The sequence below is a fragment of the Psychrobacillus vulpis genome, assembly GCF_006861825.1.
Taxonomy (GTDB): Bacteria; Bacillota; Bacilli; order Bacillales_A; family Planococcaceae; genus Psychrobacillus; species Psychrobacillus vulpis.
Genome location: NZ_VDGI01000020.1, coordinates 1 through 57,671 on the forward strand (window position 1 = coordinate 1; position 57,671 = coordinate 57,671).

The following is a 57,671-nucleotide window of genomic DNA, read 5'->3' on the forward strand; positions in this document are numbered from 1 at the left end:
GATTTTCTAGAAATAAATAGTGTTTATCTGTGAAGTCCCTATAATCTGCTTTGCCACACGGAGTTGTAAGAAGAAAATAGATAAGAAAATCGTTGAAATGGCTCCCTTTCCGCGGGCGTTGCCTCAGCCTCCTCGCTTCGCTGCGGGGTCTTCGACTAACGCTATTCCCACAGGAGTGTCACCTTTTCAACGATTTTCTAGAAATGAAAAAGTCCCTATAAATCGACGTTGTCAGATGAGGTTGTCCNGATTTTCTAGAAATAAATAGTGTTTATCTGTGAAGTCCCTATAATCTGCTTTGCCACACGGAGTTGTAAGAAGAAAATAGATAAGAAAATCGTTGAAATGGCTCCCTTTCCGCGGGCGTTGCCTCAGTCTCCTCGCTTCGCTGTGGGGTCTTCGACTAACGCTATTCCCGCAGGAGTGTCACCTTTTCAACGATTTTCTAGAAATGAAAAAGTCCCTATAAATCGACGTTGTCAGATGAGGTTGTCCAAAGTCCAATAGATAAGAAAATCGTTGAAATGGCTCCCTTTCCGTGGGCGTTGCCTCAGCCTCCTCGCTGCGCTGCGGGGTCTTCGACTAACGCATTCCCACAGGAGTGTCGCCTTTTTCAACGATTTTCTAGAAATAAATAGTGTTTATCTGTGAAGTCCCTATAATCTGCTTTGCCACACGGAGTNGCTATTCCCACAGGAGTGTCACCTTTTCAACGATTTTCTAGAAATGAAAAAGTCCCTATAAATCGACGTTGTCAGATGAGGTTGTCCAAAGTCCAATAGATAAGAAAATCGTTGAAATGGCTCCCTTTCCGCGGGCGTTTCCTCAGTCTCCTCGCTTCGCTGTGGGGTCTTCGGCTAACGCATTCCCACAGGAGTGTCGCCTTTTTCAACGATTTTCTAGAAATAAATAGTGTTTATCTGTGAAGTCCCTATAATCTGCTTTGCCACACGGAGTTGTAAGAAGAAAATAGATAAGAAAATCGTTGAAATGGCTCCCTTACCGTGGGCGTTGCCTCAGCCTTCTCGCTGCGCTGCGGGGTCTTCGACTAACGCATTCCCACAGGAGTGTCGCCTTTTTCAACGATTTTCTAGAAATAAATAGTGTTTATCTGTGAAGTCCCTATAATCTGCTTTGCCACACGGAGTTGTAAGAAGAAAATAGATAAGAAAATCGTTGAAATGGCTCCCTATTCGCGGGCGTCGCCTCAGCCTCCTCGCTTCGCTGCGGGGTCTTCGACTAACGCTATTCCCACAGGAGTGTCACCTTTTCAACGATTTTCTAGAAATGAAAAAGTCCCTATAAATCGACGTTGTCAGATGAGGTTGTCCAAAGTCCAATAGATAAGAAAATCGTTGAAATGGCTCCCTTACCGTGGGCGTTGCCTCAGCCTCCTCGCTGCGCTGCGGGGTCTTCGACTAACGCATTCCCACAGGAGTGTCGCCTTTTCAACGATTTTCAAGAAATGAAAAAGTATTTACATAAAAAAATAGAGAGTTATCAGTGTCCTCAATGTAGAGATGTAAATGTGAATATAAAAATGTACATTTTTGCTCGCATAAGGATGTACATTATTGATTTTTTTACTCTCAACAGCATAACGTGATAAATTATTACAACTTGACATGGAGCCTCTGCGGGCATGACTATACCGCCAAAAAAACAGCCGTATCAAGGGCTGGTTAGCCATTCGAGGCTATCATGCCCGCCACTCCAAGTAAAGTAGTAATAATGCCAAGTGTCAAAAATGTACATCGTATAGAGAAGAGTAGGCTTGACGATTCATCCGCGAAAAACGAGTGGTTTTCAAGGTTCAATTAGTCTTCATTTATTTTATAAGAAAAATAAGAAATCATCTCAAACTGATCACGTTCATTTTGTATGTTTTTTGGACATCATCGGATAACAACTACTTGATTCAATTTGGGAAGAAAAAGCTGCGAGACTCCTGCGGAAAAACGGAGCGTCCAAGACCCCGCACGAGCATAGCGAGGAGGAGGCTTGGCGATTCGTCCGCGGAAAGCGAGTGGTTTTTTCCGGACTCATTAGTCTTCATTCTATTTTATAAACAAAGATGTAATCATCTTTAACTGGTCACGTTCATTTTGTATGCTTTTGAACATCATCGGATACAACTACTTGAGTTAACTTGGGAGGAATAAACTGCGAGACTCCTGCGGAAAAACGGGGGGGGCACTGAAAAACTCGAATTATTATTTTTGTAAGAACTATTTGCTGTATTTATTTAAGAGAATTTAGAGCGACGCATGAGACTCCTGCGTGAAAGCGAATGCAAAAGCGATAAATTCTCTTAACGACTATTTGAAATAAAATTTATTAGAATAACACTTTTTTAATACCCTTCTCGCTTCGCTGTGGGGTCTTCGGCTAACGCTATTCCCGCAGGAGTGTCACCTTTTCAATGATTTTCTAGAAATGAAAAAGTAGAGTGTGGATTTTTGAGAATCCTCCTCTACTTTTTATAGTTTTTGAGACAACCCCATCTCGCTCTTTTGTTCTATAGTTTAACTAAATCTACAACTGTACCTGTTTTCGTATCTGCTGCAAACTCAAATTGTTCCAATTGACCATTTTTTATACGAGAAATGCCACCTCTATATACATGAAGTTGAATAGCTTCTTTTTGAAATGGTTCTGGGCTCATATAAATCCAAGAACCATCTATAGGACCTTCTTGTTTAAATGAGTTTTTTATTTCTTTTAATACAAGCTCTGCAGATTTATTAATATCCATTTTTTTAGCAGCTTGACTTGCAAGAACTCCAATAATGACACCAGTTCCAAGACCCAACATATAATCTCGGATTTTCATCGCTACTCCCCCTTACTATCTTTTTTTCAGTGTATCATACATCACCAATAAGAATAAATTTTTCGATTGTCGAAATTAATCAGTAGTAAACGATTTAAACTTTTATTACAATAGAAGAGGAATCTATAATTTAAAACAATTTATTGGTACTAGCATTAGGAGGCCTTTACAGATGAATGAAGAAACGCGTTCGCTTTTTAAAACATTAACAGAATTACCAGGAGCTCCAGGAAACGAGCATGCTGTTCGTGCATTTATGCGCAGCGAGCTAACGAAATATTCAGATGAAATCGTTCAAGATAATTTAGGTGGTATCTTCGGATTAAAAAAAGGTGACGAAAAAGGTCCAAGAATTTTAGTAGCTGGTCATATGGACGAAGTTGGCTTTATGGTTTCTGGAATTACGGACAACGGAATGATTCGTTTTCAAACTTTAGGTGGCTGGTGGAGCCAAGTATTACTTGCTCAACGAGTGGAAATTGTCACTAATGACAAAGTAATACCTGGTGTAATTGGTTCTATCCCTCCTCATTTATTAAGTGATGAATTACGTAATAAACCAATGGATATAAAAAATATGCTTATTGATGTAGGTGCGGATGATAAAGAAGATGCTCTGAGCATGGGTATTAAACCTGGAGATCAAATTGTTCCAGTTTGTCCGTTCACGCCAATGGCGAATGATAAAAAAATTATGGCAAAAGCATGGGATAACCGTTATGGTTGTGGACTTGCGATTGAACTATTAAAAGAAGTACAAAACGAGCAATTACCAAATATGCTGTATTCTGGAGCGAATGTAATGGAGGAAGTTGGGCTTCGAGGTGCACAAGTATCAGCAAATATGATTAATCCAGATTTATTTTTTGCACTAGATGCTAGTCCAGCGAACGATGCTTCTGGCAATAAAAATGAATTTGGTCAACTTGGAAAGGGAACACTTTTACGTATTTTTGATCGTACGATGGTAACTCACCGAGGAATGAGAGAGTTCATTTTAGATATGGCTGAAACGCATAATATTCCATATCAGTATTTTATCTCACAGGGTGGAACGGATGCCGGTAGAGTTCATACTTCCAATGAAGGTATTCCAAGTGCAGTTATTGGGATTTGTTCGCGCTATATTCATACTTCTGCTTCGATTATTCATACGGATGATTATGCAGCAGCAAAAGAATTAATAGTAAAACTTGTTAAAGCATGTGACCGTACAACATTAGAAACAATAAAAGCAAACGTCTAAAAGAGACTTAAGCAGCTGTAGACAAACTTTAAAAAATCAAGTTGTTTGCAGTCTATTTATTTTTATTTAGGGTAGATTAGGTTTTCCGAAGCTTACCGCTCGCTTACCGCTCGCTTACCGCTCGCTTACCGCTCGCTTACCGCTGGCGAGGCCGAGCCGCTTCGTCGCTTCTCCTGCAGGGGCTCGTCTGTCTCGCTTATCCCGCAGGAGTCGAGCGGACACTTCTCTAAACCATTAAAATGTTATCTTTCTACTTTAATATTGTGGTTGGAAAATGATGACAAGAATATCCATCTAATTTGTTTCCTGATGCTCGAGTTCATTGATGTGATTTGTCATCAGCATATCCATCACCTCTGTTATTTTTTAGAGAACTGGTTGTTTGAAGTGGAGGGCGACGACTTCAGCGGGAGTAGCGTAGGTCTTGAGACCGAAGAGGCTCAAGCCACGCCCGTGGAAAGCAACTTCCTATAATCTATACTTCATTTTAAATATGGCTGTATACAAACTTAAATTTCTTTGAGTTTGTATACAGTCTGTAAAAAGATGCCTTAAGGGCATCTTTTTTTCCGCATACAAAGCGATACTTATAAATATATATTCATAATAAGGGAGTAATAATGTATGAAAATATTAATAGGAACCAATAATAGAGCTAAAACAAAAGCAGTTCAATCAATTTCTAGCATCTATTATCCAAAAGCTAGTTTTGAGAATAAAGACGTACCGTCGCTTGTTTCAAATCAGCCAATGAGTAATGAAGAAACGAGACAGGGTGCAATAAATCGTGCAAAGCAATTGATGGAAAACTCCGAGGCTACATTTGGTATAGGGTTAGAAGGTGGGGTAAATGAAATGAATGACACAATGTACATCTGTAATTGGGGTGCTCTTGCAACTAGTGATGGAAAAATTTTTACTGCAACTGGGGCAGGTATTCCTATACCGGAAGAAATTGCTATTCAGCTGAAAGCAGGTGCGGAACTTGGACCAGTAATGGACGTCTATACTAATAAAAATGATATACGTCATGACGAAGGTGCCATTGGAGTTTTTACAGATGGTTTTGTAAAAAGAAGTGATATGTTCGAGCATATTATGTTGTTGCTTATTGGACAGTATGAACTATCTAAAAAGCTAAGTTGAAGTACACTTTTTTATATTTGTAAATCTCTTGTGAACTCTCAAAGAAGTTCTAGTAGTTGCAAGTAATGTGAATCATCGTTAAAATATATAGCAGTTATGCTTTGAATGGAGGAAAGTAAATGACTCGAAAATGGATGCGACTAATTATCGCGTCACTAGCTGTCATTTTATTAGTAGGCTGTTCTTCGGTGGAAGAGCAAGCATCGGATGGAATTGAAAATGCAAAAGTAGTATTTCAAGGAGATGCTGAAAAGCCTAATGAAAAAGTGAATAACTTGAAGATTTTTTTACCAAGTGGATTTGCAATTGAGGATGAATCTGATAAATCTAATATTATTCTATCTAAAGGGAAAGAGTCATACATACTATTCGTTAATCCAAACGAACTTCCTGGAAGTCAATTATATTATGATTTATTAATGGCAGATAGTAACTTAAAAATAGTTGAAAAGAATACTTTTGAACAAAATGGACGTTTTGGTTTCGCAGCAATCATCAAAAGTAGTGAAGAGCAGTATGAACTCATTACAAGCATTGGCGGAATCAAACTTACTACAATATCTAAACAACAAAATATTGCTTCCAATTTGGAAGATATGATGATGATTGTGAGATCAGTATCGACAGAATAAGGAGGACTTGTAGTGGAAAATTTAATATCTATGGAACAATTTGAACAATTAAAACATGAAAGTAAAGTTGTTTTTAAATTTACTGCAGATTGGTGTCCAGACTGTCACTTCATTGATCCATTTATGGGAGAAGTGGAAGAAAAGTACTCGGATTTTCAATTTATATCAGTTAATCGCGATGCATTCATAGATCTTTGTAGTCAATTAGACATTTTTGGAATTCCTAGCTTTATCGTCTTCGATAAAGGAGTGGAAAAAGGTCGTTTCGTAAGTAAAGATCGTAAAACTAGAGAAGAAATCGAATCATTTCTTCAATCAATCTAACACCAATGAAACGGTTCACTTTAGTGGACCGTTTCATTATGTAAAGAAAGGGATGATTATTAGTGAAAGCACAAGAGCTGATAAGAGTGTTAAAAACAACACTATTAGAAGAAATATATGAGTATGATTATAATAGGGAAACGAATAAGCTCCGTTTAACGCATCGATCGATTAATAAAGGAATTGATATTTCGATACCGCCGATATTAGCTAAATACGAAACAAAAAAAGAACAAGCGATTGAAGAAGTTGTCTACACAATCACTCAAACATTTCAAGCAATGGAAAAGGAAAATGCAGGCGCTATTGACCCAGCTTCATCTGTTTACCCTGTAATTCGCTCCACTTCGTTTCCTCTTAAATCAAATGAAGGAAATCGTTTCATTACAAAAGATCATACAGCGGAAACAAGAATCTATTACGCACTGGATCTTGGAAACACTTATCGTTTATTAGATGAAAAAATGCTCGCTAACTGGAACGTTAGAGAAACCGAAATAAGAGAAAGAGCTCTTTTTCAAGTTCGAAATTTAAAAAACAGTTATAAAAAAGATGAAGTTGCTGGAAATATATTTTATTTCTTCAATAATAACGATGGGTATGATGCGAGCCGCATTCTAAATGAATCACTCCTAAGAGACATGAAAAAGTTAATTGTCGGAGATATGACTATTTCTGTACCCCATCAAGATGTTATGATTATAGGTGATATAAGAAATGAAACAGGGTACGATGTTTTGGCCCAAATGACGATGCATTTCTTTACAGTTGGGACTGTACCGGTTACCTCTTTATCATTTGTATATGAAAATGGAGATTTGGAGCCGATTTTCATTATGGCTAAAAATCGAGTAGTGAAGGAGAAAGAAGAAGAATGAATGTTTTTTACAACAAAGAAGGAGTAGGCGATGTAATATTGCTTCAATTAACTCCTGAAAAGATTGAGAAAGTAATCACCGAAACAAAAGGTGATGTAACTCTTGTTAAAGATGCAAACTCAAATGAAGTGTTAGCAATCAATATTTTTGGTTTTAGTCAATATGCTAGTATTAATAATACTGGGAACATCGTTTTAACAGAAGAATTACTAGCTAAAATTCAACAAGCAATCCTTGCGAATGAAGTAGATTACGAACTACAAATAGACCTATCACCAAAATTTGTAGTAGGTTTTGTGGAATCATTAGAACAACATCCAAATGCAGATAAACTAAAAGTTTGTAAAGTAAATGTTGGAGAACAGACACTTCAAATTGTTTGTGGTGCACCGAATGTAGAAGCAGGTCAAAAAGTAGTAGTTGCGAAAGTTGGAGCAGTAATGCCATCAGGAATGGTTATTAAAGATGCTGAACTTCGTGGTGTGGCATCTAGTGGTATGCTTTGCTCAGCGCGTGAATTAGCTTTACCAAATGCACCAGAAGTGAAAGGGATTCTTATTTTAGAAGATAAGGCAGAAGTAGGAAGTGCATTTTTACTATAATAGAGAAGCATACCGTTTTGGTGTGCTTTTTTTTGTGTTTTTCTATATTATTATAAGGTAGATTACTATTATTATTGGTAAAATAGAAGGTAACGATTAGAAAGAGTGATGAAATTGAATTGGTTTAAAAAATTATTTGCAACTAATGAAGACAATAATAGAGAAGAATATGAAGTGGAAGAACAAACTGTTACACCTAAAAGTTCTAGGACACCTTTTCGTTTTCCGTTAATACCAGATGAGGAAAAGGAACAGTTTTTACATAATGAACCGAAGTCAGAGAAACTAATTGAAGAACCCATTAAAGAGCAAGTTAAAGAAAAACAAGTAAGAGACGACCAGCAGTATAAACCTCTACACACTCATGACATATGGTTACAAAGAAAGCAACAGGCAGTTGTAAACCGTGCACCCAAAAAAGAGGTAGTAGAAACTCCAATCATTGAAAGGAGAAAAAAAGCATTTACACCAACTGAAGTGCCTTCTCCTGTTTTTGGTTTCTCTAAGAAGCAAGAAAACAATTTCGAAGAACTAATTGAGGTAGAAATAACAGAAAAAGATTCGGCGTATGAGGAAGAAACTGTTCCAGTTTTACGTGAGCGAAGTGTAGAACGAGTAGTTCAGACAGTAGTTCCTGAACTAATTGTAGAACAAGAAGTTGTTCAAGTAGCTATAGACCAAGTATATGAAGAAGAATTGCCAGAAGTGCATAAAGAAGTGGAATTACAAGAAAAGCTTGTTCAAAGTGTTCTGGATGAAACTCCAATTCCAGCAAAGGAAAATATACGTCCTTTCAATGTTTTAATGCTTAAATCAGATAAAGAAAAGCTAATGGAAGTACAAAAAGTTACTCCAGCAACCTACGAGCAAATAGATGAACAAGAAGTTATTCAAGAAGGTCCAAAACAATTAATAGAAAAAGAATTGGCAGTGGAACATATTGAAGTGGAATCCCAAGAACAACCTGTAGAAAGTGTTGTGGATGAAACACCGGTTGAAAACATACGTCCATTCAATGTATTAATGCTTAAGTCAGATAACGAAAAACTGAATAAAGTAGTAACAAATATGCCAGATTTCCAACTCGATACAATACCGGTGCTAGAGGAAAAAGCATCGTTAGAAGAAAAGACACTGGAAGATAAAATAATGATAGAAAGCCATTCGAATGGAAAAAATAGTCCTTCGAATTATGTCAGACCAGATTTTAGCTATTTACTACCTCCAGAAATGAAAAATGAAGATAAAGAGTGGATGGAAGAACAAGCATTTACACTTATTGAAGCATTATCACATTTTCAAGTTTCTGGAGAAATTGTTCAAGTCGTTCAAGGCCCTGCTGTAACACAATTTGAACTTACTGTTGGCCCTGGCACTAAAGTAAGTAAAATTCGTAATTTAGCGGATGATTTAAAGCTAGCTCTTGCGGCAAAAGATATTCGGATTCAAGCACCAATTCCAGGGAAAAGCTCCATTGGTATTGAAATTCCAAATCGAAATTCACGCGCTGTAAGGTTATCGGAAGTAATTAATACAGATGTATTTTTAGACTCGGAATCCCCTTTAGAAGTAGCGTTAGGTTTAGATCTTACTGGGAAACCAGTGACACTTGATCTACGCAAAATGCCACATGGACTAATTGCTGGTGCAACAGGATCTGGTAAATCAGTATTTATTAATTCATTACTTGTCAGTCTTTTATATAAAGCATCTCCTGACGAAGTAAAACTTCTATTGATCGATCCTAAAATGGTTGAACTGGCACCATTTAATCATATTCCTCATCTTGTAAGTCCTGTAATTACAGATGTGAAAGCAGCAACTGCTGCTTTAAAATGGGCAGTCGATGAAATGGAAAGACGTTATCAATTATTTGCTCATATTGGCGTAAGGGATATCATTAGATACAACTCATTAGCTACCGAGAAGAGACAATTTGCACAAAAGCTTCCTTTTATTGTTATTGTAATCGATGAACTTGCTGATTTAATGATGATGGCACCTACGGAAGTAGAAGATGCTATTTGCCGAATCGCGCAAAAAGCAAGAGCTTGTGGAATTCATTTAGTGTTGGCAACTCAACGTCCTTCTGTAGACGTTATTACAGGACTTATTAAAGCGAATATTCCTACTCGAATTGCTTTTTCAGTATCTTCCCAAATTGATTCACGTACGATATTAGATCAGCAAGGGGCAGAGAGGTTACTTGGAAAAGGTGATATGCTTTATCAAGGGAATGGAATGTCTAGTCCAGTTCGTATTCAAGGGACATTTGTTACAGATGATGAGATTGAGAATCTCATAGATTATGCTAGAAATCAAGGAACACCCGAGTATATGTTTGAACAAGAAGAATTGCTGCAAAAGGCTGAGAATGTAACGGAACAAGATGAGCTATTTGAAGAGGCATGTCGTTTTATTGTTGAGCAAGGATCAGCCTCTACATCTTTACTCCAGCGTAAATTCCATTTAGGCTATAATCGGGCAGCTAGACTAATTGATGCTATGTATGAAAATGGATATATAACAGAGCAAAAAGGTAGTAAAGCAAGAGAAGTGCTACTTACTAACGATAGTTTAAATCAAATTTTTAGTTAATATAGTTTATTAATATTACTGGATAAATAATGATATAATTGGGAATACGTCTACTAAGGCGGCATGTATTATCATAAATATGAAATATGTATATAAGTGGGGATAATCCCAGGAGGTTTACAGCGTATGACAAAGTATCATTTTACAGGCATAAAAGGGTCTGGAATGAGCCCATTAGCACAAATATTACATGATGTTGGAAATGAAGTACAAGGTTCTGATATAGAGAAGTACTTTTTTACAGAGAAACCATTACATGAACGTAACATAAATGTTTTATTATTTGACGAAAACAATATACAAGAAGGCATGACAGTCATTGCAGGTAATGCTTTTCCTGATAGCCATCCAGAGTTAGTGAAAGCGAGAGAACTTGGGTTACCGATTATACGATACCATGAATTCTTAGGCGATTATATGAGTCAATTCACTTCAATAGCTATCACTGGAGCTCATGGGAAAACCTCTACTACAGGACTACTTTCACATGTACTAAGTGGATATAAGCCTACTTCCTTTTTAATTGGGGATGGAACAGGTAAAGGTGTTGAAAATGCTTCCAATTTTGTTTTTGAAGCATGTGAATATCGTAGACACTTTTTAGCATACAATCCTGATTATGCAATTATGACAAATATTGATTTTGATCATCCAGATTATTTTCATGATATAGAAGATGTGTATACTGCTTTTCAATCAATGGCCATGCAAGTGAAAAAAGGAATAATTGCTTGCGGAGATGATCAGTATCTGCAAAAGATTAAAGCACCAGTGCCTGTCTTATATTACGGTTTTGGTGAGCATAATGATTTTGCCGCGAGGAATTTAGAAAAAACGACGAAAGGTACTTCTTTCGATGTGTTCATTCGCAACGAGTTTTATGAACGTTTTTCTATACCTATGTTCGGAGATCACGCAGTGTTGAATTCGTTATCTGTTATTACCCTTTGCCATTATGAAGAAGTACCAGCAGATATTATCCAAAAAGGTTTTAATACGTTTGAAGGTGTCAAAAGACGTTTTACAGAGACTATAATAGGAAATCGTATATTAATTGACGATTATGCGCATCATCCAACCGAGATAAAAGCGACTGTACAATCAGCAAGTCAAAAATATCCGGATAGAGAAATTGTAGCTATTTTCCAACCACATACATTTACTAGAACACAAAAGTTTTTAAGTGAATTTGGTGAAAGTTTAAGCTTAGCAGATCGAGTATACTTATGTGATATTTTCGGATCAGCACGAGAAAATGCAGGAGACTTAACTATACAAACACTTGCTGACATCATTGATGAAAGCTTTGTAATAACAGAAGAAACAGTTGGTCAATTGCTTACACATGAAAATGCTGTCTTCTTATTTATGGGAGCAGGAGATGTTCAAAAATATCAAAAAGCTTTTGAACAAAAATTAATTTAAATGAAAAATGCTTAATCCATTTGTTGGATTAAGCATTTTTTTAAAGGAAATTTGTCCAAAACGTAGTATAGTATTATAGAGAAAGAAGTTTTAATTTCATTCTTTTAGGGTAAAATGTTGTATAACAGTAGGAGGAGGATTCATTATGGTAAATCTCTTATACATAGCTGCTATTATAGCTGCAATTGCATTTTTAGTACTTTGTATAAGTCTTGCACTTACATTGTTTTCTGTGAAAAAGACTTTGAACAATGTTGCAAGCACAATGGAAGGGTTAGATACAAACTTACAAAATGTTACGAAAGAAACTGCGGATCTCCTTCATAAAACAAATGAACTGGCAGAAGATATTCAACAAAAATCTGAAAAGCTAAATACAGTAGTAGATGCTGTAAAAAATGTCGGTACTTCTGTGAATGGACTTAATAATTCCATTCAACGCATAACTACTTCTGTTTCATCCGAAGTAGAAAAAAATGAAGAGAAAATTGCTCAAGTTGTTCAATGGAGCAATATCTTGCTTAGTGTTCGTGATAAATGGAAAGAGCGTAAAGCGTTCGAACAAGAGGGATATAATCCGTACGAAACGAAAAAAAATAATTAATTATTGGAGGAATTCGAATGAGTAATTATGATCACAATAAACCAAATTATAATGATGCAAAATACAACAATGAGTATTATGCTAACCAATCGTCGTACAATAAACAAATGGACCAAATGTATCCACCTCAACCTATTTATACTGAAAGTAGAGAATCGATATATAAAGATGACGAAGTCAATGCAAAAGACTTTATCATTGGAGCTCTTGTTGGAGGTATTATAGGTGCTGCAACAGCTCTTCTTTTAGCTCCTAAATCTGGAACAGAGCTAAGAGGCAATATTTCTACTCAAGCTGTTCAATTAAAGGACAAAACAAAAGACTTTTCAACTACTGCAAAAGAAAAGACAACTCAAATTTCTAAACAATTGCAAGAACAGTCTGGTCAACTAGTAGAGAAAGTAAAGTCTATTAAAGGAAAACCAACTTCTCCCTTAGACGATGGAACGGTATCTTCTGAAGGGGAGGAACCAATTGAATATATGGAAACAATTTCTCACACGACAGATGAAGTAGCAAAAGAACAAGAAGAAGATACAACTGTAGTTGCAGAGGCGATAAAAGAAGCAGTAGTAGATTCCAAGTCAAATAAATAAAAAGAGTTGGGGCTTCCCCAACTCTTTTTTATTATGAATTAAAAACTATTTCAAGATAATCGCCGCCGAAAATTTCTTCGTCAAAGCCTGATGTTTGTCCATTTTTTAATATTTGGAATGATCCAGCATTATTAGGCAAAGTCCAATCGGAAAAACGAAATACATCTTGGAATATCCAAGGTGAATCATTTACTTCATGCCATTGAAGTATGGATCCATTAGAGACTTTCTCTTCAGGTGAAAGAGAATGTTCTCCTTTAGAAACGATAGCGCACTCTCTATATAATTCAACTTCGTTTTGCTGGAAAAATACTTTAATCCGATCGATAAGTTTTCTATCTAATTGATCTGCAATTTGCTGCAAGGATGGTGCATTTGCAATATTAAATTGTAAAACGTCATTATCTTGTACAGGATATTGAAGTTTCACTGGAATCTCATTTAACAATAATGAAGAGGTAAACTCCGGAATAAAATGATTTTTATCTTTTATTGTAACTACAAATGGCTTCAATTCAGATAAATAACTATCTTTTTGAATTGCATAAAGTACTTGTTCCACCGTTTGTGGTGTACTAAATGTGACTTTGTCTCTCTCTTTTAAAGGAGTATCAAGAGTCACTTTTTTATCATTTACTGTAACATTTGGTTCTACAACATACATAATATCTTGGAAAGTAATCTTTTTGATAGATGCATCATCTAGTAAATCTCGTACAGTTGCTACACCTGCTCTTCCGTCTTGTCCTTCCAATAGCTTTATAGTGTCTTTATTTTTTATTAGTGTTTTAGTATTTGCGTCTTGTCCATTCAGTTGAATTGCTGCTGGTTTTCCATGCTCTCCAGGAATATAAATATCTATACCATTTACTTGTACAGAAAGTGCTGCTCCCGGTCTTCCATATAGTTTTCGAGCAGAAATATTTGCAGCAAGCAAGGCGTCACCGACAGTCATTTCTTTTAATTCAAAAAGTCGAACGATTTGATTGTTTACTTCAACAGACATATATTGAATCGGCGCTCGTTTTGCAGCAATTGCAATTCCAATCGGTGTAACAAGTTCGGGAGATATTGGAATATGTTCTTCTTTTGTTAAATTTTGAATAGCATCAATACCACGAACGGCTACCCTGTTATCAGGAAGATTTAGTTTTTCTGCTAGAATTGAAGTAATAGCTGGTGTCAAACTTCCTCCTCCTACTAACATGACTGCTTTTATAGGTCGATTGTTATTTAATCGAAGAATTTCAGTTGAAATAGAGGCAGCCAATTCAAGTGTTGCTGGGCGAATAACATCAATAACTTCTTCTTTTGGTATATTTTGATCAAAACCTAAAATATCTTGAATACGGATAAAGTCTTGATAATTAAGAGCCCTCTTTGCCTCTTCAGCAAGCGGAAAATCTAATAAATAATGATCGCTTAATGCTTCTGTTATTTCATCACCAGCATTAGGAACCATTCCATAAGCCACAACTGTACCGTGATCTGTAATTGCAATATCTGAAGTTCCTGCTCCAATATCAACGAGTGCAACATTCAATCGTCGCATCGATGTTGGTATTAATACATTTATAGCTGCAATTGGTTCTAGTGTTAATGCTTCCATTTCTAAATTTGCACGCTTTAATGCAGATAACAAAGATTCCACAACAACTCTTGGCAAAAAAGTAGCAATTACTTCGATAGATGCTTCTGTACCTTGTTGGTCAACTAAACTTCCAATCTCTTCGCCATCAAGTCGATAGTATAATACACTATAACCTACACAATAATAGTGGCTTGATTGCTTTTCAATGTCTTCTTGGACTAAATTAGTTTGAGCTTTTTGAACTGCAGAAAGTTCTAAACGACTCACGTCTTCCTCTGAAAATATTGGTCTATTTTTAATATCCATTTGAACAGACGCTTTTTCTGTTTTTAATGCGCGACCAGCAGCTGCAACACTTACTTTTTCCAAAGGACCATGTTTTTCTTCTAATTGTCTTTTAATAGAAATAATAATTTCGGCAACCATTAGCACATTATGTATTTGACCATCAACCATTGCCCGTTCTTTATGTTCTTCTACTATAATATCTACAACATGAAAGGCTTGGTTGCGTTCCTCTAAAATAATTCCTACTACAGATCTTGTACCAATATCCAGTGCAAATAACTTAGATGACAAATTCTCACGTCCTTTTTTCACTATGCACTTTAGCGAGTTGAAGCGCTAAAATAAAATGCGTGACATTCTTCCATGCATTGATTATAATATGTCTAATACCTTAAAATGTATCATAATTTTCAGTCGATAGAAAGTATCGGTAGGGAAAAGAGAGGAGAAATATCTATGAGTCATGTAGATTTAGAGGCGTTACGCGCACGTGTAGATGAAATCAACGTAGAAATTTTACAGTTGATCAATGAAAGAGCTGGAGTTGTTCAAGAAATAGGTAGAGTGAAAGAAAAGCAAGGTGTGAATAGATATGATCCTCTTCGTGAAAGACATATGCTAGATCATTTAAAAGAAAATAATTCTGGTCCACTACCACAGTCGACAGTGGAGCATATTTTTAAAGAAATATTTAAAACTGCATTAGAGCTGCAAGTGGACGATCAAAAGAAAGCACTTCTTGTATCACGTAAAAAGAAATCAGAAGATACAGTTGTGGAGATAAATGGTGAAAAAATTGGAACGGGGACACCATCATTCGTATTTGGCCCATGTGCTGTAGAATCCTATACACAAGTAGCGGAAGTGGCTGCAGCAATCCAATCAAAAGGATTGAAATTAATTCGTGGTGGAGCATACAAACCACGTACATCTCCATATGATTTCCAAGGCCTAGGATTAGAAGGCTTAAAAATATTAAAACAAATTTCACAAGAATATGGCTTAGCTGTAGTATCTGAAATTGTTACTCCTAGCCATTTAGATGAGGCACTTGACTATGTAGACGTAGTACAAGTTGGTGCTCGAAATATGCAAAACTTTGAATTACTAAAAGCTGTAGGATCTATTAATAAACCAGTGTTATTAAAAAGAGGAATCGCAGCAACGTTAGATGAATTTATTCATGCGGCAGAATACATCATGTCACAAGGTAATGATCAAATAATTCTATGTGAGCGTGGAATTCGTACGTATGAAAGAGCTACTAGAAATACATTAGATATTTCAGCAGTTCCGATTTTAAAGCAAGAAACGCATCTACCAGTATTTGTTGATGTAACTCACTCAACAGGACGTAGAGATATATTATTACCTGCTGCGAAAGCTGCAATCGCTATTGGAGCAGATGGAGTAATGGCTGAAGTTCATCCAGATCCTGCAGTAGCGTTATCGGATGCGGCTCAACAAATGAATTTACAACAATTCGATGAGTTCTACAATTCTTTACAAAAATTCATGAAAACACATGAAGTTCACGCATAATTAGTAAAAGATGATTCCGTTTGACATTAAATAATCACAAAACCGACTCTTTTTATAGAGTCGGTTTTACTATATGATTGAAAGTTAGTGTACATATCAAGTATCATTTATGTATAGTATAATTATTCCTAAAAAAAGGAGGGGAAAGCATTGACTATTACAATTTATGATGTGGCTAGGGAAGCGAATGTTTCCATGGCAACCGTTTCTCGAGTAGTAAATGGAAATCAAAATGTAAAGCCTGCAACTCGTCAAAAAGTGTTAGCAGTAATAGAGCGATTAGATTATCGACCGAATGCAGTCGCTAGAGGACTTGCAAGTAAAAAAACAAAGACCGTAGGGGTCATTATCCCAGATATATCAAATGTATTTTATGCGGAGCTTGTACGTGGAATAGAAGATATTGCAACAATGTACAGGTATAACATTATTTTAACGAACTCCGATCAACAAGAAGACAAAGAAGTGCAACTTCTTTCAACGTTATATAGTAAACAAGTAGATGGCGTTGTTATGATGAGTGATCAAGTAACGAAAGAAATGCTACATGAGATGGAAAGATCGCATGTGCCGATCGTTTTAGCTGGTACGATCGAATCTTCCAACTCATTCCCTTCTGTTAATATTGAATATGATAAAGCTGCAGTGGATGCAGTTAATCGATTGCTTCAAAATGGACATAAACGCATTGCATTTGTATCTGGTTCCATGGCTTCTGCTATTAATCAAGAGCATAAGCTATTCGGCTATGAAAAGGCTTTGGATGCAGCAAGTATAGAAATCGATTCAGATTTAATTGTTGGCGTTGAGAATACATATGACGATGGACTACTTGCTTGGGAAAAACTAAGCAAATTAGATAATCCTCCAACTGCATTCTTTGCGGATAATGATGAGATTGCAATAGGTTTAATACATGGAGCGCAAGATAATGGGTTAAGGGTACCAGAAGACATTGAAGTCATTAGTTTTGAAAACTCTAAACTAGCCCGTATGGTTAGACCACAGTTAACAAGTGTTGTATTGCCTTTATATGATATAGGAGCAGTATCTATGCGACTGTTAACTAAGTACATGAATAAAGAAAAAATTGATGAGCATACAGTCATTCTTCCTTATCGAATTGAAGAAAGAGACTCCGTAAAGTAATATCAAGGGTACTGAAAGACTGTCTATTTTTAAAGTTAATACAATTTGACGTTGCTAGATGAGGTTGTCATTCCAATAAATAAGAAAATCGTTGAAACGGCTCCCTTTCCGCCGGCATTGCCTCAGCCTCCTCGCTGCGCTGCGGGGTCTTCGGCTAATGCTAATCCCGCAGGAGTGTCGCCTTGTTCAACGATTTATTAGAAATAAAAAGTAAAGTGTGGAATAGTTGTAAAGTTCCTACTCTACTTTTTTAATTTTATACAATACCATCGGGCACTGAAAAACTCGAATTAGATTTTTTTAGGAACTATTTGCTTTATTTGATTTAAGAGAATTTAGCGCGACGCATGAGACTCCTGTGGGAAAGCGAGACAGACAAGACCCCGCACGAAGTGGAGGAGGGCACTGAAAAACTCGAATTAGTATTTTTGTAGGAACTATTTGCTGTATATTTATTTAAGAGAATTTAGCGCGACGCATGAGACTCCTGCGGGAAAGCGAGACAGACGAGACCCCGCACGAAGCAGAGCGAAGGAGGAGGCTCGTAGCTCGCCCGCGGAAAGCGAATGCCAAAGCGCAAAATTCTCTTAGGACTATTTGATAGATTATTTATTCTAATGACACTTTTTCAGTGCCCTCAAGTGGAGCGAAGGAGGAGGCTCGTCGCTCGCCCGCGGAAAGCGAATGCGAAAGCGATAAATTCTCTTAGCGGCTATTTGATAGAAAATTTATTAGAATGACACTTTAAATGCACTTTTGCATCTCAAGTATCCTATTTATAAATAAAAAGAGTATCGACTTTTTCAGTGCCCTCGTTATAACAACTAATAAGTATTAACCTTTAAATGAATTTGAAATCTTTTTATGCTTATAAAAATGTAAAAATCACCAGTAGTATTTTTTACTCTACTGGTGATTTTTATATGATTGCTGACTACGAAGTAAATATAATGCTTTTTCAAGCATTTGTTTGTTTTTCTCGGTTATTTCTGCCTTACGGGGTATTGGCTCATACAGAGGGTTAGGATCCATCCAAGTAGGAATTAGTGGCACAGGAGACTCCTTAGACCATCGATTAATCCATGTTTTCGGTAATTCGCCTTTAGGAGTTTTGAAATCGTTCATTTCCATCCAAAGCAATGACCAAGCACGAGGTACTACTCTCCAAATATCATATCCACCACCGCCTACTGCAATCCATCTTCCACCACAGTATGTATGAGCAAGCTCATGCGCAAGCTTAGGAATTTCTTGATAAATCTTCATTGTTCCATATAAATGGGTTAGTGGGTCAAAATAATGAGCATCTGCTCCATTTTGGCTGATAATGACGTCTGGCTTGAAGGATTCTACTATCTCACTAAAAGCAGTACGGTATACTTCCAAAAATGAGTCGTCCTCTGTAAATGCATCCACTGGAAAGTTAAAAGAAGTTCCATATCCCTCTCCTGAACCTCTTTCCGTAATATTACCTGTTCCAGGGAAGAGATACCTACCCGTTTCGTGTATAGAAATAGTGCATACATTCGGATCATCATAAAAACTCCATTGCACACCATCTCCATGATGCGCATCTGTATCTATGTATAGAACACGAGCATTATATTTCTGCTGCATGTATTTTATAGCAACAGAGCTATCATTATAGACACAGAAACCAGAAGCACGTCCTTTAAATCCGTGATGTAATCCGCCACCTAAATTGACTGCATGTTGTGACTTTCCTTCCATTACGTATTCTACCGCTGTGAGCGTTCCACCTACAAGACCTGCGCTAGCTTCATGCATATGTGGGAAAATAGGGGTATCTTCTGTTCCAATACCATAATTCTCATATATCTGTGATTCGCTAGTTTCTAAACTTGCTTTTTTCACAATTTCTACATACTGGGGGTCGTGTACTAAACATAGTTCTTCATCCGTTGCTTTTCTTGGTGCTACAACATCCGATAAAGATAGTGCATTCATTTCGTTTAATAAGTCGACAGTTAATGTTAGTCTTTTCTGATTGAACGGGTGCGTATCCGAAAATTTATAACCTAACTGATCATCGGAAAAGATAAATACTGCATTTTTCATATATCTTTTCCTGGATGATTAGGCCATAGCACTTCGTACCCTTCAGCTCTAACCGCTTCTATAAGTTTCAGCGGATTCATTGTTTTTACTCGCAATACTAATACTTTGTAATCACTATGCACTTTATCTGGATACACAAGAACACTTAATACATTTACCTTTTCTTCATAAAAAACTTTAGATACTTCAAATAGTACTCCAGGCTTGTTAGGTACACGAACTTCGATTTGTGAACCTGGCTGATGAACGCCCGTTAGTTCGATAAATTTATACAATAAATCGGACTCCGTAATCATACCAACAAGTTTCCCTTTACTTACAATCGGTAGGCATCCGATTCTATATTCATAAAAGATATTAGCGGTTTCTTCTACGAAATCTAATGGATGACCTGTAATCGGATTTTTTGTCATTATTTCTTCTAATGGTCGCTCAAATATTTCAGGCGTTTGAGAGTTTATTAGTGATGAAGGGGTTGCTCCTTTTAAATCGCGATCTGTAACTACTCCAACAAGTTCTCTATGATTATTAATGATAGGTAAGTGACGTATCTTTTTCTCTTTTAATAGTAGAAGTGCATCATTTATTGTATGTGTAGGTGTTAATGTAGGTACGGAAGTATTCATAATTTCTTCTACAATCACTTGAATGGACCCCTTTCTAAATGCCTTACTTTAGGACTTAAGGTTTTTACACAATTAGTACATAAAGCGATTCATAAACCGGAGTTGATCGAATTGCTGAATAGATTCAGCATCTACTCTGCTTCCTATTTTAGCCATTAAACAATTCGCTGGATGGGAACTAATTTCAGGCTCATCTGTAGCAAAATATTCAAGTCCACCAGCTTGCATCATCTTTTCCATTACTTTTCTGTATTCCCAAACATTTAAGCCAGTTCCTTTCAAATCCCAATGCCAATAATATTCAGTTGTGATCGTAATATAATCTTCCATTGAATCATCCATCATGGAAACTCGAAGAAGTGTTTTTCCTACTCCCGTTCCCCTGAATTTCGGAATTACTTCAATAGCGCCTAGTTCTATTAAATTTTCCATATTCCCTTGAGACCATCGTTCAAGTGGATCCGGATGAAGAAACGTACAATAGCCAACAATCGTATTTTGATCACGAACAATAATTATTCTTCCTTCAGGTAATTTAGCAATTTCGATAATTGCTTTATGTTGTTGAACGGGGGGACGGAAAGCTACTAAATCCTCATGAAATTCATATTTAGCTACTTCCTCTGATGGAATTGGACCTTCGATAACAACATAGCCATGTTTTGTTTCAAATTCTTTCGCATGATAGGTTTTGTTGTGTATCACGTATTCACCACCTTTATAAGTAATTGCAATTGAAACTATTATACATGATTTTTATACGATAAAGTTATTTCATCTTTAAATATAATGAAACATTCAAAAAAGTAAAAACATTAACAAAAATGTGAACAAATATTGTAGAATAAGAGAATATAGTTATTGAAAGGGTGAATTTTATGAAAATTGAAGTATTACCGGTTGTACAAGGCGATTATCAGTTAAAGGACTATGAAGAGACAGTAAAAAGCTTTAAATGGGAAGACGCAGAAAAAACTTTTTCGTGGTATGAAACAGGCAACATTAACATGGCTTACGAAGCAATTGATAGACATGCGGAATCCGATAAAAAAAATAAAGTAGCACTTTATTATCAAGATGCCAATCGGAAAGAATCATATACCTTTCAAGATATGAAAGCGAATAGTAATAAAGCTGCAAATGTATACAAACAATATTCTAGTTTAGAAAAAGGAGACCGACTATTTATTTTTATGCCAAGATCTCCGGAATTATATTTTGCGCTTTTAGGTGCAGTTAAATTAGGTGTCATTGTTGGTCCGCTTTTTGAAGCATTTATGGAAGGTGCCGTATATGATCGTTTACTAGATAGTGAAGCGAAAGCAATTGTTACAACACCTGAATTACTTAATAGGATTCCATTAGATAAACTACCAAGTCTAGAAACAGTATTTCTAGTAGGTGAGAATGTAGAAGAGTCAGAGAAAATGATTGATTTTAATAAAGCACTAGAAAAAGCAGCTGATGCAGTTCAAATAGAATGGGTAGATAAAGAAGATGGGTTAATTTTGCATTATACGTCAGGTTCAACAGGGAAGCCAAAAGGAATTTTACACGTGCATTATGCAATGGTTCAACAATATCAATCCATGAAATGGGTATTGGATATTAAAGATGAAGATATTTATTGGTGTACAGCAGATCCAGGTTGGGTTACTGGGACATCATATGGAATTTTTGGACCGTGGCTAGCTGGAGCTACTTCGCTTGTACTTGGAGGACGTTTCTCTCCAGATGCTTGGTATAATGCGATTGATGAGTATGGGGTGACTGTTTGGTATAGTGCTCCAACTGCATTCCGCATGTTAATGGGAGCAGGGGAGGCAGCGGTAAAAAAACATGATTTATCTTCCCTTCGACATATTCTTTCAGTTGGTGAACCATTAAACCCAGAAGTCATCAAGTGGGGGATGCAAGTGTTCCAATTACGCATACATGATACTTGGTGGATGACAGAAACAGGGGCACAAATGATATGTAACTATGGTTGTTTACCGATTAAACCTGGATCAATGGGTAAACCATTACCAGGACTGGAAGCAGCAATTATTGATAATCAAGGAAATGTTGTTCCACCATTTACAATGGGGAACTTAGCGATTAAAAAAGGTTGGCCATCCATGATGCGTCAAATTTGGAACAATAGAGAAAAATATGAGTCTACCTTTATGAATGATGAATGGTATTTCTCAGGAGATTCCGCTTATATGGATGAAGATGGGTACTTTTGGTTCCAAGGAAGAGTAGATGATGTAATTATGACTTCTGGAGAACGAGTGGGACCTTTTGAAGTGGAAAGTAAATTACTTGAACATCCAGCTATATTGGAGGCTGGAGTAATTGGAAAGCCAGACCCAGTAAGAGGAGAAATAATAAAAGCATTTATTGCATTAAATGAAGGATATGAGCCTTCAGATGAATTAATTGCAGATATTCAGCAATTTGTTAAAAATGGTTTTGCAGCGCATGCCGCACCAAAAGAAATTGAATTTAAAGATAAATTACCTAAAACAAGAAGCGGTAAAATAATGCGTCGAGTATTGAAAGCTTGGGAATTGAAATTACCAACAGGAGACCTGTCCACAATGGAAGATTAATAAAAGCCACAGTGATCAAGTATATCCGATCACTGTGGCTTTTGCATTTAAAACTAATCTTCGTCGTCAGTTGGAGTTTCTTCATTTTCAGTAGGAGGAGTTGTTCCACTATCTCCATCATTGCCCGGTGTAGTAGGCGGTGTTACTTGTTCTGGAGGTGGTTCTGGCTTGTCCTCTTCAATAGAAACGACATTAGAAGCACCTGATTGTAATCCAGTAATATCAACCGCTACGACAATATATTTACCATTTCCATTGATAGCAAAACTTTTATCATCTGCTTCTAGCTTAGAGGAAACGAGCACTCTTTCGCCGTTTACGACTTGATATATTCGATAACCAACAACATCAGTGGACTCTGAATTAGTCCATGTTACCGTTTTTCCAGATAAGGAAGCTTTTACAGTAGATGGAGGACTACCATCTGCTTTATATACCTCTTCAGACACAACATTCCCAGCAAAAGTAGAGTCTTCAGGGAATAGCTTACTCGCATCTCCTCCAAATTTACCAAGCATCCGTTTGATAAAGTCTTCGTTTACTCCGTATCCTCCTTTTACAACGAATTCACTAGGAGTAGAGTCTAGAGAACGATATTTATTTCCATTAATCACAACATAAGATGAAGTTATTAAACTATCATCTGGTGCTGTAGGTAACATTGCAGCGGCATTAAACAAATCTGATTTGACTAGTCCAGCTTGTGCACATGCATCGGATGCTGCAAGTCCTGAAATACCACAGAAAGATCTTGTTACAACATTTTTTGGGATGGCAAATGGATTTGGTGCATCTACTAGCTCTGGATTCACATCATACATTGCATTCATCATATTGGACCAAAGCATATTAATGCGGACACTTGGATGGTTGTATCGATTATTCATATAAAATAATGTTTCATTGTAATCATATCCAAGCCACACACCAAGGGAAACGTTTGGATTATATCCAACAAGCCAAGAGTCATTATGATTTTGCGTTGTCCCAGTTTTACCAGCAAAATCGGATTGAAATTTTAATCTTGAATTTGCAACTGATGCAGTCCCTTCAGACAATACGTCTCGAAGCATATCTGTAATGATATATGCAGTTGCAGGACTGAAAACTTCAACAGGTTCAATTTTATGTTGATAGATGACATTGCCATCGACATCTTCAATTTTTTCAATCATATATGCATCAATAAATTGACCGTTGTTCGCAAAAGTTCCGAAAGCATTCGTGTTTTCTTCCACAGTTGCACCGTTTGTCATACCACCAATAGATAATGCATGATTTGCATATTCAGCATCTTCAATATGTTCGAAGCCCATTTTCTTCAAAAACTCTGTAGGTTTTCTATCCATGATTAAATCATATAGACGAATAGTCGATAAGTTCTGTGAAGTTTTTAAAGCGTCACGAGCTGAAATGATGCCCTTTTCTTGATTTTTTGTATAGTTTTGTGGAGATTGCGTCCAAGTTGTACTTCCGAGATTTTCAAGTTTCACATCGATTACAGGACTTCCAGCACCAATTACTCCATATTCAATAGCAGGTGCATATACTAATAAAGGCTTCATAGTAGAACCTATTGGACGAACGGCTTGGGTTGCATGATTTAATTGTTCTAAATTATAATCACGACCTCCAAGGAACGATAAAATTCTACCTGTCCCATTTTCAATAAGCATACTTCCTACTTGGACAGGATAATCTTGAGCAATGGTTTCTCCTGTATTTGGATCTTTCACTTCTTTTGTGAATGTATGTCCATAAGAATCAAACTGATCTTTGACTTTAATCATGGCTTCATACATGTCTTTATTAATAGTAGTGTGAATTCTATAACCGCCAGTACTTACTGCACGTGCTGCTATAATATCATATTTATCATAGAGCTTTGATTCCGTTTTTAATCTCTCAGGGTCTATCCCATCTGCTGTAGCAAACTGTTCTCTTAGAATTCCTTTAACACGGTTTTCAATTTCAAACGTTAGCCATGGATATTTTTCTTCTGGAATTATTTCTGGCTCTCTGAAATCTTGTGTAATATCATAATCTTTAGCAGACTCATATTCTTCATTTGTAATATAGCCTGTCTCTTTCATACGGAATAAAACCGTCTTCATTCTTTCAATACCTGGTTGTAATGCTTCTCCCTCTTTTTTAACTCCGCCTTTTCTAAATGGCGTATAAGCAAAAGGTGCTTGAGGAATCCCAGCAATATAAGCTGCTTGTGGTAATGTAAGATCCTTTGCCTTTACATTAAAAATTCCTTGAGCTGCAGTTTCGATTCCAGCAATATTTCTTCCATTTGAATTTCGTCCATAAGGAATGATGTTCAAATAGGCTTCTAATATTTCATCCTTCGTCATGAATTTTTCTAGTCTCATAGCCAAAAGGATTTCTTTTGCTTTTCGTTCATAAGATACTTCGTTTGTTAGTATTTGGTTTTTTATTAATTGTTGTGTTAACGTACTTCCACCAGTTTGTGTATCAGAGTTTGTGACATCCTGAAGAAGGCCACGGAAAATTGCTTTTGGAACTATCCCATCATGCATTTCAAAATATTCATCTTCAGTTGCTAATACAGCATCTATTACATACGGAGAAACAGCAGATAGCTTCGTCTCAGTACGTTCGAGGTCCGTGCGTAATTTACCTAAATAGACATCACCAGCAAAATATATCTCGGACGTTTCTTCATAGTTAAATACTGCATCTCGCATTTCTTGTTTCTCACGTAATGGTTCTTCTTTAACAAGAGATGCAAAATATCCAGCTCCAACAGAAGCAGCAAAGATTCCAAATGCAGTACCTATAATAACGAATAGTATACTCAAGTTCCATATCACACTAGATGATATTCGTAGTCCTTTTGCCCATTTAGTAGATTGCCATTCATCAAATTTATCTTTGTAAAGTTGGATTTTCTCCATCCATTTATTCATTAATCGTTCGACCCCCAAATCAAGAATTATTATACCATAATCGATTATCAATAGACGATAGTTATTGACATACGATTTAGATTAGGTAAAATAGGTATATATTTTAACGAGGAAAAGTCCGAAGTAGTTGTTGTGCATACTGTTTAGAGAGCTAGCGGTTGGTGAAAGCTAGTCAGTGTACAGGGATGAATTACAGGCTTGGAGTTAGACGTTTTCACAACGATATCGTGATTCGAGCGGAAGGTTATTCCTTCAAGCTGGGTGGTACCGCGCTAATTGTCTAAGCGTCCCTGCATGATTTATTTCATGCAGGGACTTTTTTTATTTAGTTTCGAGCCAGCCCCAGCAAGTTGGCCCAGTGGGCTGACATAAGTGCTAGCGCATACATTAAAGGAGGAGATTGAAATGACAAACGCTTTACTAGAGGATTTAACTTGGAGAGGGCTTATCTACCAACAAACAGATGCAGAAGGATTACAAGAATTATTAGATAGTGAAAAAATTTCTTTATATTGTGGAGTAGATCCAACTGCAGATAGTATGCATATTGGGCATATTGTGCCATTATTAACGCTTCGCCGTTTCCAACTTCATGGACATCGTCCAATTCTGTTAGTTGGAGGAGCAACGGGGATGGTTGGAGATCCTTCTGGACGTTCTGAAGAGCGAGTACTTCAAACTACTGAGCAAATAGATAAAAATGTAAGTGGCATCAAAACGCAAATGGAGCGCATTTTTGACTTTAATACGGAAAATGGTGCAAAGATGGTTAATAACCATGATTGGATCGGACCAATGTCTGTTATTGAGTTTTTACGTGACTTTGGTAAGCTTATTAATATTAATTACATGTTAGGGAAAGATTCGATTGCATCTCGATTAGATTCTGGCCTTTCCTTTACAGAGTTTGCATACACATTAATTCAAGGTATTGACTTCAACCATTTATTCAATACTTACAACTGTAAAGTACAAGTTGGTGGTTCTGACCAGTGGGGAAATATAACAACAGGTCTTGAAATGATTCGTAAAACACATGAGGAAGAGACTAAAGCTTTTGGAATAACTATACCATTAGTAACAAAGGCAGATGGAACGAAATTTGGGAAATCCGCATCCGGATCAGTTTGGTTAGATGCGAAAAAGACTTCTCCATACGAGTTTTATCAATTCTGGATTAACACAGCAGATGCAGATGTTATTAAATATATGAAAATTTTCACTTTCTTGGATCGTAGTGAGATTGAGGCATTCCAAGAAACAATAGAAAATGAGCCGCACTTACGCAAAGGTCAAATTGCACTTGCCGAGGAAATGACTCGATTAATTCACGGTCAAGAAGCTTTGGAACAAGCTGTTCGTATTTCTCAAGCATTATTTAGTGGAAATCTAAAAGAATTAACAGCTGGAGAAATGAAAGAGGCTTTTAAAGATGTTCCTTCCGTTGAAATGTCAAAAGAAGAAAAAAGCATCGTGGACTTTATTGTTGAAGCTGGTGTCTCTCCTTCGAAAAGACAGGCACGTGAAGATGTGACAAATGGTGCTATTTCCGTAAATGGTGAGAAAATAACGGATGTTGCATACGTAGTTGGTGAATCAGATCGATTAGAAGACGAATTTATGATTATACGTCGAGGGAAAAAGAACTATAAAATGATTCAATTTGTATAATATTAAAGCTACTTCCTAACAAAAAGGAAGTAGCTTTTTAAAAAGATAAGAAAGTATATAAAATTGATGTAATATGAAACTGGTGTTTATAGTACTTTTACTAGGAATAGTAAAGATTATAAGGGCACTGAAAAGACCCTATAATTCTACTTTTCAAAAGGGTTGTCCAATAGTCCAATTAATAAGAAAATCGTTGAAACGTCTCCCTTTCCGAAGGGCGTTGCCTCAGCCTCCTCGCTTCGAGGGCACTGAAAAAGTGTCATTCATATAAATTATCTATCAAATAGTCCTAAGAGAATTTAGCGCTTTGGCATTCGCTTTCCGCGGGCGAGCGACGAGCCTCCTCCTACGCTTCGCTTCGTGCGGGGTCTCGTCTGTCTCGCTTTCCCGCAGGAGTCTCATGCGTCGCGCTAAATTCTTTAAATGATATACAGTAAATAGTTCTTATAAAAGTAGTACTAATTTCAAGTTTTTCACTGCCATCGTTTTTGTTCATATGTTTTCGACATTAATACTTGAAAAAAATAGGCAGCATTTCTAAATTGAGAAGCGAAGAGCGCCCGAAATTGTATCTTCGGGCGCTGCTCTCCAGGTAGATAGAATGTATTTCTTTCATTAACCTAAAGCAAAAGCCACCTGACTCCAATCGTTTCAAGCGGGTGACGGACAAACGACTGCCATAGGATTACCGAAAAATAGGGACAGGAAGTGGTTGCCACTTCCTGTCCCTATTAAAGCATATCCCGTAATAATATGGCCGACATGCTGTCCAAAGCACGCTAAAAGCGATGAAGACAAGATACACTTAAAGGGCGCTTGCGCTTTCTTTTCCTATTGGAAGAGCTAGTTAGCTCCTCCTCTTTCGTCCACATGATGATTATGTTGTCCATCTTTTACACGAAGTTCTTTCTTCTCGACATCGGTTAATTTTTGTGGGTCATTAAACTTCTCACTAACACCTTTAGAATTACTTGCGTTATGAGCAGAAGAATTCATATTATTTTTCAACTTTGTTTCCTCCTAATTTTGTTTTTTCAATTCGTAGTATTTACTTAGAATGGTGAAATAGTCATGAACTTATTAAAAAAATTAAATATTTCTCAAATTAGATGAAAAATGAGTAAGAAATAGTATAGAATAATAAAGATAAACTAAAATCCAACAATTCATGTTTAAAAATATATGATACAAACTTTTATTAATTAATATGGTCAAGGGGCTGTTCGTAGTGAATTCAACTAAATATGTATTAGATCGATTTGATGACTTTTTTGTTGTGCTTTTTGAAAAGGATAATAAAGCAAACAAACTAGTCATTTTAAAAGATAAATTTACGATAGATGCAAAAGAAGGGGACTTGTTAGAAGTTCAAGTAAATCAAAATAAATCTGGATATGATTTTAAATTATTGAAAGACGAAACAGATGTTACAAGACAAAGATTACTCGACTTAATCGAAAGTATGAATAAAGAATAAAGATAGTATGGAGAATTCTATTTATAATTCGCCTTGATAATAGTTCATGTTATCAAGGCTTGAGCGCATCTTTTTATCCTCCAATATTCCTTTTTTAGACTGCTTCATAAGTTCAAAAATCCTCCATTATTAAGTCATTCTCGAATTTATTTCTAGACCAATAATCCGAATCCATCACTAAATAATCTTATGAAGGGTTCTCTTCTTTTTTGTCGAATAACAAATGATAAAGAGAGGAGATTATTTTTGTGAATTGTTTAGTGACAAAGGGGAGCATCCATTATAAAGTTTTTGGAACAGGACACCCTATTTTAATTTTACATTCGATGGGAACTGATTTCCGATCTATGTCATCATGGATTGAACCTATTTTTGAAAACGTTCCAGGATTTCAACGAATTTATATAGATTTACCTGCTCATGGTGAAAGTGATATTAATGAAAGTTTTAACTCTTCTGATGATATGCTTTTGAACATATTAGATTTTATTGACAAAACGATTACAAATCAAATGTTTTCACTCATAGGGTTTTCATATGGGGGATACTTAGCTCAAGGTATTTTGCATTCTAAAAAGTCAAGTATACGAAGTATTTGTTTACTTGCTACATCACTTCATCTTAAGGAAAGAAAACTTCCACAAAAGATTGTAATTAATAAGAATGAAGCCTTGTTAAGTGGATTGGAGCATGATATAAAAATTGCAATTGAAACACTAATGAATTATCAAGATGAAGAGCATATTAAATGTTTTTTAAGCGAAATTCAGCCTGGGCGAGTATTAGCTAATAAGAATTTTTTACTTTCAAATTGGAGAGAAAATGGATATTCTCTTTCGGAAGAACCATTCCATAATGTTAAAGAAATTTCTCAGACCGCTCTAATTATTTTGGGGAAACAAGACGCAATTTGTGGTTATGAAGATCATTTTTTTCTACTTAAAAAATTTTCAAAAGCAACATTTGCAATTCTAGATCATGCTGGTCACATGCTTCAAATCGAAAAACGTGAATTAGTGCAAAGTTTAATGAAGGATTGGTTAACAAGAACAATTCAATCAACTTAAAAAAGGATATTTATTTTACAATAGAGAAATAATATGTTAGTTACTATTATTTTTCTTAATGAGGGGAATGAGGATGATAGAAGCTTCCGTACACAATAAAATCATTAATGGGAAGGTAGTCCTTTGGCATTATGTGGAGGATTTATCTAATGCGGTTGAATGGTACTCCAATATTTTAGGTATGAAGCCGACAAGTAATATTGATGTTGCTTATTTTTTTAACATTAATGAAAATACAAAGTTGGCAATTAGTAATCGCTTTAAGGTAAGTGAAAGTCTACCGAAAAGCGCTACTTTAGACTTGCAAAGTGATGATATATTTGAAACACACCGAATACTAAAGGAAAAAGGTGTTCAAGTAGAAAAAATAGAAAACCCTATATTTAACTATCATGAGTTCTATTTTAGCGATTTGGAAAATAATCAAATTCGAGTACATGGTTTTGTGAAAGAATAAACAATTACTCTGTTTCAAAGCGACCTTCTCTTAAAAGAGTCGGTCGCATTTTTTGAATGAATAATCTTATTCTTAGTTTGGTTCTACGTGAACGTGTACATCATAAACACCATATTTATCAATCATGACGTTCTCAACAAGTGTTGCTATATCATGGGCTTCTCTAACATCTAGTGTAGAGTTAACAAGTAAAACAACATCAATCACTTCATTATTGCCATAGTTTCTTCCTTTAATTTCTTTTATTCCTTTAACACCTTCAATATTGATAATGATATTACGATACATCTCTATTTTATCTACATCAAATCCATCTGATAGTTCATGTGATGCTTCTTTAAATATATCCCAAGCAGTTTTACATATTAATAGTCCAACGACGATTGCTGTTAAAGTATCGAGCCAAGGCATATTTAGTTGAGAACCGAATATACCTACTGCTGTTCCTATACTTACCCATGCGTCTGAAATATTGTCTTTGGCGGCTGCCATTACTGCTTTACTATTAATTTGTTTAGCTAATTTTTTATTATAGCGATAAACGAAATACATAATAATCGATGAAAATAGACCGACATATGCTGCGAGAATATTCGGTGTTTCTTTTCCTCCTTGAAAGATGGAGCTAACGGCATCATTCAATACTTGAATACCAACTGCTAACATAATAAAAGAAGCAATCATTGATGCAATCGTTTCACTTTTCCAATGCCCATATCCGTGATCTTTATCAGGTGGTTTCTGTGATAGACGAAGTCCTATTAGTACTGCAATAGATGCGATTATATCTGTTGTATTATTTAGACCATCAGCCCTTAAAGCTGCTGAATCACTCATATAGCCAATCGTCAACTTTAGAATAGAAAGAAATACGTAAGCAATGATACTAATTAATGCTCCACGTTCGCCTAATTTTAAATTATTATATTTTTGGTTTTCCATCTCGATTCCTCCAACAAAACTTGAACAGGTTACAAAATAAGTCCATAAAGCATAAAAATTTCATAATGCTAGAACTCTTTCCTGAGAGAAACAAAAAACCTCGACTGATTTTCAGTCGAGGTTTGTATATTTTTTAAAATATTCCATTTTTAATAATAGTTGATTCATATTTATCACTCTCAAGTTTTAGTTATCTTTCTATTTTAGCATGTATCTGCTGAATTTGTAATGGGGTAATAAGAAATAATAAAAAGTATTACCGGCTCAGCATGCAGGACGGGCTTTTTATTCTTGTAAAATAGCTTCTTTTACTTTTGACTGAATAATGTTCGAATTTTATTCACTACTAACAATAGTATGGGAAGAAAAACTCCAAAGATAATGGCAAGAGAAGGCCAAGTTTCCTTGTTATATAAAGCAGATTGTATTACGTTTGGATGAGCTATTAGTGATATTCCAACTAATATCAATCCTAGCGGTAAAATAAGAGAACGATAATCTTTAAGGTTGAGTATTTGTGCCAAGCCTACTACAGATGCATAAAAATAGACCGTAACTCTAATATAAATAGTAATAATCCATAAAAAAGCCATAATAACTTCGATTCTCTTTAAAAAATTTCCTATATTTATTCTCTTTGCTAACTCATAACTAGGGTATCTCTCGCGTGAAGTAGAATCAGCGCCTAGAACCAAAATAGATAAAGTAATTATCGTTATTAAGACAATTCCCCCCATTATGGTGCCTAAATAAAATGCTTTATGTGGACCCTTCTGTTCGTTAATGGAAACAGGGTAAAGCATTAGTAAAATAATCATAGGAAAAGAAAAACCGCTAATAAAAAACAAAGTACTGAATATTAAAGATTTTGCTTTGACTTCAAATAGAGGCTGTATATTTTTAAAATCTATTTGAGGTGAAATAAAAATGACGAAAATAATAAACAAAAGAACAAAGAAAAGAAATAGAATTTCTGTGGAACGAATAAAAGTTTCTAACCCTAAGTAACACCCATAGACGATAATGAGGGCAAAAAGTATATTAAATGCAACTGCAGGTGTTTGTGGCATAATTTCAGATCGCATAAAATTTTCAACAAAATATAATAACTCAGATGCGGATAAAAAGGTAAATAATACAAAAAATACTGACACAGTCTTTCCAATCCATTTTCCTAATATCTTCTCATTAATTTCTACTAAAGACATGTTTGGGGCAATATTTCCAGTGCTAATGTACAATTTCACTAGTAATAAACTTATTACCACTCCTATGGTTGCAGTCATCCAAGCTCCTTGTTTAACATCTGCTGCAATATCTGATGGTACAACTAATATAGCTGTTCCAATAGAAAATAGAATAACTAATATTGTAAATTGACGAACACTAATGACGAACTTTCCCACAATTCTCTAGCCTCTTTTTTGGTTAAATTATTTATTAACTCACTAGAATTAAAAAAAAAAATTTCTAACTTAATGTATTGTTGATCAAATTGCTTAAAGGTTTAAGAACAAAGGTAATATATTTATAGGGACTGGTTAACTTGATATCAAAAGCAATTGCTAAACATAGACCTGTACCTAATAATAATAAAATAGAAAAGGTCCATGTCTCTCTCTTGTAATTTTTTTTCAAAAGATTTGGTACTTCAATAAAAATAATTGCCACTACTACAACTAATATTCCAATACTAATAACCAGCGGGAACTACTCCTTTACATTATGTAGAATAAAAATCTACATAAGCCCTAAATCACGTTTAATATATTTAGGGGAACTATGTAATTTATATTTAGGTAATAAATTATATAATAAGCCTTTTTATTCATACTAACCAAAGATTATGGATTTTAATCTGCTACAGTGGTGTTGAAGCATTACTTTGAAGTTGTTGATGATTCTGGAGTGAAAACTAGAGGCGTATATCTCTACTATTTTAGGGGAAAATCAAAAAAAAACTAGAAACGTTGAACTAACAACATTTCTAGAGTTTTGTTTCTTGTCGTTTATGAAGCGACGGAATTAACGAGAGTAGAACTCAAAGAACTGATTCACAAGAGAAGGGTCAATATACCGATGCTTGTTATTGGATTCAAGCTTTGAAAAATATATCATGAATATTTACTTAAAAAGAAGAGTAATCGCGACCACTTTTTATTGTAATTCCATATAAATTTATGAACAGTTCTAATGCAAAATCCTTAGTTAAAGAGGGAATATAAGATGTATTCCTTCATATTTATTGCATTGAGTGATGGGCGGCATGATGTAATAACAAAAAGCACCCTTTAAAAAGGTCCTTTTTTTGTGCAAATTATACTTACACATTACTGTACATACGCCTCTGTTACTTGTTTTGAATATCCCCAATGTTGATAATATACCTGCAGCCGGCTCCATGTAAAGCCTACCGCAAGCTGCTACGTCCTTGTCCATGAAAATGGCTCGCTTTTTCAGTCGTGAAATACAGCTGATTTTACCAATTAAATTTATTTCATATACGTAAAAAGAATTACCTCTCCAAAGGTCTAAACTTTCATTTACAGAAGCACTGACTAATTGAATAAATGGTTCATAGTCTCCAGTCGTAGATGCATGATACAGCTTAAATGAACTCCTCTATTGTAGATTTTTTAGAATACTTCTGTAAAACTAAAATGAAAATTGAGAAGGAATTTGTAAGGATATTTGATGAGAGGTTTCCACTAAAATAGATTTACAGCGCTCAAGCTCATCGCCTATTAACTGAACAGATGGTCCAAGGAGACCAATTGCAGCAATACACTTATTGTTTTTGTCTAAAATCGGTGCGCTGATACCATGAACCCCTGGATTCGTTTCTTCAAGTTCTACATGATAACCTTGTTCCAAAATCGATTGTAACTGTTTCATAATTTCATTCACATTTGATACCGTTTTTTTAGTGTGTGAAGATATCGGTAAGTTTAGTAATCGCTCACGTTGTTCTTGTTCTGCATACGCCATAAAGATTTTACCGATTACCCCGTAATTCATACTTCTTCTTTGTCCCGTATAGGAAGAGTATTTTAATCCGACAGAATTTTCACAAGTAAATACATAAATCATTGTATCGCCATCTGGCACAACCATCATTACCGTCTGTTGAGTTTTTTGCTGCATTTCAATTAATAATGGAACAGCAAGGGTTTTTAGACTTGTAATGGAATTAAGGTTGCCAGCTAAATCTAAAAGCTTTAGTCCTAAAAAATATGTCGCTGTTTCTTTGTCATATCGTATTAAACCCCTTTTTTCTAATGTGTAGAGCATGCGGTATACCGTTGTTTTAGCTAGTTTTGTATGACTGACAATCTCATCAATGGAAAGATTACTAATCTCATTGTTAAAAGATTCTAGTATATCAATTGCACGATCAATTGATCGAATGGAATTCATTTTTACGTCACGCAATTACTTCCGCCCCTTTTCTAATCTATATAGTGAATTATAATTTTTTTTAAAAATTAGTCAACTTGAAGGGAGTCCTATCCTACTAGAAATGAAAAAAAATAATATAAAAAAATTTTAGTTTGACTATTCGGAAAATAATGTTAACATATTTTTAACAATCCACCATAAGGTTTATTTAATCCGATAGGTGGATTTTATGGTGCAGATAGGAGGTATGTTTAGTATTTTGTAAGCCACATTTTATGGTGGAGAGAAATGTCTCGACAAAATGAAGGGGTGTAGGAAAATGATCAAAAGAAATTACAGAAGTATTGTCGACAATACTAAATTTAAACCGTTTCATCTTACTATATTGTTGTGGTGTACATTTATTGTAATAGCGGAAGGTTATGATTTAGTCGTTTATGGATCAATTGTGCCTTACTTATTAGATGAATGGTCTCTAACAACAGTAGAGGCGGGTGCAATGGGAAGTTATGGCTTGGTTGGTATGATGGTAGGTTCTATTATTTTAGGTATTTTAGCTGATAAGTTTGGGCGTAAAAATATTGTGATTTTGAGTGTGATTATCTTCAGTATTTTTACAGGTCTATCTGGCTTTGCGGATAATCCTACTTTCTTTTCATGGTGTCGTTTCTTTGCGGGCGTTGGTATAGGCGGTGCCTTACCAAATGCAGTCGGACTTATGACGGATTATGCACCGAAAGTTCTACGGACAACATTAATCGCAATTGTTCTAACAGGAATGCAGATTGGTGGTGTAATTGCACCACTTATTAGTATAAATTTGGCACCAACTTTTGGTTGGCAATTCGTCCTTTGGATTGGTGCATTGCCATTACTTGCTGTGCCATTTATGTTTAAATATTTACCAGAGTCCACAAGCTTCCTTGTGCTAAAGGGAGATACCGATCAATTAACAAAAACAATTCGTAAAATTGATAATACCTATGTCTATCAAAATGAAGTAACAGCTAGTCCGGTCGCTGAAGAAAGCGCTGGGAATTCACCTTTAACTGTTTTCAAAGAGAAGCGTGGGGCTAATACGATTCTCTTTTGGGTCGCGTACTTCATGTGCTTATTCATGATTTATGGATTAAATACATGGTTACCGAAATTAATGATGGAATCAGGCTACGGATTAAACTCTAGCTTGTCATTTTTAATTATTTTAAACGCAGCGGCTATAATCGGAACATTTTTATTTGGCCGAATTGCAGATAAATGGGACTCTAAAAAACTACTAGTAGTTCTTTTCTTATTAGGTGCAATTAGCTTAGCTTTATTAGGCTTTAAAAATGATGTAGTGATCATTTATATCCTTGTGGGACTTGCAGGAGCTTGTACAATGGGGACACAGAATATTGCCAATGCATTTGTATCGCAGTATTATCCTGCAGCAATTCGTTCAACAGGTCTAGGAATGAGTAATGGTATAGGTCGGATCGGCGGTATGACAGGTCCAATTATCGGAGGATTTTTATTATCTTGGAGTTTACCTGGTCCCATGAATTTCCTGGTTTTCGCTGCCGCTGGATTTATCGCAGCAGGAGCTTATTTTTTAGTGAAAGTACCTAAAAGTCAGGAAGAAACGTCACGCGTTGTAATTCCTAATTTGGAGATGGAGAGCACGGAATTCAAACACTAAAAAAAAGCACTATCGTTTTGGATAGTGCTTTCATTTGTCTTTCTTCAAGTCTATCAAAAAATCGGAAAATTTAAAACAATTAATTGAAAAACAAAAAATGATGTGCTATCATAAAACTCACTAAGTGGTTTCGTTAATCCATCTAGTGAGTTAAAAAGGTTAGTCGGTAGGAGGCTTATTGATGGAGAATCCAGAAACAAACTCTAATGTATATGATGTAGCAATTATTGGTTACGGTCCTGTTGGTGCTACGCTTGCAAATATGTTAGGTAAGGCAGGTAAAAAAGTTGTCATCTTTGAAAAAGAAGGATCTGTATACCACATACCGCGTGCTAGCCACTTAGATGGTGAAGTGATGCGGGTGTATCAATCCATTGGCCTTGCTGCAGAAATGGAAAAAATAACAATTGGTGCTAAAGGCTATCGTTTTTTAAATTCAAAGGGACAGCTATTAACAGAACTAGTCCGTCGTGAAGGAAAAGGACCACAAGGGTGGAACTACCATTATCGATTCCATCAACCTGATTATGAAATCGCTTTACGGAAAGGGGTTGAACGTTTTAATTCGGTAGATGTAAAGCTTTTACATGAAGTGGTAGAACTTGAGCAAAATAAGGATTTTGTGACAATTACAGCAAAGGATACTAAAACAAATTCGTTAAAAAAATTTCAAGCCTTATATGCAGTCGGTTGTGATGGTGGTCGTTCGACAGTAGGGAAAATGATGGGCGCTTCTAAGCGGGATGTTGGATTACATCAACCATGGCTTGTTGTAGATATTAAGCTTAAAAGAGAAACGGAACTTCCGACAACAGGGATTCAATACTGTGAACCAGAAAGACCAACAACTTTCATTCCTTACATTGGGGACAAAGATCGCTTCCGCTGGGAGTTGCACGTGATGCCAGGGGAAACAAAAGAGGAATTAGAAAAACCCGAGAAAGTATGGAAGTTATTAAGTAGATGGGTTACAGAGGAAGATGCCACTATTGAACGGGCAGCGGTGTATACTTTCCATTCAACAATCACAAATGGTTGGCGAAAAGAACGTCTATTTTTAGCAGGTGATGCCGCACACCAAATGCCACCGTTTTTAGGGCAAGGCATGTGTGCTGGAGTAAGAGATGTTGCAAACCTATCTTGGAAATTGAACATGGTATTAAACGGTGAAGCTGATGATTCCTTACTTGATACGTATGAAGTTGAACGTGTGAACCATGTAAAAGACTTTATAAACCTAGCAACTGAACTAGGTAAAATCATTGTCACACTAGATCCAAAAGAAGCTGAAAAGCGAGATCGCCGAATGCTCGAGGAACAAAAAGGGAGTGCAATTTCTGATCCAACACCGAGGCTTGCAGGCGGGATACATGGAAATGCACAAGAGCCTGCGGGTGTTATCTTCCCGCAACCTAAGGTATCAAATGGGCAATTACTTGATGACGAAATTGATGGAGCAAGGTTTGCAGTAATTGGTGAAGAAATCTTTATAAACAAAGCTTCTTCTGAGGTAAAGAGAATTTGGAGTCAAGTGCAAGCAAAGCTTATTACCAATATAAACGAAGAGATAGAGGAGTGGCTTGTCACTTATAATGTAAAATGCGTAATTTTACGTCCAGATCGATATGTATTAGGTGTTGCAAATACATTAGAAGAATTAGATGCAATCACTCGATTGATACCTGTTAATGCCGAAGTTCATAACTTCATCTAAATCAATATTCGTGGAGGGAAAATGATGAAATTAGTAACATATACCACAGATAAAAAAAATTATAGACTGGCAGTTGCTGTAGACGAAACAAAAATTATCGATCCACAACAGGCATATGAAGAAAAGCTTTCTGAAACTTCACCGCACCGGGCGTCTGAATTGGCTCGCACACTTTTACCGGAAGACCCGACATTGTTTTTGGAAAACGGGGAGTTTAGTTTGAGAGCCGCAGATGAGGCAGTGAAATATGCACTTGAATCTGGCACTGGAACAGGTGTTTATAAAAGAGCTGAGGTTCACATCGGTCCACCTATACTCAACCCTAAAAAAATCATTTGTGTTGGGTTAAATTATGCAGATCATATTAAGGAAATGAATCGTGAATTACCAACTCACCCTGTCGTATTTGCTAAATTTAGCAATACACTCATGGGACCTAATGAACCATTTCCACTTCGTACATCACTCACAGAAAAGTTAGATTATGAAGGGGAGCTCGCTTTTGTAATTGGTAAAAGAGCGTATCGAGTTTCCGAAGAGGAAGCACTGGACTATGTAGCAGGATATACGGTAGCGAACGATATTACAGCAAGAGACATGCAAAAAAGGACTGTACAATGGCTTCAAGGAAAAACACTAGATAAGAGCCTTCCTTTAGGACCTTGGCTTGTAACTCTAGATGAAATCAAAAATTCGCAGGCTTTGTCTATTAAGACAAGTGTAAACGGTGTAGTACGCCAAAGTTCAAATACAGCTAACCTCGTATTCAACGTAAATCGCCTTGTCGCTTTTCTTTCTGATTTTATTACACTTGAGCCAGGAGATATTATTATTACTGGCACGCCCGGTGGAGTCGGCGAAGCACAAGGACTCTTCCTTCAAGATGGTGACGTCGTGAAAGTAGAAATCGAAGGAATTGGAACGATTGAAACAAAAATTATCAAAGAAGACTAATATGATCTATTACTACTGGAGGAATGAACATGTTTTTAATTGATAAACTTCAATATTTAGTATTTAATACACCGCAAATTGATAAAATGACAGATTATTATGAACGCATTCTAGGGATGATTAAATTAGATGGTAGTCCTGAAAATGAAGTTTGGTTGGGACAATTTTCTAATACACCAGCTCTAATTCTTCGTAAAGATACGAGCGTTTCACTAGGTGAAGTTGGTTTATCTATCGTTGGAAAAGCGGAGTTTGAGGAAATTATCCAACGTTTACAAACAAAAGGCATTTCTTATGATGTAAGTGATTCTGACATATTAGGGAAAACAATAAGATTCAACGATTATGATGGACACCCATTGTGTCTATACTTGTCTAGTCATATTTCACTGGAGCGTAGTAACCGTATCCCGAGAACAGGACCACAACTAGGGAGGATCCAGCATGTCACATTTGCTTCTCCAGATCCATATAAACTTGCTGAATTTTATGAAGAAGTATTGAATTTCCGTATCTCTGATAGAGTGGAAGGTGGAAAATTCGTTTGGTTCCGTACAGATGAGGATCATCATACTGTTGCAGCAGCAGCACATATAGAAGCAGGTCTTGATCATTATGCTTTTGAACTTCCAGATTGGGATTCTTTCAAGGAATGGTGTGACCACCTTGGAGAAGAAGATGTTGAAGTAATTTGGGGTCCAGGTAGGCACGGTCCTGGAAATAACCTATTTATCTTTACATTAGATCCTGACGGTCACAGAATTGAATATTCATCAGAAATGGAAAGATTTCGTGACAAGCATATGGAATATTCTGCACGTATATGGAAAGAAAGTGCTCAAACCGTTAACCTTTGGGGTGTAGGCGCTCCTTGGGCAAGAAATTTGCCTGAATTAGGGAGGTAAATAATGTAATGAAAGAGTGAGAAGGGACCATATTACCCTTCTTTTTGATGTTTCCAATATAGTAATAGAAGTGAATCTCTCCATGTAGAGATTATTTTTAACAATATGAAACAAAGGATGTGAAGTGATGAGTATTGAACAGCTCGGTTCGAAAGCGGATCACTTATCAGAAGAGTTAATTCAACGAGTAAAACGTCTTTCCTCTTCATTAATAAGTGATGGGATGGGATGTACAGTTTCAATGGACTATACGATTAAACCGGTCGCTCCTGCTAATAAAATCGTGGTAGGAACAGCTTTAACGGTGAGTGTGGGCCCTGGAGATAATGTATGTTTACATAAAGCTGTACCCTTGGGGGAAAAAGGCTATATTTTAGTCGTGGATGGAAAAGGGGATACAAAAAATGCTCTTCTTGGTGAATTGATTGCAACGGCGGCAAAAAAAGCAGGATATGAAGGTATTATAGTAGATGGACTAGCAAGAGATCAGGGAGCACTTCGCAGATTAGATTTTCCTGTGTATTGTAAAGGGTTTATTCCAAATGGGCCACTTAAAGGAGAATCGGGTCAAATCAATACGGCCATTTTATGCGGAGGGGTTTCAGTTCGTCCAGGTGATTTAATTGTCGGTGATGATGATGGAGTGGTTGTCATTCCAAGAGAGAATGCGGAAGAAATCATCAGGAAAGCAGAGATGAAAGCGGAATATGAGGAAAAACGGAGACAAGAAATCCAAAATGGACAGATGTTGCCGGCTTGGTTAAGAGAGGGTAGTAAACGTGAATCTACTACATAATAAACAATATCTAATTTCCTTTGTTACATAGAATATAGTTATAATAATATCAAAAAGCACCTCTTAAAAAGGTGTTTTTTTGTACAAATTAAACTTACATATTCCTGTACATACGCCGCCATTTATTATCATTAGCCCCCAATATTAGCCCCAATAACCTGCATTTTAGTGCTATATCCTGCATTGTCAGATAAAAAGAAAAAGCCCCGAAACCTTGATTTAACAAGGATTCTAGGGCTTTTAATACTACTCTTTGCAGAGTATAGCTATTAACGAGAGTAGAACTCAACGATAAGAGATTCGTTAATTTCAGCAGATAGTTCGCTACGCTCTGGAAGACGCACGAAAGTACCAACTTTTTTGTCTGCATCGAATGATAAGTATTCAGGTACGAAGTTACTAACTTCCATTGATTCATTTACAACGTTCAAGTTTTGAGATTTTTCACGAAGAGAAATTTCTTGACCTGGTTTTACGCTGAATGAAGGAATATCTACACGTTTACCATCAACCATTACGTGACCATGGTTAACTAATTGACGAGCTCCACGACGAGTGCGAGCAAGACCTAAACGGTAAACAACGTTATCAAGGCGAGTTTCAAGAAGGATCATGAAGTTTTCACCATGTTTACCTTGCATTTTACCAGCTTTGTCAAATAGAGTACGGAATTGACGTTCGTTTACACCATAAGTGTGACGAAGTTTTTGTTTTTCTTGTAATTGAAGACCGTATTCTGTTAATTTTTTACGTTGGTTAGGACCGTGTTGTCCTGGTGCGTAAGGGCGTTTTTCTAATTCTTTACCAGTACCGCTTAGTGAAATACCAAGACGACGTGATAATTTCCATGATGGACCTGTATAACGAGCCATGAATGACTCCTCCTTTATATTGGTTTTATTTTGTTGTAAAATAAGACCAGATGCATTCAAACTAGCAGACATTTTGTTTTCATGTATCATCGCCCATGCAGCCAAAGGGTTACAGGATACACCATCTATTTTATAAATAGAGGAACAAAATGAGCTATCTAGGCCATACAACTGCTGCATTTATTTTACACAAAGACCATTGTAACTTTTTTTTGCATGAAAGTCAATACCAATCCTTTCGTCCCAAAGTCATTCCGTTACTCATTATTAAAAGGAAATCAATTGACAAATTAATAGAAATATAGTCAAATAGAAATAGGTGTTATGTGTGATAAAAGTAACAGATTCACTCTTGGAGAGCTGAGAGGTGTAAAAAATGGAAGAACAGATTATGGTTCAGTTGAAAAGTCGCATTTTAGATATTTGGAATAAAAATGTGCTCATTCATGAATCCAGTATCAAGTGGTTTGCCGACTTAAAAATAATATTGTCAGAATTTTTCGATGTTCGTGTAGCGAATTATTTTATTTTCGATGCAGATACTTTTTTACAACTGCAATGGAACCATTCATTAACTAAAAAGCTGAATGCAATTAAATGGTTAGAGATTGAAGCTTTTTTTTACGACAAAAATTATGCAGAAATTCCTTTCTTGCAAAACAACCATTTGGAGTACGGAGAAGTAACGATTCTATTAAGAGACATAGAGGAGCAACCATTAGGGTTGCTTACGATGGAATCGACAGCTAAATGGAAGAGATTTTGTCAAACGATTGAAGTGAATGATTTTATCCATACAATTAGTAAATTAGTCCAAGCTATAAAGAAAACAGTTTTTTTAACACAGCAAGAAAATCAATACCGTAATTTATTTAATGTTACGAAAATGTTCCATTCAACGCTTGATATTGGTCAAATATTAGAAGGAACATTAACTGCTATAAAAGACGCATTTCTAAACTTCGAGTCATCCTTAATACTATCTAACGATCAAGATCGAAAGACCTCTGCTCCATATAAACTATTTGATTACACTTCTGAAAGACCCGCAACAGTAGAAGCATACGTTTCTGGAGAAATTACATCCGAACTTGCAACAGATTTAGGAGTCCGTTTATTAAATGTACCTATAAAAGGAAAGCAAGGAATATACGGTATTATGCAAATATCTACACCTATAGATTATTTATTTTCCGTTCGACAAAAGGAATTTGCATCACTTCTAGCTTCTGCAGCAGGAAATGCATTAGAAAATGCTAAGCTGTATATTCAATCGCACCGTTTAGTAGCAGATTTACAATTAATCAACGAAACTTCACATAAATTAAATATGAATTTATCATTAGACGACATGTTACTTTTTTTAAGAAACCAATTAATGAAATCTTTTCATCCAGAACAAACCTGTTTCGTTTTTATAAAAGAGGAAGAATATGAAATCTCTTCAGCAAGTACAGAGTTTTTTCATACGATGGATGGACAATTATACATTCAACACGTAGCCAATCACTTCAGAAAATTGAAGGACTCTCTATTTATTGCAGATTTCAATCGTTTAGCAGACTTAAAATATGAATACCGTTCATTAATTGCAATACCATTAAGAGAACAAAATAATATTACTGGTTTTAGTATTGTACTGCACAAGGAACCATATTTCTTCTCATTTGATGGTTTTAAATTAATGCAATCATTAATACAGCACTCTTCCTTAGCGATAAGTAACTCTATTTTACGTAATAAGTTACAAGAGATGGTGAATCGAGATCATTTAACGAATCTATTTGCACGAAAATATCTAGACAAATATGTAGAAACTTCTATGGCTAATGAAGAATGCGGAGTTTTTATATTGATGGATATAGATAATTTTAAACAAGTAAATGATACACATGGGCATCAAGTCGGAGATGAAATATTAAAGCAAATTGCTACTATTATAGAAAAAAGAACTGATGGAATTGGCATTGGAGCTAGGTGGGGTGGGGAAGAACTTGCGTTGTATTTGTCAGAGATGACGATAGCGGAAGGAATAGAAGAGTCGAAAGAGTTGATTAAGTTAATACCGATGTACACGAATCCGAGCGTGACGGTTTCGATTGGGGTATGCGTTTGGAAAAAACAAGATAATGTAACTTTTCACGATCTTTTTCATTGTGCAGATACCGCTCTATATGAAGCGAAGAATAACGGTAAAAATCAATTACGTATTTTTGAGGCATCTCATCTTTAATAGGATGGTTGCCTTTTCTTTTTCCTGCATACAGTGTAAACTAAATGTAAGCGTTTACAATAAAAGGGGTGTAAGAAAATGGGTAATGAACAACATCAAAAGGAAACGTTATATATTCATAAAGGTTATCAATCTATTGAACATCATGATAGTCTATCAGTTCCCTTGTATCAAACATCCACATTTGCATTTGAAACTGCTGAGCAAGGTGCTAGAAGGTTTGCCGGGGATGAGGCAGGTGGAATTTATTCGCGATTAGGAAATCCGACAGTCCATGTACTAGAGGAACGAATGGCAGCATTGGAATATGGGGAAGGTGCGCTAGCATTCGGTTCAGGAATGGCAGCTGTTAGTACGATATTAGTTCATTTAACAAAATCAGGGGACCGTATACTTTGTACACGAGGCATATACGGATGTACATTCGGATTTTTAAAAATAATGAAGGAAAAGTATGACATTTCACATGATTTTGCTACATTAGCTACAGAAGAAGACATTGAAGCTGCTATCAAACCAAATACGGCTTGTATTTATATTGAGACACCGATTAATCCGACAATGGAAATAGTAGATATAGAATTAATAACGAAAGTTGCTAAAAAACATGGTATTCCAGTGGTAGTAGATAATACATTTTCCTCACCTTATTTACAAAACCCGTTGGAACTAGGTGCCGATTTTGTACTGCATAGTGCTACTAAATATATAAATGGTCATGGAGATGTTATTGCAGGAATAGTAGTTGGAAAGAAAAAAGAGGACATCGAAGCTATACGTTTTTCAGTTCAAAAAGATTATGGAGGCATCATTTCTCCATTTGATGCATGGCTACTCATACGAGGCTTGAAAACATTGCATGTACGAATGGAACGACACACGAAAAATGCAGAAGATATCCTCACCTTTTTAAAGTCCTGTTCATTGGTAGAAAACATTTACTATCCCTTTGATGAAGATAATCCGCAGTTTAATATTGCTAAGAAGCAAATGAAGGCTGGGGGAGGGCTTATTTCGTTCACCGTAAAAGGTGGAATGAAAACAGCACAAAAGCTAATGAATGAATTAGGGCTAATCAAAATAGCTGTTAGTTTAGGAGATGCGGAAACACTTATTCAGCATCCTGCAACTATGACTCATTCAGTTGTTCCAGAGATAGATAGGATAGAAATGGGCATTACAGATGGATTATTACGTCTTTCAGTAGGGCTTGAGAACGCTGGTGATTTAGTAGAGGATCTAAAACAAGCATTTTCTAAGTGTTGAAAGCTGAGGGAGGTTAATATCCCTCAGTACTTCTTAAAGAATTAAAAAGTATATATATTTAGTATGCCATGAACCGTGTTCATGGTATTTTTTTATTTAGAAGGCGATGTTAGAAATACATTCGGTAAGCAATTTGTTTTCCATAGCTTACCGCTCGCTTTCCGCGGACGAGCGTCGAGCCGCTTCGTCGCTACGCTCCTACAGGGTCTCGTCTGTCTCGCTTTTCCCGCAGGAGTCGATCGGACGCTTCTCCAAACAACACAAAGTATGCTGCAATTGTTTCTATCACGTTCCTAAAAATATCCTCCAGTAATGATGCAGGAAACTTGTAGTACTATGGCCTTCTAAGGACAGAGGAGATAAAATGAACGTAAGGTTATTGCCGCTTTTCTTAAATATGCTTAGTTAAAATTTGTACGAATTGCTCTAAGCCTTTTGCATCTTGATCGGAAAAGCGTTCTTTTACAGGACTATCGATATCGAGAACACCTAATAGAACTCCGTCTTTTATAACTGGAACGACTATTTCTGATTGGGAAGCTGCATCACATGCGATATGTCCAGGAAAAGCGTGCACATCAGGAACGATAATCGTTTCTTGTGTAGCTGCCGCAGTACCACAGACTCCTCTACCAACAGGTATTCTTACACATGCAGGTAAACCTTGAAAAGGGCCTAAAACTAATTCGCCATTCTCCATTAAATAAAATCCGACCCAATTAATTTGATCGAAAAACTGATTTAATAATGCAGAAGCGTTACTTAGATTAGCGATTACATTCGTTTCTCCTATTAATAATGCGTCCAATTGTTTAGCTAACATTGTGTAGTTTGCTTCTAAATTCTCAGAATAAGCTGCTTTTGTAAACATTTCAATTCTCCATTCTACAAATGTTTTTTTATTTCATCATAAAACTGGTGTAAGTCAGCTGCTTGATGGGCATCTGAACCGAATACTAAAGGAATTCCTAATTGTTTTGCTTTTTCGATATATGGTGGGGCAGGGTAGCTTTCTAAACAATAGGATTTCGCTAAACCTGCACTATTTACATCTAATTGAAGATGTTGGTTTTTAATTTCTGTTAATATAGATATAATATCCTGGTGATCATTCACTTTTTCAGTTAATGCATGCTGGAATTTGTGAACGAGCGTAATGTGACCAATTCGTTTCGGTTTATAAGTTCCTAAATCACTCGTTATTGAATCCATCAATGTTTTATAATACAATTTATATACAGATACTGGATTACCAACTTGTTTAATAAATTCTAAGTATGTTGTTTTCGAAAAATCAATGCATGTGTAGGCATTTTGAAATAGTAAAAAATGTACCGATAAAATGGAATCGTCTAAATATTTTCCGTATGTATTTAGAAAAGATATAGTTTCTTGCTCAAAACCAGTTATGTAATCTATTTCTAATCCAGTTAAAATGACAATTTCCTTCACATATTGTTTTTTCAAATCATGTAAATCTGTTAAATAATTTTCGAGCTGATTCAATTTCATTCCACTATCTAATTCTGGTGTCGGATCTGTGAAGTTAGATGGTAAGGGCGCATGTTCTGTAAATGAAATTTCTTGAAAACCATTTTGAATTGCTTTTTCAATGTACAAATGGAATGAATCAAGGCTACCATGAGGGCAGAAGGGGGTATGAATATGACCATCCTTTTTCAAAAAAAATCAGCCTCCTCATCATTTAAATACAATTATTTCAAAGAATTCATTGCATTTCTAGTGTTTTATGAAACAATAACATAAAAACATGGTAATATATAGAGTAACATTTGAATTAGAACTTTTTGATTTTGGAACAGGGGGCTTACGATGAAGTATATCATCCCAGCGGTCATTATACTTTTAGTCATTGCAGTCTTTGCGTTTATAATAAGACGAAAACATAATTCGGAAATTGAACGTTTAGAGCATGAAAAGCATCAAATTCAAAATAAACCTATTTTGGAAGAAATGACAAAAGTAAAACAGTTAAATATGAATGGCCAAACAGAAGAAATGTTTGAAAGATGGAGAAATACATGGACAGAAGTTATGGACGTACTAATGCCTAAAATCGATGTCCTATTATTTGATGCGGAAGAAACTATTGATAAATTTCTTTTCATCAAAGCTTCCAAAATTGAACGAGAAATACAGTTATTAATTTCTTCATGTGACGATAAGATGTCGGGTATATTAAAAGAACTAGAAGAATTGATCGGTAGCGAAGAAAAGAATCGAATTGAGATGGAGCAACTAAAAGAACAGCATCGAGCTGCAAGAAAGACATTACTTGCTCATCAGTACTCTTTTGGTGATGCTGTGCCAGCAATTGAAGCAAAATTAGAGTCATTTATTCCACATTTTGAAGAATTTGATAAATTGACAGAAACAGGGAATTATTTGAGTGCAAGAGAAATTGTAATATCAGTCCAAGACGAAGGACAAAAGTTTTTTCAAATATTGCATGATATCCCATCAGTTTTATCAGAGATACAACATAAAATTCCTGCTAGTATTCATGAACTAAGAAACGGTCAAAAAGAGATGGAAGAGAGTTCCTACTACTTGCAACATCTTGAGATGACCAAAAAGTTAGACACGCTGGAAGAAGAACTGAAAGAATTGAAGGCTGCAGTTGTTGAGCTTAATGTAGGCAAAACAATTGTAAGAGTGGAAGAAATAAAAGATGAAATTGAAACGTTTTATGACTTACTGGAAAAAGAAGTTTTAGCAAAAAAATATGTGGATCAGCACAAAGAAAAAACTGCTGATCGCTTAAAAGAGGTAACATTCGTTACTCGTGCTATTAGTGAAGAAGCGGCTTATGTGCAACAGAGCTATCGCTTACCAGAAAAAGAAGCAGAAATTCCACAAAGTTGCTTAAAAGAACTGGAAGACCTACATAAGAAATTTGAACTTCTTTCAACACGTGTAGAGGAAGAACAATCTGCATATTCTAGTTTACAAGAAGAGTTAAACGACATTGCAGAAGAAATTGACCGTCTATATGAAGAACAGGATCGTTTTGCCAATCGTCTAAAAAATCTTCGTATCGATGAAAATAAAGCTCGCGCCAAACTTGATGAATTAAAAAATCTATTACATGAAACGGATCGTATGCTACAAAAGGCAAATATTCCGGGAATTCCAGAAGATATGGATGTTCGTTTAGAGGAAGCAGAGGAACATATTTACGTAGCAATGCAAAGTCTTCAAGAAGTTCCACTGAATATGACGTTAGTAGAAAATTATTTACTAAAAGCAGAAGCTTGTATGGAAGAAGTACATCAAAAAGCGAAAGAAATGCTTGAAAATGTACTGTTAACCGAAAAGATTATCCAATACGGAAACCGTTATCGTGCAAATCATCCAAATGTTCATCAGAGGCTACTAGAAGCGGAAGAAGCATTTAGACAACTAAGATACGCAAAAGCATTGGAGGATGCAGCGACGGCAGTGGAAGAAGCGGAGCCAGGTGCTTTGAAGAAGATTGAGGTATTAGTGAAAGAAGATGCATGGCGTACATAACCTACTACTGAAGAATAGTATCATCCTTCACTAGGGGCAAGTAGATGTGCCTATACTGTGATTATAAGACAAGCGTTTTCTATTTTGTATACAAATGTGAACCACCTCACTATAATTGTGAAGGTGGTTTTTTTCCGAAAAGGAGATGAGGAACATGATATATTTTGATAATAGTGCTACGACGAAAGCGGAAAAAGAAATTATCGACACATTTGTAACTGTGAATGAAAAATATTGGGCAAATCCAGCCTCTATCCATGAATTTGGTCACCATACAAATGAATTATTACAATCAGCTAGAGCTCAAGTTGCTGAGGTACTGAAAACAACGAAAGAGAAAATATATTTTACCTCAGGTGGAACAGAATCTAATAATTTGGCAATTTTTGGATTAGTTAATAAATATAAACTTCGTGGTAATCATGTACTTATATCCGAAATAGAGCATCCATCTGTCCTGGAAGCAGCAAAAATGCTTCAGCTTCAAGGATTAGATGTAGAGTATATCCCTGTTAATAAAGATGGCATTGTATCTATAGAAGATGTAAATCTGCTACTTCGAAATGATACAGTATTAGTGAGTGTTATGCATGTAAATAATGAAATTGGAGCGATTCAACCAATAAATGAGATTGCTTCCATTATAAAAGCAAAAAGCCGTGCAGTTTTTCATATGGATGCAGTACAAAGTTTTGGGAAAACGCTAGTTAATTTTGAAGAGCAACATGTGGATGCAATAACTATATCTTCTCATAAAATACATGGACTAAAAGGATCGGGACTACTTGCTTTAAAAAATACAATCGAGATAGATCCAATCCTCTATGGTGGAGGTCAGGAATATGGTATAAGAAGTGGCACCACACCTGTTCCGCTTGCTGTATGTACAGCAAAAGCAATTAGATTAGCAAATAGTCATGTTGAACAACATGCCGCTAGGCTAAAAAGTATGACAGATGATATTATATTTTTTCTAAAAACATTTGCATCTATAAAAATTATTTCCCCGGAAATAAGAGCTCCTCATATTGTTTCTTTTGCAGTTAGAGGAGTTAAAGGAGAAGTAATCATTAATGCATTGCAAAAAGAAGATGTAATCGTCTCTACTAGCAGTGCATGTTCATCAAGACAAACAAAAACGAGTCATGTTCTAAAAGCAATACATATAGAGGATGATTATATAAAAGGTGTTGTTCGATTAAGTTTTTCGTATATGAATACAATTGAAGAAGTAGAACACTTTAAAAAAATATTTACGAAAGTAATAAGCGTAATAAAAGGAGACTAAACAGGATGAAGTGGGAAAAAATATTAATTAGATATGGTGAATTATCTACAAAAGGTAAAAATAGGAAGTCGTTTATAACACATCTTAAAAACAATATAAAATTTTCGTTTATTGATTTACCGAATATTAAAATGACAGCAGAAAGAGATCGTATGTTCCTAACTTCTACGGATGATTTAGAGATTCAAGAGCTAATAAAAAGTCTGCCGAAAATATTTGGTATACAATCATTTAGTCCAGTAGCAGCTTGTACACAACAATTAGAAGATATAGAAAGAACTGCTATAAAAATTATAGAAAGTCTAGATCATCAAGATAAAACGTTTAGAGTAACTGTAAAACGTACGGATAAAAGGTATCCATTAGATACATATGAATTGCAACGTACTATTGCAAATCATGTGCTAAGACAATTCCCAAGTTTGATAGTACAAATGAAAAAACCAGAAATTGATTTGCGTATTGAGGTTTTATCTGATGCAGTCTATATGATGGCGGAAGTAATTCCTGGAGCTGGTGGAATGCCGCTTGGTTCAAACGGACGTTCCTTATTAATGCTGTCGGGAGGAATTGATAGTCCTGTTGCTGGTTATATGTTATTAAAGCGTGGTGTTCGATTAGATGCAATTCACTTCCATAGCCCGCCTTTTACAAGCGAGCGCTCAAAAGAAAAGGTGATGGATTTAGCAAATCAATTGAGTCACTTTGGAGCAACAGTTAGGCTGCATGTAATTCCATTTACGGAAATTCAACAAAGTATCCAATCCCAAATTCCCGAAAATGTGTCCATGACAACTACAAGAAGAATGATGATGAAAATAGCCGATTTAGTAAGAGAAGAAATAGGAGCGTTAGGAATTGTTACAGGAGAAAGTTTAGGACAAGTCGCAAGTCAAACATTGGAGAGCTTAACAGCTATAAATGCAGTGACGACAACTCCGGTGTTTAGACCTCTAATTTCTTTTGATAAACTTGAAATCATTGATATTGCACAAAAAATAGGTACGTACGAGACTTCCATCTTACCGTATGAAGATTGTTGTACTATATTTACATCATCTTGTCCCAAAACAAAGCCAAAGCTTGAAAAAGTGGAATACTATGAGAGCTTCAAGGACTTTGATGAACTGATAAAAGAAGCAGTAGAAAAAAGAGAAACGTATTCATTTCCAACCAAAAAGAAAAATGAGTTTGAAAGCCTACTGTAAAAAATAACAAAATATACCTCTCGCCCTTGTGCATGAATTAGATGAAAATGAACATTCTAATTTCACAAGGAGGTGAGAGACATGCCAAACAACAATAAACTTGTAGTTCCAGGCGTAAAACAAGCACTTGATCAAATGAAATATGAAATTGCTCAAGAGTTTGGAGTACAACTAGGTGCTGATGCATCATCGCGTGCCAACGGATCCGTCGGCGGAGAAATTACAAAGCGATTAGTGCAACAAGCTCAATCACAAATGAACGGTTTTAATAAATAATGAAAAAAGGAACCGGTAGCTTTAGCTACCGGTTTCATTCTGTAGACAAACTCAAATTTATTTAGTTTGTCTACAGTTTTTTTGTTTAAAATAAAATTAAGATTAAAAGAAGTTGCTTTCCGCTGCGGGCGAACGCTTTCCGCGGGCGTGGCTTGAGCCTCTTCGGTCGCTATGCTCCCTGAAGGGTCTCAAGACTCACGCTAATTCCGCAGGAGTCGTCGCCCTCCGCTCCAAGCAATTAGTGCTCTGAAAAATAAACGAGTTGGATATAATAATAAAAATCAAATCAATGAACGCAACTTCTGGACAATTGAGCAGCTTGTATTACACAATCATATAGTACATAAATTAGATGGATTCTTGTCATCACTTTCTTCCTCAACATTAAATTAGGAAGGTAACATTTGATGGTTTAAAGAAGCGTCCGCTCGACTCCTGCGGGATAAGCGAAATCATTGAAAAACAGTCTATTTTTTTATGATAAATACTTATTCATTTCTAGAAAATTGTTGAAAAAGGCGACATTCCTGCGGGAATAGCATTAGCCGAAGACCCCACAGTGAAGCGAGAAGGGTATTGAAAAAGTGTTATTCTAAAAATTTTCTATCAAATAGTCGTTAAGAGAATTTATCGCTTTGGCATTCGCTTTCCGCGGGCGAGCGACGAGCCTCCTCCTTCGCTCTGCTTCGTGCGGGGTCTCGTCTGTCTCGCTTTCCCGCAGGAGTCTCATGCGTCGCGCTAAATTCTCTTAAATAAATACAGCAAATAGTTCCTACAAAAAACTAATTCGAGAGACTGAGGCAACGCCCGCGGAAAGGGAGGCCACTGAAAAAGTCACTTTTTTTCAAAAAATAAAAACGAAATCCCATAATTCCTTCACTTTTTAGGGTGTTTATGGGGACGTCATGCCAATTTTGATACAAATATACTTCTCAAGTGGTGACTTTATTTTCTGAATTTTGGTTTTTCAGTGGCCAGCGGAAAGGGAGCCGTTTCAACGATTTTCTTATTTATTGGAATATTGGATAACCCCATCTGGCAAAGTCGAATTATAGGGACTTTTTCAGTGCCAGCAGTATAGCGACCGAAGATTCTCAAGCCACTTGACGAAAAGCGCTCGCCTATAAAGGAAAGCAACTTCTTATAACCTTTATTTCATTTGTTTTTTAGTGCCCTCGTTAAACTCCCTCTAGTGCTTGTAAGATATGATGGTAAAAATCAAATCAATGAACACAAACTTCTGGAAAACAATAATAATTGTGCAGCTTGTACCACACAATCATTCAGTACATAAATTAGAGGGATTCATTTCATCATTTTCCTACTCAACATAAAGTAGGCAGGTAACATTTTAATGGTTTAAAGAAGCGTTCGCTCGACTCCTAAGGGAAAAGATAGACATTCGAGACCCTGCAGGAGCCTAGAGAGATCACTGAAAAGCTGTCTATTTTTTTTGATAAATACTTTTTCATTTCTAGAAAATCGTTGAAAAAGGCGACACTCCTGCGGGAATAGCGTTAGCTGAAGACCCCACAGCGAAGCGAGGAGGCTGAGGCAACGCCCGCGGAAAGGGAGGCCACTGAAAAAGTCACTTTTTTTCAAAAAATAAAAACGAAATCCCATAATTCCTTCACTTTTTAGGGTGTTTATGGGGACGTCATGCCAATTTTGATACAAATATACTTCTCAAGTGGTGACTTTATTTTCTGAATTTTTGTTTTTCAGTGGCCTCCGGAAAGGGAGCCGTTTCAACGATTTTCTTATTAATTGGTTTATAGGACACCCCCATGTGGCAAAGTTGAATGATAGGGACTTATTCAGCGTCCTCAGAGGAAGGAAGGCTAAGGGTGCCTAGTCCTGAGGCAACGCCTTCATGACCAACTTCGTGTTGGCCTAAGCGGCTCAGGCCCGCCCACGAAAAGCAAGCAGTAAGCTTCGGAAAACCTAATATATACTATTTAAAAATAATAAGACTGTAGCCAACTTGTTTTTGAGTTTGTTGACACTCTGTAACTACCGGTTTTTTATGCTTAGGTAATTAGATATGATTAAGTGTGGTAGCCATTTATTGTGAAGGTGGAAAAAAATTCCTCTTCATCACTCCCCTTCTCAAATAACTGAAAATTATATTTTTATTTTAAAGTCTGATTATTTGGTTTATAATTTAATTAGAGGAGGAGTTCAAATGAACAAACAAGACTTAATTGCACCAAATACTTATAACTTAGTTACTGAATTCGAAAAATTTAGTACGGATGAAGATAAGCTTGCTATCATTTGGGAATCTGAAAAAGGTGAAACAAAAACTATTACATATAATCGATTAATACAACGAGCAAATAAAATTGCTAATTTATTTACACGAAAAGGTCTTCAAAAAGGTGATGTTGTATTAATCATGGTACCTCGATTAATAGAAGCCTATGAAGTATACATTGCTGCATTAAAAGCAGGGCTAGTTGTTATACCAAGTTCTGAAATGCTTCGTGCAAAAGATATTGAATATCGACTTACACATAGCGGAGCTAGTGCAATTATCGCTTATGAGCCGTTTTTAGATCAATTTGATGAAGTAAATTACTTAGAGGAAAAATTACTGTTTGTTATTGGGGAAAGTCATGGGAATTGGATATCCCTTTCAAATGAAATGCAACATGAATCCGAACAATTTCAAGCTGTAGATACTTCCAAAGATGATATGGCATTTTTATCGTACACAAGTGGTACAACAGGGAATCCAAAAGGTGTCGTTCATACACATGGGTGGGCTTTCGCGCATTTAAGAACTTCAGGGCCAAACTGGCTTGATATCCATGAAGGTGATATCGTTTGGGCTACCGCAAGTCCTGGCTGGCAAAAGTGGATTTGGAGTCCGTTTGTTGCCACTTTAGGTAGTGGTGCAATTGGATATGTCTATAACGGAAAGTTTGAGCCACAAACATACTTAAAAAACATTCAAAAGAAAAAAGTGAATGTACTTTGCTGTACACCAACAGAATATAGAATTATGGCTAAAGTAGAAGGGCTATCAAATTATGATCTTTCTTCTCTCCATAGTGCTGTTTCCGCAGGAGAACCACTAAATAGAGAGGTTATTGAAACATTTGATAAGTTTTTTAGTTTAGAAGTACGAGATGGATATGGCCAAACAGAAAATACATTGCTTGTTGGAACGATGAAAGGAATGGAAGCCAGACTGGGTTCGATGGGGAAACCTACTCCTGGAAATACGGTTGAAATTATAAACGAGCTAGGAGAAATTTGTGCTCCTGGTGAAGTAGGGGATATCGCTGTACATGTGGAAACTCCTGCTCTATTTAAAGAATACTTGAAAGATCCCGAAAGAACTTCTATGCAATTTAGAGGAGATTATTATCTAACCGGAGACCGAGCAAAAAAAGACGAAGATGGTTATTTCTGGTTTGAAGGTAGAGGAGACGATATCATTATTAGTTCAGGCTATACTATTGGACCATTCGAAGTGGAAGATGCTCTTACAAAACATCCAGCTGTTCAAGAATGCGCTGTAGTAGGGAGTCCACATGAGCTTCGTGGAACAATTGTAAAAGCATTTGTCGTTTTAAGGAATTCTAATCTAAAAGGTTCAGAGCAGTTAGTAAAAGAACTGCAAGAGCATGTAAAGTCATTGACGGCACCATATAAATATCCAAGAGAAATTGAATTTATCGAGGAACTACCAAAAACAACATCCGGAAAAATAAGACGAATTGAACTTAGGCAAAGAGAACTGCAAAAAAATAGCTTTGTTAAACATGGAGAATAACTTCTTCATGTTTTTTTTATTTACTTTAGTTAAGTAAAGGAATATAATGGTTGTTATATTTTCGGGTCACAAAATAATGGGGTGATGCTTTGCAGAAAGAAGAGAAACAAGGAATAATAATTGTAGCAGTTGCGTATATTTTTTGGGGATTCATGCCAATATATTGGAAGCTATTGGAGCATGTTTCAAGTGACGAAATCCTAGTAAGTCGAGTTATTTGGTCATTCATATTCACATTATTGTTAGTGGTTTTAGGAAGAAACTACAAAGTTTTAATAAGTGATTTAAAAGAGCTTTGGAAAAATAAGAAAGCGTTTTGGAGTCTAGTTGTTGCTTCCTACTTAGTTACTGGAAATTGGTTTACATACATTTATGCTGTAAATGCAGGGTACATTGTGCAATCGAGTTTAGGCTATTACATAAATCCGTTAATTTCAGTGCTATTAGGGATTATCTTTTTAAAAGAGAAAATGTCTCGGGCGCAACAATTGTCTGTATTGATTGCTGCTACTGGAGTAGCGATTTTAACGATCTCTTATGGAGTCATTCCTTGGATTTCATTTATTTTAGCTTTTACATTTGCAATTTATGGTTTTATTAAAAAGAGTTTAACGATTGATGCATTAAGAGGTTTAACAATTGAAACGATGTTCGTGCTTCCGGTAGCACTTTTCTATTTTGGGTATCTTCTTATGACGGATCGAGCGGTTTTCTTTCAAACAAACTCCGTCACAGTTATTTTATTAATATTAACTGGTGTAGCAACTGCAGTCCCTCTTGTATTATTTGCAAAAGGTACAAAAACAATGCCACTTTATATGTCGGGTTTTATACAATATTTTGCACCAACAATCATGTTACTAGTCGGTGTGTTCGTATATAATGAGAAATTTAGCAAAATAGAGTTTTTATCTTTTTCTTTTATTTGGGCAGCTTTAATTTTATTTACCGTTTCTAAAATTGTAGAAGTTAGAAAAAACAGGTAGCCTTGTTGTTTGGACAAGACAACCTGTTTTATATTATAAAAAGGAGCGTTTAACTTTTTCCCAGTAACTATTATTTTTTAGTTTTACGGTTTTGACAATTTTATCGCTTAAACTAACGGATACAGATCCAACATGTTGAATACTCAACGATTCATTATCCGTACTCATCGAAGGATAGTCATTCCAATCTTTATGAAGTTTTAGTTCAAGAGATCTTTTCCCACTTAAAATGAAGGAAGAACCTAATGTTCTAAATTCATTACTATTTACTGAAGCTATCTCAGTTATTTGAATACAAGGGAGTAGTGGGTCAACTACAGCTCCATTTAATGATTTATTATAGGCGGTGCTTCCAGTTGGAGTGGAAATAACCATACCATCACCTCTAAATGTCTCGAAGTGTTTTTGATCAATCATAATATCTAGCACAAAGGTTTTAATGATGTTGGAGCGAATGGTAAACTCGTTTAGGCAATAAAATTTCGGATTGTTATCAACCGATATTTCTAGCAGAGGGTATTTTCGGACTTCAATTTGGTCGTTTAAGACAGCATCTGCCATTGCTTCTATATCTTCTAATAAAAAATCACAATACATACTTAACGTACCGGTAGTTGAAATTCCTGCATATAAACAGTCTTGGCGAAATCCTGTTTTTCGAACAGCTTGTAAAAAAGAGCCGTCAGTTCCAATACTTACTATGATGGAAGCCTGATGTTCATTTTCTACAACTTGAAATCCATACTGTTTAATAACTTCCGCTATAGTCTCTTTTGTTTGTAATGATTCTATGTCATTCTTAGTATAGAGAAATATTGCATTTCTTGAGTTCATATGCCCTCTCCTTTTCGATGTGTAGAGATGTTATTTTTTTCTCAGCTACTATCTAGCCCTAGGCAAGGGTGTTATGTATTTTTACTTAATATTTATTTTATCATTTTATGAAACATTTAGTCATTTTTTTCGTAAGTAATGAAGACAGCATAAGGAGGAGCAAAGAATATGAATATGAAACGATGGTTTGCTATTTTAGGGGCATCTATACTTTTAGTAATTTCAATTGGTGTAAATACATTGTCCAGTGCATTTTCAACAGACTGGACTTCTTTAATGGATGAATTTGCATCAATTAGTAGCTCAGAATTTTATGAGACAGTATTAGAGGAAGGAAATATGGATGAAAGAGTTGCTTTATTAACAGTCGATGGTGTAATCCAAGATACAGGTAGTGCAAGCTCCCTTTTTGGAACCGAAAGTTATAATCACCAACACTTTTTACAGCAATTAGAGCAAGTAAAACAAGACGACACTGTAAAAGCGATTGTTTTACAAGTGAATTCCCCAGGTGGTGGAGTAGTAGAATCAGCACAAATCTATAAAGAAATTAAAGAGATTCAAGAAGAAACAGAAAAACCTATCTACGTCTCTATGGGAAGTATGGCTGCCTCAGGTGGTTATTATATTTCTGC

The 57,671-nt window shown here is 35.9% G+C and carries 45 protein-coding genes and 1 other annotated feature (1 of these 46 running past the window's edge); of the genes, 31 read left to right on the forward strand and 14 right to left on the reverse strand.

What is annotated here, in order from left to right; all coding sequences use genetic code 11:
• Window positions 1-2,518: 2,518 nt before the first annotated feature.
• Entirely contained in the window at window positions 2,519-2,833 is a 315-nt protein-coding gene (locus tag FG384_RS15815) for a hypothetical protein (RefSeq protein ID WP_142643678.1), read from the reverse strand.
• A gap of 172 nt (window positions 2,834-3,005) precedes the next feature.
• Here FG384_RS15815 and FG384_RS15820 point away from each other — a divergent pair, with 172 nt between their 5' ends.
• The 10 genes from FG384_RS15820 to FG384_RS15865 all read left to right on the forward strand — a co-directional run bounded on the left by FG384_RS15820 (window position 3,006) and on the right by FG384_RS15865 (window position 12,884).
• On the forward strand, window positions 3,006-4,079 hold the full coding sequence (locus FG384_RS15820) for a M42 family metallopeptidase (RefSeq protein ID WP_142643679.1): 1,074 nt from the start codon (window positions 3,006-3,008) through the stop codon (window positions 4,077-4,079).
• Between the two features lie 624 nt (window positions 4,080-4,703).
• Window positions 4,704-5,225: a DUF84 family protein gene (locus FG384_RS15825; protein ID WP_142643680.1), complete on the forward strand. Its 522-nt coding sequence runs from the start codon at window positions 4,704-4,706 to the stop codon at window positions 5,223-5,225.
• 119 nt (window positions 5,226-5,344) lie between these two features.
• Window positions 5,345-5,857, forward strand: coding sequence for a hypothetical protein (locus FG384_RS15830; RefSeq protein WP_142643681.1), 513 nt, complete (start codon window positions 5,345-5,347; stop codon window positions 5,855-5,857).
• A gap of 12 nt (window positions 5,858-5,869) precedes the next feature.
• Window positions 5,870-6,181, forward strand: a complete 312-nt coding sequence (locus tag FG384_RS15835) for a thioredoxin family protein (protein ID WP_142643682.1) — start codon at window positions 5,870-5,872, stop codon at window positions 6,179-6,181.
• 62 nt (window positions 6,182-6,243) lie between these two features.
• Window positions 6,244-7,059: a DUF1444 family protein gene (locus tag FG384_RS15840; protein ID WP_142643683.1), complete on the forward strand. Its 816-nt coding sequence runs from the start codon at window positions 6,244-6,246 to the stop codon at window positions 7,057-7,059.
• Window positions 7,056-7,661: a YtpR family tRNA-binding protein gene (gene ytpR / locus FG384_RS15845; RefSeq protein WP_142643684.1), complete on the forward strand. Its 606-nt coding sequence runs from the start codon at window positions 7,056-7,058 to the stop codon at window positions 7,659-7,661. The genes FG384_RS15840 and ytpR overlap by 4 nt, the downstream gene beginning before the upstream one ends.
• Window positions 7,662-7,775: 114 nt before the next feature.
• The gene (locus tag FG384_RS15850) at window positions 7,776-10,259 is read left to right on the forward strand and encodes a DNA translocase FtsK (protein ID WP_240793452.1); all 2,484 of its coding nucleotides are present in this window, start codon (window positions 7,776-7,778) and stop codon (window positions 10,257-10,259) included.
• 126 nt (window positions 10,260-10,385) lie between these two features.
• A complete protein-coding gene (gene murC, locus FG384_RS15855) occupies window positions 10,386-11,684 on the forward strand; it encodes a UDP-N-acetylmuramate--L-alanine ligase (RefSeq protein WP_142643686.1) in 1,299 nt (432 codons plus the stop codon).
• Window positions 11,685-11,829: 145 nt separating this feature from the next.
• Window positions 11,830-12,288 carry a DUF948 domain-containing protein gene (locus FG384_RS15860; protein ID WP_142643687.1) on the forward strand — a complete coding sequence of 153 codons (459 nt, stop codon included), beginning with the start codon at window positions 11,830-11,832 and terminating at the stop codon, window positions 12,286-12,288.
• A gap of 17 nt (window positions 12,289-12,305) precedes the next feature.
• A complete protein-coding gene (locus FG384_RS15865; RefSeq protein ID WP_142643688.1) occupies window positions 12,306-12,884 on the forward strand; it encodes a YtxH domain-containing protein in 579 nt (192 codons plus the stop codon).
• Between the two features lie 31 nt (window positions 12,885-12,915).
• Here the strand turns inward: FG384_RS15865 and pilM are convergent, their stop codons facing one another.
• Window positions 12,916-15,054: a pilus assembly protein PilM gene (gene pilM, locus FG384_RS15870; RefSeq protein WP_142643689.1), complete on the reverse strand. Its 2,139-nt coding sequence runs from the start codon at window positions 15,052-15,054 to the stop codon at window positions 12,916-12,918.
• Window positions 15,055-15,219: 165 nt separating this feature from the next.
• Between pilM and FG384_RS15875 the strand changes: the two genes are divergently transcribed.
• Window positions 15,220-16,305, forward strand: a complete 1,086-nt coding sequence (locus FG384_RS15875; RefSeq protein WP_142643690.1) for a bifunctional 3-deoxy-7-phosphoheptulonate synthase/chorismate mutase — start codon at window positions 15,220-15,222, stop codon at window positions 16,303-16,305.
• A gap of 150 nt (window positions 16,306-16,455) precedes the next feature.
• On the forward strand, window positions 16,456-17,454 hold the full coding sequence (gene ccpA, locus FG384_RS15880) for a catabolite control protein A (protein ID WP_142643691.1): 999 nt from the start codon (window positions 16,456-16,458) through the stop codon (window positions 17,452-17,454).
• 906 nt (window positions 17,455-18,360) lie between these two features.
• On the opposite strand, the gene FG384_RS15885 is transcribed toward ccpA, so the two are convergent.
• Genes FG384_RS15885 through FG384_RS15895 form a run of 3 tightly spaced genes read right to left on the reverse strand, consistent with a single transcriptional unit; the run spans window position 18,361 to window position 20,864 of the window.
• Complete coding sequence (locus tag FG384_RS15885; protein ID WP_142643692.1) at window positions 18,361-19,533, reverse strand: acetoin utilization protein AcuC; 1,173 nt, start codon at window positions 19,531-19,533, stop codon at window positions 18,361-18,363.
• A complete protein-coding gene (locus FG384_RS15890) occupies window positions 19,530-20,177 on the reverse strand; it encodes an acetoin utilization AcuB family protein (protein WP_142643693.1) in 648 nt (215 codons plus the stop codon). The genes FG384_RS15885 and FG384_RS15890 overlap by 4 nt, the downstream gene beginning before the upstream one ends.
• Window positions 20,178-20,231: 54 nt before the next feature.
• On the reverse strand, window positions 20,232-20,864 hold the full coding sequence (locus FG384_RS15895; protein ID WP_142643694.1) for a GNAT family N-acetyltransferase: 633 nt from the start codon (window positions 20,862-20,864) through the stop codon (window positions 20,232-20,234).
• A gap of 173 nt (window positions 20,865-21,037) precedes the next feature.
• Between FG384_RS15895 and acsA the strand changes: the two genes are divergently transcribed.
• The gene (gene acsA, locus FG384_RS15900) at window positions 21,038-22,756 is read left to right on the forward strand and encodes an acetate--CoA ligase (protein WP_142643695.1); all 1,719 of its coding nucleotides are present in this window, start codon (window positions 21,038-21,040) and stop codon (window positions 22,754-22,756) included.
• A gap of 53 nt (window positions 22,757-22,809) precedes the next feature.
• Here acsA and FG384_RS15905 read toward each other — a convergent pair whose 3' ends face one another.
• Complete coding sequence (locus tag FG384_RS15905; protein WP_142643696.1) at window positions 22,810-25,692, reverse strand: transglycosylase domain-containing protein; 2,883 nt, start codon at window positions 25,690-25,692, stop codon at window positions 22,810-22,812.
• Window positions 25,693-25,792: 100 nt separating this feature from the next.
• Window positions 25,793-25,987, forward strand: a binding site (T-box leader).
• Window positions 25,988-26,097: 110 nt separating this feature from the next.
• Between FG384_RS15905 and tyrS the strand changes: the two genes are divergently transcribed.
• Window positions 26,098-27,363, forward strand: a complete 1,266-nt coding sequence (gene tyrS, locus FG384_RS15910) for a tyrosine--tRNA ligase (protein WP_142643697.1) — start codon at window positions 26,098-26,100, stop codon at window positions 27,361-27,363.
• Between the two features lie 843 nt (window positions 27,364-28,206).
• On the opposite strand, the gene FG384_RS19875 is transcribed toward tyrS, so the two are convergent.
• A complete protein-coding gene (locus FG384_RS19875; protein ID WP_166462459.1) occupies window positions 28,207-28,371 on the reverse strand; it encodes a hypothetical protein in 165 nt (54 codons plus the stop codon).
• Window positions 28,372-28,591: 220 nt separating this feature from the next.
• Between FG384_RS19875 and FG384_RS15915 the strand changes: the two genes are divergently transcribed.
• From FG384_RS15915 to FG384_RS15925, 3 genes are all read left to right on the forward strand, one after another.
• Window positions 28,592-28,840 (forward strand): DUF3006 family protein, encoded by a 249-nt coding sequence (locus FG384_RS15915; protein WP_166462460.1) that lies wholly within the window; start codon window positions 28,592-28,594, stop codon window positions 28,838-28,840.
• A gap of 248 nt (window positions 28,841-29,088) precedes the next feature.
• Window positions 29,089-29,907, forward strand: coding sequence for an alpha/beta fold hydrolase (locus FG384_RS15920; protein WP_142643699.1), 819 nt, complete (start codon window positions 29,089-29,091; stop codon window positions 29,905-29,907).
• A gap of 73 nt (window positions 29,908-29,980) precedes the next feature.
• Window positions 29,981-30,364, forward strand: coding sequence for a VOC family protein (locus FG384_RS15925; RefSeq protein ID WP_166462461.1), 384 nt, complete (start codon window positions 29,981-29,983; stop codon window positions 30,362-30,364).
• Window positions 30,365-30,436: 72 nt separating this feature from the next.
• Here the strand turns inward: FG384_RS15925 and FG384_RS15930 are convergent, their stop codons facing one another.
• The 3 genes from FG384_RS15930 to FG384_RS15940 form a co-directional block, all read right to left on the reverse strand.
• Window positions 30,437-31,306: a cation diffusion facilitator family transporter gene (locus FG384_RS15930; protein ID WP_142643701.1), complete on the reverse strand. Its 870-nt coding sequence runs from the start codon at window positions 31,304-31,306 to the stop codon at window positions 30,437-30,439.
• A 308-nt stretch (window positions 31,307-31,614) separates the two neighbouring features.
• Window positions 31,615-32,712 (reverse strand): GerAB/ArcD/ProY family transporter, encoded by a 1,098-nt coding sequence (locus FG384_RS15935; RefSeq protein ID WP_142643702.1) that lies wholly within the window; start codon window positions 32,710-32,712, stop codon window positions 31,615-31,617.
• A 1,249-nt stretch (window positions 32,713-33,961) separates the two neighbouring features.
• Window positions 33,962-34,738 (reverse strand): IclR family transcriptional regulator, encoded by a 777-nt coding sequence (locus FG384_RS15940; protein WP_142643703.1) that lies wholly within the window; start codon window positions 34,736-34,738, stop codon window positions 33,962-33,964.
• A 286-nt stretch (window positions 34,739-35,024) separates the two neighbouring features.
• On the opposite strand from FG384_RS15940, the gene FG384_RS15945 reads away from it, so the two are divergent.
• From FG384_RS15945 to FG384_RS15965, 5 genes are all read left to right on the forward strand, one after another.
• Window positions 35,025-36,386, forward strand: coding sequence for an MFS transporter (locus tag FG384_RS15945; protein ID WP_166462462.1), 1,362 nt, complete (start codon window positions 35,025-35,027; stop codon window positions 36,384-36,386).
• A gap of 181 nt (window positions 36,387-36,567) precedes the next feature.
• Entirely contained in the window at window positions 36,568-38,100 is a 1,533-nt protein-coding gene (gene mhpA, locus FG384_RS15950; RefSeq protein ID WP_142643705.1) for a bifunctional 3-(3-hydroxy-phenyl)propionate/3-hydroxycinnamic acid hydroxylase MhpA, read from the forward strand.
• A gap of 24 nt (window positions 38,101-38,124) precedes the next feature.
• The gene (locus tag FG384_RS15955) at window positions 38,125-39,054 is read left to right on the forward strand and encodes a fumarylacetoacetate hydrolase family protein (protein WP_142643706.1); all 930 of its coding nucleotides are present in this window, start codon (window positions 38,125-38,127) and stop codon (window positions 39,052-39,054) included.
• A 29-nt stretch (window positions 39,055-39,083) separates the two neighbouring features.
• On the forward strand, window positions 39,084-39,959 hold the full coding sequence (locus tag FG384_RS15960; RefSeq protein ID WP_166462463.1) for a VOC family protein: 876 nt from the start codon (window positions 39,084-39,086) through the stop codon (window positions 39,957-39,959).
• A 127-nt stretch (window positions 39,960-40,086) separates the two neighbouring features.
• Window positions 40,087-40,755, forward strand: coding sequence for an RraA family protein (locus tag FG384_RS15965; RefSeq protein WP_142643708.1), 669 nt, complete (start codon window positions 40,087-40,089; stop codon window positions 40,753-40,755).
• Window positions 40,756-41,024: 269 nt separating this feature from the next.
• On the opposite strand, the gene rpsD is transcribed toward FG384_RS15965, so the two are convergent.
• Window positions 41,025-41,627 (reverse strand): 30S ribosomal protein S4, encoded by a 603-nt coding sequence (rpsD, locus tag FG384_RS15970; protein ID WP_142643709.1) that lies wholly within the window; start codon window positions 41,625-41,627, stop codon window positions 41,025-41,027.
• Window positions 41,628-42,003: 376 nt separating this feature from the next.
• On the opposite strand from rpsD, the gene FG384_RS15975 reads away from it, so the two are divergent.
• Together FG384_RS15975 and megL are read left to right on the forward strand one after the other, a co-directional pair.
• Entirely contained in the window at window positions 42,004-43,860 is a 1,857-nt protein-coding gene (locus FG384_RS15975) for a sensor domain-containing diguanylate cyclase (RefSeq protein ID WP_142643710.1), read from the forward strand.
• Window positions 43,861-43,938: 78 nt separating this feature from the next.
• Complete coding sequence (megL, locus tag FG384_RS15980; protein ID WP_142643711.1) at window positions 43,939-45,126, forward strand: methionine gamma-lyase; 1,188 nt, start codon at window positions 43,939-43,941, stop codon at window positions 45,124-45,126.
• A 391-nt stretch (window positions 45,127-45,517) separates the two neighbouring features.
• Here the strand turns inward: megL and FG384_RS15985 are convergent, their stop codons facing one another.
• Both FG384_RS15985 and hisJ read right to left on the reverse strand, forming a co-directional pair.
• Window positions 45,518-45,997 carry a GAF domain-containing protein gene (locus tag FG384_RS15985; RefSeq protein WP_142643712.1) on the reverse strand — a complete coding sequence of 160 codons (480 nt, stop codon included), beginning with the start codon at window positions 45,995-45,997 and terminating at the stop codon, window positions 45,518-45,520.
• 14 nt (window positions 45,998-46,011) lie between these two features.
• Window positions 46,012-46,809 carry a histidinol-phosphatase HisJ gene (gene hisJ, locus FG384_RS15990; RefSeq protein ID WP_142643713.1) on the reverse strand — a complete coding sequence of 266 codons (798 nt, stop codon included), beginning with the start codon at window positions 46,807-46,809 and terminating at the stop codon, window positions 46,012-46,014.
• Window positions 46,810-46,959: 150 nt separating this feature from the next.
• Here hisJ and ezrA point away from each other — a divergent pair, with 150 nt between their 5' ends.
• From ezrA to rarD, 6 genes are all read left to right on the forward strand, one after another.
• Window positions 46,960-48,660, forward strand: coding sequence for a septation ring formation regulator EzrA (ezrA, locus tag FG384_RS15995; protein WP_142643714.1), 1,701 nt, complete (start codon window positions 46,960-46,962; stop codon window positions 48,658-48,660).
• Window positions 48,661-48,814: 154 nt separating this feature from the next.
• Window positions 48,815-49,948 (forward strand): cysteine desulfurase family protein, encoded by a 1,134-nt coding sequence (locus FG384_RS16000; RefSeq protein WP_142643715.1) that lies wholly within the window; start codon window positions 48,815-48,817, stop codon window positions 49,946-49,948.
• A gap of 5 nt (window positions 49,949-49,953) precedes the next feature.
• Entirely contained in the window at window positions 49,954-51,156 is a 1,203-nt protein-coding gene (thiI, locus tag FG384_RS16005) for a tRNA uracil 4-sulfurtransferase ThiI (protein WP_142643716.1), read from the forward strand.
• An 81-nt stretch (window positions 51,157-51,237) separates the two neighbouring features.
• On the forward strand, window positions 51,238-51,432 hold the full coding sequence (locus tag FG384_RS16010; RefSeq protein WP_142643717.1) for an alpha/beta-type small acid-soluble spore protein: 195 nt from the start codon (window positions 51,238-51,240) through the stop codon (window positions 51,430-51,432).
• Window positions 51,433-53,617: 2,185 nt separating this feature from the next.
• Window positions 53,618-55,216, forward strand: coding sequence for an acyl-CoA synthetase MbcS (gene mbcS / locus FG384_RS16015; RefSeq protein ID WP_142643718.1), 1,599 nt, complete (start codon window positions 53,618-53,620; stop codon window positions 55,214-55,216).
• A gap of 89 nt (window positions 55,217-55,305) precedes the next feature.
• Window positions 55,306-56,202, forward strand: a complete 897-nt coding sequence (gene rarD / locus FG384_RS16020) for an EamA family transporter RarD (RefSeq protein WP_142643719.1) — start codon at window positions 55,306-55,308, stop codon at window positions 56,200-56,202.
• A gap of 33 nt (window positions 56,203-56,235) precedes the next feature.
• Here rarD and FG384_RS16025 read toward each other — a convergent pair whose 3' ends face one another.
• A complete protein-coding gene (locus FG384_RS16025) occupies window positions 56,236-57,036 on the reverse strand; it encodes an NAD kinase (RefSeq protein ID WP_142643720.1) in 801 nt (266 codons plus the stop codon).
• A 168-nt stretch (window positions 57,037-57,204) separates the two neighbouring features.
• Between FG384_RS16025 and sppA the strand changes: the two genes are divergently transcribed.
• Window positions 57,205-57,671, forward strand: partial view of a signal peptide peptidase SppA gene (gene sppA / locus FG384_RS16030; RefSeq protein ID WP_142643721.1) — the beginning only. The gene runs 547 nt beyond the window's last position; 467 of the gene's 1,014 nt are visible here — the first part of the coding sequence; it begins with the start codon at window positions 57,205-57,207; its stop codon lies off the right edge, out of view.

Coding starts and splice junctions, on each gene's coding strand:
- FG384_RS15825 (WP_142643680.1), top strand. CDS start 4,704: ATGAAAATATTAATAGGAACCAATAATAGAGCTAAAACAAAAGCAGTT.
- FG384_RS16010 (WP_142643717.1), top strand. CDS start 51,238: ATGCCAAACAACAATAAACTTGTAGTTCCAGGCGTAAAACAAGCACTT.
- FG384_RS15955 (WP_142643706.1), top strand. CDS start 38,125: ATGAAATTAGTAACATATACCACAGATAAAAAAAATTATAGACTGGCA.
- ezrA (WP_142643714.1), top strand. CDS start 46,960: ATGAAGTATATCATCCCAGCGGTCATTATACTTTTAGTCATTGCAGTC.
- FG384_RS15905 (WP_142643696.1), bottom strand. CDS start 25,692: ATGAATAAATGGATGGAGAAAATCCAACTTTACAAAGATAAATTTGAT.
- acsA (WP_142643695.1), top strand. CDS start 21,038: ATGAAAATTGAAGTATTACCGGTTGTACAAGGCGATTATCAGTTAAAG.
- FG384_RS15930 (WP_142643701.1), bottom strand. CDS start 31,306: ATGGAAAACCAAAAATATAATAATTTAAAATTAGGCGAACGTGGAGCA.
- FG384_RS15925 (WP_166462461.1), top strand. CDS start 29,981: ATGATAGAAGCTTCCGTACACAATAAAATCATTAATGGGAAGGTAGTC.
- FG384_RS15875 (WP_142643690.1), top strand. CDS start 15,220: ATGAGTCATGTAGATTTAGAGGCGTTACGCGCACGTGTAGATGAAATC.
- FG384_RS15860 (WP_142643687.1), top strand. CDS start 11,830: ATGGTAAATCTCTTATACATAGCTGCTATTATAGCTGCAATTGCATTT.
- tyrS (WP_142643697.1), top strand. CDS start 26,098: ATGACAAACGCTTTACTAGAGGATTTAACTTGGAGAGGGCTTATCTAC.
- thiI (WP_142643716.1), top strand. CDS start 49,954: ATGAAGTGGGAAAAAATATTAATTAGATATGGTGAATTATCTACAAAA.
- FG384_RS15885 (WP_142643692.1), bottom strand. CDS start 19,533: ATGAAAAATGCAGTATTTATCTTTTCCGATGATCAGTTAGGTTATAAA.
- murC (WP_142643686.1), top strand. CDS start 10,386: ATGACAAAGTATCATTTTACAGGCATAAAAGGGTCTGGAATGAGCCCA.
- mbcS (WP_142643718.1), top strand. CDS start 53,618: ATGAACAAACAAGACTTAATTGCACCAAATACTTATAACTTAGTTACT.
- rpsD (WP_142643709.1), bottom strand. CDS start 41,627: ATGGCTCGTTATACAGGTCCATCATGGAAATTATCACGTCGTCTTGGT.
- FG384_RS15865 (WP_142643688.1), top strand. CDS start 12,306: ATGAGTAATTATGATCACAATAAACCAAATTATAATGATGCAAAATAC.
- FG384_RS15985 (WP_142643712.1), bottom strand. CDS start 45,997: ATGTTTACAAAAGCAGCTTATTCTGAGAATTTAGAAGCAAACTACACA.
- FG384_RS15975 (WP_142643710.1), top strand. CDS start 42,004: ATGGAAGAACAGATTATGGTTCAGTTGAAAAGTCGCATTTTAGATATT.
- FG384_RS16025 (WP_142643720.1), bottom strand. CDS start 57,036: ATGAACTCAAGAAATGCAATATTTCTCTATACTAAGAATGACATAGAA.
- megL (WP_142643711.1), top strand. CDS start 43,939: ATGGGTAATGAACAACATCAAAAGGAAACGTTATATATTCATAAAGGT.
- FG384_RS15830 (WP_142643681.1), top strand. CDS start 5,345: ATGACTCGAAAATGGATGCGACTAATTATCGCGTCACTAGCTGTCATT.
- FG384_RS15965 (WP_142643708.1), top strand. CDS start 40,087: ATGAGTATTGAACAGCTCGGTTCGAAAGCGGATCACTTATCAGAAGAG.
- FG384_RS15945 (WP_166462462.1), top strand. CDS start 35,025: ATGATCAAAAGAAATTACAGAAGTATTGTCGACAATACTAAATTTAAA.
- FG384_RS15820 (WP_142643679.1), top strand. CDS start 3,006: ATGAATGAAGAAACGCGTTCGCTTTTTAAAACATTAACAGAATTACCA.
- ytpR (WP_142643684.1), top strand. CDS start 7,056: ATGAATGTTTTTTACAACAAAGAAGGAGTAGGCGATGTAATATTGCTT.
- FG384_RS15960 (WP_166462463.1), top strand. CDS start 39,084: ATGTTTTTAATTGATAAACTTCAATATTTAGTATTTAATACACCGCAA.
- FG384_RS15815 (WP_142643678.1), bottom strand. CDS start 2,833: ATGAAAATCCGAGATTATATGTTGGGTCTTGGAACTGGTGTCATTATT.
- FG384_RS16000 (WP_142643715.1), top strand. CDS start 48,815: ATGATATATTTTGATAATAGTGCTACGACGAAAGCGGAAAAAGAAATT.
- mhpA (WP_142643705.1), top strand. CDS start 36,568: ATGGAGAATCCAGAAACAAACTCTAATGTATATGATGTAGCAATTATT.